The sequence below is a fragment of the Marinilabiliales bacterium genome (assembly GCA_007695015.1).
Taxonomy (GTDB): domain Bacteria; phylum Bacteroidota; class Bacteroidia; order Bacteroidales; family PUMT01; genus PXAP01.
The window spans coordinates 1-57,671 of record REEN01000073.1 but is presented as its reverse complement, the minus strand read 5'-3'; the positions used below and the strand labels follow the sequence as shown (position 1 = coordinate 57,671).

The following is a 57,671-nucleotide window of genomic DNA, read 5'->3' as shown; positions in this document are numbered from 1 at the left end:
ACGCTGGGAGCTCAGCTTATGGCCGAAAATGAAGACCTTGATGCGATCATCTGTCTCGGATGCGTTATCCAGGGCGAAACCCGGCACTTCGACTTTATATGCCAGGGTGTTACCTACGGGATAACCGACCTGAACATGAACTACAATATGCCATTTGTGTTCGGCGTGCTGACCACAGACAACATGGAACAGGCACGCGACAGGGCGGGCGGAAAACACGGGAACAAGGGAGAAGAGGCTGCACTCACAGCCATAAAGATGGCAGGCCTGCAAAGGGATATTGAGAACCGGGAGGGATAGGATCCACCAGACAGGGAAGTCACTTCCTGATATTATGGACCCGGAATTACAAGGGTACAGCATCCCTTGACCTGGAAGCATCCCAAGGGCCGGTTATGCAATTATTATCAGAAACAGCCTTCATCTGGCAATCCCGAACCGGGCATCGAGATCAGGTCCCTTATAACCACCGAGGCACAGTAACACCCGAACAGCGGAGGCATGTAAGATACGGTGCCGACAGTGGTTTTCTTGTTCTGTTCGCCGCTAACGGCAATTACGGTTTTTTTATCCACCTGCTCGGGTGAAAAAACAGCTGTGAACCCTCTGCTTACACCAAGCCTGCGCAACCTCTTGCGAAGTATAAAGGCAAGTCTGCAATTGTATGTATTGGCTATATCGCAGACCTTAACCTGTGAGGGATCGAGCTTCCCTCCTGCCCCCATCGAGCTTACCAGTGGCAGTCCGGCACTCAGTGCACGGTAAATCAGAAATATCTTGGGAGAAAGGGTGTCAATTGCATCAACAACATAATCATACTTTTCGGACGCGACCAGTTCATTAAGGCTTTCATCTTTCAGGAACCGGCTGACCACCCTCAGCCGAAGCGAGGGATTGATATCAGCGAGCCTCCGGGCCATCAGTGTGGCCTTTTCCATACCCACCGTACTGTGCAGGGCAGGCAGCTGCCTGTTTATGTTGCCTGGCCTTACAACGTCGCCATCGGCAATGGTCATCTGCCCTACACCTGCACGGCATATATTCTCTGCAGCATAGGCTCCCACACCACCCAGTCCGACCACCAGCACATTGGACCTTTTCAGCTTATCAAGCTTTTCCTCACCAACCAGCAGATCAAACCTCCCAAGCCAGTTATCGCCATCATCTTTTTCTCTGTTCCTGCTATCAGTCATCCTTTCTTTTACTGGTAAAGTATTTATTCCGTATTCATACTGCTTTGTCTGCCCGGGACTGATCAGGACCTGCCTCCCCGGCCCGGAACACGTTCTTATAATTGTTCCACACGCGTTCTCTCATACTTTCACGATCAATTCCGCGAAAGCGGGAATATGAACTGTACACATCCTCAACTCCCGTGTCTGCCTCATCAGTTTCAAAAAATACCCTGCCGGGAGGGATTTCCCTGACGGCTTCCAGTATCTTCTTACTGCCCTCAGTAAAGGCAGCTCCGAGAGAAATATATATGTCATGACGCAACAACTGTTGTACTTCCTGCCTGTTACCGCCAAAGCCGTGTACTATCCAGGGCGGGGCATCAGAAAAACGCTTGCGCAATCTGATTATATCGGGATAGGCCCTTACGCAGTGAATAATGACAGGTTTGCCGGCCCGGGCAGCAATCAGGGCCTGTGCAACGAATATCTTCTCCTGAATATCAAGCGGAAGGTCGACGGCATTGTCCAGACCGGCCTCTCCAACAGCTATCACGGCGGGCTTCCTGACAGCTTCAGATAGCAGGTCAAGCTGCTCATCATCAGCGGAGTTATTTCTTATATGCCAGGGATGTACTCCGGCAGAGACAGGGACATTACCGGTATCTGCTACGGCAACTGCCTCGCCGGGAGTACAGCTAACCACCACAACCTCGTTTTCATAAAGCCTTTTGTGAGAATGGATATTGAGCCATTTGTCCTTTTGTATGTAATTGTATGGATCCGGATACTCCATCTCTTTAATTTTCAGACAGCTGACAGAACTTATAATAATGCCTTCCCTGTTTCGGGGACAAAGGTATAAATCCTCAGGATAAAAAAAGCGTGTGGTATTTTATATAAAACAGTATCAGACAAAAATAAAATATGTATTTTTGAACCCCGGATCATAATTGTCTCTCTATGTTATACAACATAAGAAGATGCAAATTCAAAAAACCACTAAATGACCGGGAAACATAACTATCAAGGCCTTGCAGCCGACCTGCACAAACCAGTGCAGTTAATTCTCCAGGACGGAACAGTTTTCAGCGGACAATCATTCGGATACCGGCAGAGCCTGTCAGGCGAAGTAGTGTTCAATACCGCAATGTCGGGATATCCCGAGAGCCTCACCGACCCTTCCTATGAGGGACAGATCCTGGTGCTAACATATCCTCTTATCGGCAACTACGGGGTACCCCCGATGCATAAGGAGGGGGGATTGCTGCGACATTTTGAATCTGAAAAAATTCACATAACCGCACTGGTAATCTCTGAATATTCATTCGAAAGCAGCCACTGGAACTCCTGGAAAACCCTGTCCAGGTGGCTTATAGAGAACAAGATACCTGCCATATCGGGTATTGATACCAGGGCGCTCACCACCCATCTGAGGGAGCATGGGGTTATGCCGGGAAAACTGATCTTTGACAATGTCGACACGGCTTTTGTTGAGACTGACAAGATGAATATGGTGGAAAAGGTAAGCACCAAAAAAGTAATTACTTACGGAAAAGGCAGCTACAAAGTGGTGCTTGTTGATTGCGGAGTAAAGTCAAATATCATAAGGAGGCTGATGCACCGGGACATTACGGTTATAAGGGTGCCGTGGGATTACGACTACCACGGAATGGACTATGACGGGTTGTTCATATCGAACGGCCCGGGTGATCCGCGGATACTCACCCCTGCTATCAAGCACCTCTCTAAAGCACTGGAAGGTGACAAGCCTGTATTCGGCATTTGCCTTGGCAACCAGCTCCTGGCACTTGCTGCCGGCGGCAATACCTACAAGCTGCCATACGGCCACAGAAGCCACAACCAGCCAGTGCTGATGAAGAATACCAACAGGTGTTTCATCACATCGCAGAACCACGGTTATGCCAGTGACATGGGTTCACTGGGTAAAGAGTGGGAAGAGTTCTTTGTGAATCTCAATGACAATACAAATGAGGGCATAAAGCACAAAAAGAAGCCTTTCTTCTCCACACAGTTTCACCCGGAAGCGGCCAGCGGTCCGACAGACACTGATTTTCTCTTTGATGAATTTGCCGGGATGCTCAAAAAAAGTAAAAAATGAGAAACCGGTCCGCTTTTTCGCTGATTCAACTACTTGCTTTCCCGGGTATGGCACATTTCGGGCCGGCCCGGTTAATAACCAATAATCAAACGATAATCTGCCCTGTAAAATGAAGATCGACAAGAAAATAAAAAAAGTCCTTGTAATAGGCTCCGGAGCCCTTAAAATTGGTGAAGCGGGAGAATTTGACTATTCAGGGTCACAGGCCCTCAAGGCCCTTAAGGAGGAGGGGATACACACCGTCCTGATAAATCCCAATATTGCAACCGTCCAGACCTCGGAAGGCATTGCCGACACCATCTATTTCCTTCCCGTCACACCTTTTTTTGTTGAGAAGGTGATCAAAAAGGAGAAGCCGCAGGGAATTCTGCTGGCTTTCGGAGGACAGACGGCATTGAACTGCGGAGTTGCACTTTACCGTAGCGGGGTACTGGAAAAGAATAGGGTCCGCGTCCTGGGTACCCAGGTTGAAGCAATTATGAATACGGAAGACCGCGAGCTTTTTGTTAATAAACTGAATGAGATAGGTGTAAAAACAATAAACAGCACGGCAGTAACCAACCTGAAAGATGCAAAAAAAGCCGCTGAAAAGCTTGGATACCCGGTAATAATAAGGGCCGGTTATGCGCTGGGGGGGCAGGGAAGCGGATTCTGCAACAATGTTAATGAACTTGAAAGCCTTGCCAACAAAGCATTCGCCCATACAGAACAGATCCTTGTGGAGAAGTCGCTTAAAGGGTGGAAGGAGATAGAATACGAGGTGGTGCGTGACCAGTATGACAACTGCATCACCGTATGTAACATGGAAAACTTTGACCCCCTGGGTATTCACACAGGTGAGAGCATTGTGGTGGCCCCTTCGCAAACACTTACCAACAACGAATATCATAAGCTAAGGGAGATTGCTATAAGCATAGTAAGGCATATAGGCATTGTAGGTGAATGTAATGTGCAATACGCGCTTGACCCTAAGTCTGAAGATTACAGGGTTATAGAAGTGAATGCAAGGCTGTCCCGGTCAAGTGCACTTGCCTCCAAGGCCACTGGGTACCCGCTTGCATTTATCGCTGCAAAACTTGCGCTGGGGTACGGGCTGCATGAGCTTAAGAATATGGTCACACGCACCACCCCTGCATTCTTTGAGCCTGCGCTTGACTACGTGGTAGTAAAGATCCCGAGATGGGACCTGGGTAAATTCAGTGGCGTTTCAAAGGAGATCGGGAGCAGCATGAAAAGCGTTGGAGAGGTAATGGCCATTGGGCGCAACTTTGAGGAGGCCCTCCAAAAGGGTCTGCGAATGATCGGACAGGGCATGCACGGGTTTGTTGAAAACAGGGAGATTGAAACAGATATAAGAAGCGAGATAGAAGACCTGTTATCAAACCCGACCGACATGCGCATCTTCACAATCTCGATGGCGCTCAGACACAATTTCACGATTGACGAGATCCATGAGCTCACAAAGATCGACAGGTGGTTCCTCTACAAACTTAAGAACATTACAGATATTCATTTCCAACTCACTCCATACAGCAGGATCGAAGATGTACCCGGAAACCTGCTTATGGAAGCCAAGAAAGCCGGATTCTCTGATTTCCAGATTGGACGGGTACTCTGCAGGAATACCGGCGGGGCACCTACAGAGTATTCACTCATTGTCAGGGAGCACAGGAAAAAACTTGGAGTTTTGCCCGTAGTGAAACAGATTGATACACTTGCTGCTGAGTTTCCCGCACAGACCAATTACCTTTACCTGACCTATCATGGAACGGAAAGCGATCCAATAAGGAAGGAGGGGAAGGAATCGGTTGTTGTTCTCGGGTCAGGGGCATACCGCATAGGAAGCAGCGTTGAATTTGACTGGTGCAGCGTTAACGCTGTGGAGACGATACGCAGGAAAGGACTGCGGTCGGTTATGATTAATTACAACCCTGAAACGGTAAGCACTGATTATGATGTATGTGACGCGCTCTATTTTGATGAACTGACTTACGAGCGGGTGATGGATATCATTGATATAGAAGATCCGGTTGGCGCAATAGTTTCTGTCGGCGGACAGATCCCGAACAACCTGGCAATGCGTCTATACAAGGGTGGGGTCACCATCCTGGGCACCAGTCCTGAATCCATCGATCAGGCAGAGGACAGGTATAAATTCTCATCAATGCTGGATTCCCTGGGAATTGACCAGCCACGGTGGAAAGAGCTCACTACCGTAAAAGATATTCACAGGTTCACCGCCGAAGTTGGTTTCCCGGTTCTTGTAAGACCTTCATACGTTCTGTCCGGAGCCGCCATGAACGTGGTATCCAACGCCGATGAGCTTGACCACTTCCTGGAGCTGGCCGCCAACGTATCAAAACAATACCCTGTGGTAGTCTCAGAATTTATTGAGAATGCCAAGGAAATTGAATTCGATGCTGTAGCCAAAGACGGGGAGGTCATTGTTTATGCCATATCTGAACATGTTGAGTTTGCCGGTGTCCATTCAGGCGATGCAACCATTGTATTCCCTCCTCAGAAGCTATACCTCGAGACAACACGCAGGGTGAAACGAATCTCAAAACAGATTGCCGGAAAACTTAATATAAGCGGCCCGTTCAATATCCAGTTCCTTGCCCGGGACAACGATATAAAAGTGATAGAGTGTAACCTCAGAGCCTCCAGGAGCTTTCCTTTCGTATCCAAAGTGCTTAAATGCAACCTGATTGAGATTGCTACCAGGGCAATGCTTGGCGAAAAGGTTGAAAAGCCTTCAGAATCATTATTTGAGCTTGATTATGTGGGGGTAAAGGCACCCCAATTCTCTTTTTCAAGACTACAAAAAGCAGATCCGGTGCTTGGAGTTGAAATGGCTTCCACTGGTGAGGTTGGTTGTCTTGGTGAAGATTACTACGAGGCAATCCTGAATGCGATGCTCTCTGTCGGTTACAGCATTCCTAAAAAGAACATCCTTCTCTCAACCGGCCCGCCACGGTCAAAGATCGAGATGCTGATCAGTGCGAGGATGCTGCATGAACGGGAGTACAGGCTTTTTGGAACAAGGGGTACACAGAAATTTCTGAAAGATAACGGTATACCCTGCACCCTGTTGCACTGGCCGGATGAGGACAAGCACCCCAACACCCTGGAGTATATAAAGAGCAAAAAGATTGATCTTGTCATAAACATACCCAAAAATCTCTCCAAGGGTGAATTATATAACGACTATCACATCAGACGGGCCGCAATCGATTACAATATCCCTTTGATTACCAACGCTAGACTGGCATCCGCATTCATATATGCCATCTGCCGGCTTAAGCCTGATGACCTGGCTATCAAAAGCTGGGGTGAGTACCAGTAACCGATGGAAACATTCCCGGCACCTTAACCGTATAAAATATTATTCACGGTAAAAAGGTGGTATCCGGTTACCGGATAATTATGTCATGCATAATCAACCAGCCCCGTCAATATTAAACTGAATAAAATGAAAAAACATTGGTTATTCTTCTTTATGATTTTAATTGCAACACTAATTGCTGCAATTGCGTGCAAAAAAGAGGAGTGTTCAGTTCACCCGGATGCTTTCCGCTTCAGCCTTGTAGGCGCTGAATCAGGTGCAGACCTGATTGGTACAGGAGTTTATAATACCAGTGAAATTGGTGTCTATTACCTGTTAAATGGACAGAGAAATGACCTTATTGTCAACATAGAGCCGGAACCCGACGGCGACCTGGTTGAGATGGTCTCGGCACAGTTGCCCATGATAAGTCTCACTGGAAGGAGCGACACCTTCTATTTGGTCCTCAATGAATTGGAGACAGACACACTTAATGTGGTTGTTGAGCTGGAGAGGCGTGATGGATGCAATTATCACCCCTACACTTTGGTTATTCATAACGGGAAATCACTTCCCATAGTTGAGGGCAAAGCATTCATACTTGAGAAATGACCTTGCTACTGCCCTGGCACCGGAACGCCCGCCAATGATGACTGCCCCAGGGCCCCGCGCTGAAACGCTGCATCCTTTATAAGCCTGATCAACAGTCAGACGAAACATGTCTCTTTAGTTAGCAGATACCGGCCCGGACTGAATCGTTACTTCTTTTTTGAACCGGGCTTTTTCCCCTTAGCCGGAGGAGTCTTTACCCCGCGCTTTTTGGCTACTTCCTCAAGCCTTTTCTGGAACTTGGATTTGGTAACAGGTTTCTTCTTGTGCTCATTAAGCCTTCGTAAAAGCTCCTCGTCATCAACAAAGCGTTTTATGATTGCCTGCTGCCCGAAAGTTATCATATTGGTAAGAAAATAGTAGTAACTCAGGGCCGATGCAAAGTCGTTGAATATAAACAGGAGCATAACCGGCATCATGTACATCATCATCTGCATTCCGGGCATCTGGCTTGAGCTGGCAGTCATCTGCGAATTCATCCTTGTATAGATTACCGTCGAAACACACATGAGCAGGGTGAACAGGCTTACATGATCACCGTACCACGGTATGGTGAACGGCAGGTCAAGTATGGAATCATATGTGGAAAGGTCTGTGGCCCACAAAAAGCTTTCCTGCCTCAGCTCAAAGGAGGTGGGAAAGAACCTGAACAATGCGATCAGTATAGGAAGCTGTATAAGCATTGGCAGACATCCTCCCATAGGATTAACACCGGCACGTTTATACAGGTTCATGGTTGCCTGCTGCCTCTCCATGGCCTTATCCTTGGGAATCTTTTCATTTATCTCATCAATCTGTGGTTTTAGAACCCTCATCTTTGAGGTTGAGACATAGGACTTGTAAGTCAGCGGAAAGACAATTATCTTGATGAAAATTGTGAGCAGGAGTATTATGATCCCGTAGTTGCTGATATATCGTTCAAGGAAGTTGAAAACCGGTATAACCACAAAGCGGTTTACCCATCCGAAAATGCCCCAGCCAAGAGGCACCATCCTGTACAATTGAGGATTATAATTGTTGGCAGCTTCATATTGCTGTGAATAGGCTCTGAGGGTGCTGTAATGGTTCGGACCGAAATAGAACTGCATCGGAATCACTTCCCTGGCACTGTTTTCAATCGGAAGCCGAATATCTGCCACATAATGCCTGAGGTAACGGCCGTCCTCAATCCTCTCCTGCTCGACAATCGCGCTTGAAAAATGATCACCTGCAATAAGAACGGACGAAAAGAACTGCTGCTTGAATGCAATCCACTTTATCCGGGTACGCAACTCCTCATACCCCCTGTCAGATCGCTCGGAAAGCTTATCTACATCATCGTTAAGGAACTTGTACTGTATCGTTGAATAGTTATTCTCATTCTTGCTCCCCCTCTCCTGGCCCGGAAGGTCAATCTCCCATCGCAGGTCAATAAAGCTGGCTCCGGCTCCCAGATACCTGTCCATTCCCACCATGTTAATATTGAAATCAACCATGTAGCTTCCGGGAGCAAGCCTGTATACATACTCTATGTAACTATCATCTCCTGCATAAAGCCGCATTGCAAGTGTCTCTCCCCCGTCAACAGAAACAACCTGTTCTGCGGGCACGGGAACAAAATAGAGAGTGTTCGTGGAAATACTCCTGTTCTGTGAAAAGAAATTAAGACCGAATATATTGTTATCACCCTCAAATAATATGAGTGGAAGAGAATCCCATGTCTGGAATTCCTTCAACTCTACAGACCATGGCCTGCCACCCCTGGAAGAAACATCGAGCTTTACATTTTCATTTTCTATGGTAAATATCCTCTCTTCGCCAATGGCCGACCGGGCAAAATCGCCATACCGGTTAACCAGCTCCTCCATTACGCTTAAGGAGTCCGGCTCATCCTCAAAAAGATCTTCAGTGAATGGCTCATCTGCCAACGTCTGTGCTTCTGCCTGCCTGGCTTCTTCCTCAATCTGCTGCTGCCTTATCATCTCCAGTGAATCCTGCCTTCTCCTTGCAGCTTCAAGATCCTCCTGGGAAGGCCGGTTCATAACACTGAAAACTATAAGTATCAGCGCAATAAGAATGATGCCTGTTATTGAGTTCCTGTCCATAAAAATGCTTATATATTATATTAAGATTAATTACCCGGCAAATCGTTGGAGCTGTTTTCAATTGCAGCTCTCACAAAATCAATGAAAAGCGGATGGGGATTGAGGACAGTGCTCCTGTATTCTGGATGAAACTGAACGCCGACAAACCATTTGTGCCCTGGTATCTCCATAATCTCGACCAATCCGGTATCAGGATTGATCCCGGCCTGAACCATGCCATGCTTTTCGAACAGTTCAAGGTAATCATTGTTAAATTCATACCTGTGCCTGTGCCTTTCCATCACTTCGCTCCCTGAATATATTTTGCTGCAGTTGGACCCGGGAGTTATGTTGCAGGGGTATACACCAAGTCTCATGGTCCCTCCCTTGATGGTGACGCCCTTCTGCTCTTCCATCAGGTCAATCACCGGATGCGGTGTCTTGATATCCATCTCTGTCGAATGTGCATCTTCCAGGCCCAGAACATTTCTGGCAAACTCAATTACCGAACATTGCATTCCCAGGCATATCCCGAAAAAAGGTATATTTCTTTCCCTGGCGAACCGGGCCGACAGTATCTTTCCCTCAATGCCCCTGTCGCCAAAACCGGGCGCAACCACAATACCATTAACTCCATCGAAGTGGCTGTCTATATTATTTTCACCAATCTTCTCGGACTGTATGCTGCGAAGTTCAACCTTGCAGTCATTCACAGAACCGGCATGTACGAACGATTCCATTATCGATTTGTAGGAATCAGGCAGCTCGACATACTTACCTACAAGCGCAACCGTAACATGCTTTTTGGGGTTCTTTACTTTTGCCACGAACTGCTTCCATGGCTTCATCTCAGGTTTTTCACCTTCGGGCAGGTTAAGCTTCCTTAAGACTATACCGTCCAGGTTCTCCTTTTGCATCAGCAGCGGCACCTCATATATTGTGGATACATCGATCGATTCAATCACTGAATTGAACTCAACGTTGCAGAAGAGTGCCACTTTCTTCCTTATATCGCTGTTAAGCGGATGCTCTGTTCGCAGCACCAGTATATTCGGCTGGATACCGTTTTCGAGCAACATCTTTACCGAGTGCTGGGTAGGCTTGGTTTTCAGCTCTGCAGAGGCGGCAAGGTAAGGTACCAGGGTAAGATGGATTACGAGACAATTGACAGGACCAAGCTCCCATTTCATCTGCCTGATAGCCTCAATATAGGGAAGGGATTCAATATCACCTACTGTGCCTCCTATCTCTGTTATTATAAAGTCATTTTTGCCCTTAGTCCCCAGCACCTTAATTCTTCTCTTTATCTCATCGGTAATATGAGGGATCACCTGAACAGTTTTACCCAGGTAGTCTCCTTTACGCTCCTTATTGATAACCGACTGGTAAATCCGGCCCGTTGTCACATTGTTGTTTTGTGTGGTTGGAATGTTTATGAACCTTTCATAATGTCCCAGATCCAGATCAGTCTCAGCTCCGTCTTCGGTAACATAACATTCTCCGTGCTCATATGGATTAAGTGTTCCCGGATCAACATTTATATAGGGATCCAGCTTCTGTATGGTGACAGAGTAGCCCCTTGACTGAAGAAGCTTGGCCAGTGAGGCGGAAATAATCCCCTTCCCAAGGGAGGAGGCCACCCCTCCTGTTACAAAGATGTATTTTTTCAGTGCCAATTGTTGAATGAATTTAAATATTAGTAAATCTAGTCATTATCCAGATCATCTATCATCCTGATCTTCTCCTCCAACGCTTCCATCTGTTTTCTGCCCTGCTCGATCTTTTCCCTGAACTCTTTAATGGTGGCCTCTGCAGTGCTTGATTTGGCAAAAAAACCTATATTGTTCTCCCACAATGCAATATCGCTTTCCAGTTGTTTGAACTTATTCAGGAACTTCTCCCTCTCGAACTTCAGCTTGTTCATGGCATTTGGCTTCTGCTTCACAGTTTCAAGCTTATGCCTGTACTTGACCACATTTTTACTCTGGTCATCCATCTTCAAACTCTCAAAGTGTTTATCAAGGGCAGCCCTGTACCTCTTCTGCACATTTTCTTTTTCCTTGATCGGAACAAAGCCTATTGTGACCCATTCCCGCTGATAATCCTTAAGAGTTTTAAGGCATTCGTCCAGGTTGGAACCCGGCTTGAACCCCTCTATCTTTTCAATAAGAGCAAGCTTCTTCTTCAGGTTTTCTTCGTATTTGGAATCTATATTTGAAAAATACTCTGATTTCCTGTCGAAAAAGCGGTCACAGGCTGACCGGAATCTTTTCCATACCGGATCATAATGCTTTCGCGGAACAGGACCAATCTCTTTCCACCGTTTCTGCATGGATATCAGCTCGTCGGTGGTACTTTTCCAGTCCTCGCTTTCACTCAATGCCTCAGCCTGCACACACAGATCAAGTTTTTTCTGCAGATTCTCATTGAGCACCTCTTTGTTCTGGGCTGTAAACTCCCTTTTTGCAGCAAAGAATCTGTCACACGCATTCCTGAAACGCTGATATACGCGCGTATTATCCTTTTTGGGAGCAAAGCCGATCGTCTTCCAGGTACGTTGCAAAGCTATCATCTCACGGGTTAACTTTTCGGCCTGCCCGAAATTTTCGAGAGGCTTTTCAAGTATTGATTCCGCCTTCTCGCATAATATCGTCTTTGTTTCCAGGTTTTTTTTCTGGGATTCCTTCAGCTTATCAAAGTGCTCCTGGTGTTTCTTGTTAATCTGGTGTGTGACCTCCCTGAACCGCTCCCATATCGTATCCTTCTGATCACGGGGCACAGGTCCCGTTTCCCTCCACTGGTCATGTAGTTTCTGAAGCTGCCTGAATGCATTTATTACATTTGATTCGAGCAACAACTCCTCAGCTTTTTCGCACAGGCTGATCTTTGTTTCAAGGTTCTTGCGAAGATCAAGGTCACGCAGCTCCTTGTTAATTTTGATATGGTCGTAGAAAAGCTCTACAAAATGATGATACGTGTCCCAGAGGTCCTTCAGTTTCTGCTGGGGTACCATTCCTATATCATGCCATCTCTTCTGCAGCTTTCTGAACTCAGGGAATGTGCGGTTAATATCCTCATTATTGTTCAGCAGCTCCTTGAGGTCTTCAATTACCTGAAGTTTCCGTTCCAGGTTTTCCTCCCTGGTATGTTCCAGTCCCCTGTTATGAGCAGCCTTTGAATGGCGGTAGCTCCTGTAAAGCTCCTTGAACCGAAGTTCTGCAGGATCCTCCCCGGGCTCGAATTCTTCAGCGTCTCCCCCTTCCTGCATGAATTTCTTGCGTCTCTGCTCTATCTCGATCTTGTGCCGCTTGTAGAAACAACTCTTAATTGTCTCAACATCGTTTCTGACAGCCATTACCGAACCGGATCCCAAAAGACCTTCGAGGGCCTTAAGAAGCTCATCCTTTCCCATTTCATGGAAATCAGGCCTTGCTTCAGTCCCTGCATCAGCTTCCCCGGAAGGTTCCTCAGCTTCCCCGGCGGTTGATTCAGCTTCCCCGGAAGGTTCCTCAGCTTTCCCGGAGGCTTCATCACTGTCGGCAGGTTTAGTTTCAGTCCCTGCATCAGCTTCCCCGGCGGTTGATTCAGCTTCCCCGGAAGGTTTTTCAACTTCATTGCCGGAAGCTTCACCACTGGTGTCCGGCTGTTGATTTTTTTCCTGTTCGCTTTCTCTTTCCGTATTTCCGGTATTTTCAATACCATTACCGGATTGCTCCTCCGGAGCAGTTCCATTCAGATCCTTCGTATCCATACGAGGCAGTTTTTCAAGGTTTAAAGCTCACCTTGCCAATAGCACCATTGTCTATAACGGGTTCAAAAGTACGAAAATATATGTTTAACCTATAATATGTGGCATCATAAATTGCACAAAATCGGCCTGTGATCTTACCGGTTCATTATCCAGACCGTACATTCTGCCTTTTTATTATATTTTTGCATAAAAAAGCATCATGCGTATAGATATACTCACTGTACTGCCTGAATTGCTGGACAGCTTCCTGAGCCACTCCATAATCAAAAGAGCCGCTGACAAGGGAACAGTAACAATAAGGGTTCACAACATCCGTGATTTTGCAACCGACAGGCACAGGCGGGTGGATGACTATGCATTCAGCGGTGATGCGGGGATGGTGATGATGATCGAGCCTGTTGACCGCGCTGTTCAGCACCTCACAAAAGAGAGGGAGTACGATGAAATAATCTATTTGTCGCCCGACGGAGAAAGATTTTCCCAGAAAATGGCCAACAGGCTCTCGACGCTTGATAATATTATACTTCTTTGCGGACATTACAAAGGAATAGATCAAAGGGTTCGTGACCACCTTGTCACAATGGAGATCTCTATGGGGGACTACGTGCTGACCGGTGGTGAACTTGCTGCGGCGGTCGTAACAGATTGTACAGTTAGGCTCCTCCCCGGGGCAATATCAGATGAAACCAGCGCCCTGACAGATTCTTTTCAGGACAACCTTCTGGCACCCCCTGTCTATACCCGCCCTGCAAACTACAGGGGATGGGAAGTTCCCCCGGTACTGCTCTCCGGTAATGAAAAAAAGATCGCAGAATGGAAACTTGAGCAATCCCTCGAGCGCACCAGGGAACTAAGGCCTGATCTTCTGGAAGGAAAAGAGGAGGAATAACCAGTTATGCAGCTTAACGCCCTGTTCAACAAATCCATAATTGATATTCCGGAAGGGAAAGAGGAGGAATGGCCAGGGGCTAACGGGTATCCCATGCATCCCTGATTCGGTCAAGAGCTTCCAATAGTGTACTGCGCGGGCATCCGGCATTCATCCTGTAAAAACCCTCTCCCCCGGGTCCGAAAGCGGTCCCCGGATTCATTGCAACACGTGCCCTGCCGGTGAAAAACTCCTTCAGAGCTGCATCATCCATGCCCATGTTCCTGCAATCCAGCCATACCAGGTAAGTTCCTTCAGGTATTACCGGCTTTATCTGTGGTATTTTCTCACCAAAAAAATCCTCAACAGTATCAAGGTTTTTCTTAAGGTAAATAAGGAGCGCCTCAAGCCAGCCCTCACCTCCTTCATAGGCTGCCTGGAGCGCTGTCAACCCAAAAATACTTCCGTAATGTATATGGAGGTTCTGCAGTAATCCCTTCATCTTGTTCCTGAGTACTGTATCGGGAATTATCATGAAGGCGGAAGCCATGCCTGCAAGGTTGAATGTCTTGCTTGGCGCCATGCAGACGACCATGTTATCGTGACCTGCTCCGGCAAGGGGGGCAGGAATATGACGGTGTTCCCTGAAGATCAGGTCAGAATGTATTTCATCTGATATGAGCACAACATCGTGATTTCTGCAAAGTTCCACCACTTTCAACACCTCCTCTTTGGTCCACACCCGCCCTGCCGGATTATGAGGGTTGCAGAAGAACATCATCTTTACGCCGCTCTTAAGAAGGGTGTCCAGCCGGTCAAAATCAATGACGTACCGTCCCTCCTTTTCAATCAGGGTATTGTTTACCAGCTCCCGTTTGTTGTCTTTTATGGAAGAGAAGAAAGGCGGGTATACGGGCGACTGCAACAGGACCCTGTCACCCGGTTCAGTATAAACCATAACCGACATGGTAAGGGCCGGCACGATTCCCGGGGTAAAGAGGATCCAGTCGGGACTGACTTCCCAGCCATGCCTCTTTTTCATCCATGTGACTATTGCGTCATAAAACCCGGCTGTAACAACCGGGTAACCAAAAATACCGTGATCGGCGCGCTTTCTGATAGCCTCAATTACACACTCCGGCACCCTGAAGTCCATATCTGCAACCCACATGGGCAGAAGATCACTGCGGCCAAAAAATGCGCCCATTGCATCTTTCTTGACCGATCCTGTTCCTGTGCGGTCAATGATCCTGTCAAAATCAAAATCCATATGCGCCTATAGACTTTTCAAAATCTCCATGATATTAAATATACAATTATAGCCAAAGCTTTTTATCTTTTTATCCAAAAAAGATTTATTTTAGCAATCCCCGGTCACCCGGCACAAGAATTGTTCAGATAAACAGTATCCTGAGTAGCTGCGGATATCACAGGAGATACTGCTGTTTATTATATTTTGAGTGTGAGGGGTTGAAAATGCCGGGCAAATGACAGACTTTTTGACTTCATAATGTTCAGGATCATCTGGCTTTCTATAATTATTGCATGCGCAACCGTATTTACGGCTACCGCGTATTTAGCGGACTTTAATCATCTGGCCGGGATCACAGGGGCCACCCTGTTACTGCAGGAGGACAACGACACATCATTGTTCCTGATTATGGCAGCAGACCGCGGTGATGCAGACAGTGTGCGGTTGTTCATTGAAAAGGGGTATGACGTAAACCAGGTTACGGCTGACGGGGTTACAGCACTTATGTACGCAGCGAGCGCGGGACATAAAGAAGTTGCCGCGCTGCTGGCCGAAAGCGGTGCCGACCTGGATGCCAGGCCCCGCAACGGCTTAACCGCCCTGGCAGGAGCGGTTATCAATAACAACTACGATATCGTACTTTATCTGCTGCAGCAAGGAGCAGATACCGGGTTGCCGGATAACGGCGGAGTTACTCCTCTCATGCACGCGGCCTCACTTGACCTTTTTGATATAACAGAGTTGCTCCTCATGTTTGGAGCTGAACCCGGCACCCGTGATGCTGAAGGGGCAACAGCGCTTCATGGTGCGGCAATTTACGCCCAGACCGATATTGCATGGCTTCTGCTGGACTATGGAGCCGATGTAAACAGTCAGGATGATTTCGGATTTACCCCGCTTATGATGGCCGTGCAGCTCGGACGGGAGGATATGGCTAATTATCTGCTTGAAAACAATGCAGATGTCAATATCCGGACAAGAGACGGAATGACACCGCTGGCAATTGCAATAGCCAACAACCAGGCCAACCTTGCAGAAATATTGATCGATCAGGGCGCCGATCCGGGTGTCAGATTAACCGAAACCGAAAACCTGATGAACCTTGCCAGGTGGCAGGGCAATACCGAGCTGATTGAGCTTTTGAGAGAGCAGGGTATCAGGAGGAACATAATACCTGACTTTGCTACCATGCAGATTTCGGCCGGAATGATGTTCAATACCGGCGATTATTTCCATGGGTTACAGGCCGGACTGGAAGACAGCAAATACGACCTGCTGCTCTCAGCCGGCTGGAAAACAAGGCCGGTAAGAAGGGCCGTGCTTATAGAATTCAGTGATAACTGGTATGACCAGCTCTGGGAACAGCGCCACCTTTTTTATGGGTCCCTCCACAAAAGGATCCGTATATTACGGCCGTATGCCATAAATACCGAAGGTTTCTACGCGGGTATAAGGGTTATGTACTCACAGGGAAAATACTGGGGCACTTACCGCTACCCGGAACCCCGCTGGCACATAGTTCCCTCAGCCGGATACTACAAGGAAGGAAGCTGGTGGTTTTACAAAGTTGGTTATGAATATTTTGACCTGAACATAATTGACAAACACGGACACCGTTTATCCCTCAAAGCAGGTATCCGGTTCAGGATTAGAAAGGATCCGCTGATATACAGGACAACATACTGGTAAATAACAATCTGTAATGAGACACAATATATTCTCAAAAAACAAAGCTGCCGGTAAAAAAGGAAAATTCTTTTTCCGCCTTATCTATCTTGCATTATTTATACTGCCGGGCTTATCCTGCAATCCGGAAGAGTGGCATGTACTGGATTGCAGTGAGTGCTACACCAGTGAACCTTCGTCGGCAGAAATAGACGTCAGGCTTACCATAAACCAGGTGAACAGGCATGTAGTGGTAAGGGTATACGAGGGAAGAATTGAAGAGGAGGTCCTGATAATAGCCGATACAGTCTCCACCCAACGCTGGAGCGTAGTCCTCCCGGTTAACAGGTATTATACGGTTTCAGCGGACTACAGGGGACACAGTGTCAACATCATTACTGCAATTGACGGCGGCTTCCTGCGAACTGAAAAGATACGTACACGTTGTGATGCACCCTGCTGGATCATCAGGGGAAACAGCTTCAATGTGCAGCGAAAATACTACTGAAAATATGTTGCCGTTGGGGGATCCATTATACTAATGCATCGTTGCATCTATTTTTATACCTTTGCGTGAAACCTTCATCATTCGTCGGCAGACAAAATAAAATAAAACCTGAAATATCAATAAAATCCTGAAATGCCATGAAGATTTATGCAGTTATACTTTTCGCTCTGTGCCTGGTAATTGCTTCCTGCGGTCCCAAAGAGCATGAGCTTACGGTAATGACATTCAACGTGAGGTTTGATAATCCCGCCGACGGGGAAAACCGGTGGGAGGCACGTATTCCTATAGTTAAATCGTATATGAAGGAGGCTGCACCCGATATCGTTGGCATGCAGGAGGTGCTTGTCAACCAGATCGAGGACTTTCTGGATATAATGCCCGGATATGCTTATGTCGGAACAGGAAGGGATGACGGCAGAACCGGGGGTGAGTATTCGCCGATCTACTACCGGGAGGAGAGGTTTAACCTGCGCGACCACGGACAATTCTGGCTGAGCGAGACACCTGAGATTCCGGGAAGCAGAAGCTGGGATGCGGCAATTACAAGAATTGTAAGCTGGGCTGCGCTGGAAGACAGGCAGAGCGGTGAGATTATCTATGCGTTCAATACACATTTCGACCATCGCGGCGTGCAGGCAAGGCTCAACAGCATAGAACTCATGGCAGATCGTATTACAGAAATTGCCGGCGATGCCCCGGTAATAGTGGTGGGCGATTTCAATATCAGGAAAAGCAGCGAAGATTATGAATTCATGGTCAATACCTTTGCCGAAAGAAACGGGCTCACCAATGCAGAACTTATAGCTGAAGAGCCTGTCACAGGTGCACAATCAACATTTAACGGTTTCAGGACCGATATTGAACCCAGGGTGATTGATTTCATTTTCGTTGACGACAATTATAGGGTATTGTCCTACAGGGTCGACGAGGAGATGGAAAACGGGATCTTTATTTCAGATCACTGGCCGGTTGTTGCTGAAGTTAGCTACAGATAGCAACCATATTGCGTTTGTTGGAAAAATAGATTTGCAATAACCGGTTTTAGAGTTAAATTTGCCATCTTTCTGAAAGAAAAGCATAAGTGGGCTTAAATAATAATCAGGCAACTCCTTCCGTGGCTGTGATAAGCTGCAATATACAAGATATGGGTTGCCCTTCAAGGTAACAATAAACAATTAAAAACATGAAGAGAGTATTAGTAGCAACAGGCGGGGGCGATTGTCCCGGACTTAATGCAGTGATAAGGGCAATTGTAAAAAGGGCTGCCAGGGAAAAAGACTGGGAAATCATAGGCAGCATCAACTCTTTTGACGGTATACTGAAGGAGCCTACCGAGATCGTTGTGCTCGATGAGAAAGCTGTATCGGGCATACATTTCAGGGGTGGCACAATTATCGGGACAACCAACAAAGGGGGACCCTTTGAATGGCCGGTTAAAAACCTTGACGGCACCTGGGGCGCAGTGGACAGGTCAGATGAGATGATGAGAAAGCTCCAGTACATGGGTGTTGATGCTGTGATCAATATCGGCGGCGACGGGTCGCAGAGAATATCTCAGACATTCTATGAAAAGGGTCTCAGGATCATCGGAGTGCCCAAAACAATTGACAATGACCTGCCCTTTACAGATTTCACTTTCGGGTACCAGACAGCAGTGCAGATTGCAACCGAGGCGGTTGACAAGCTGGTAACAACAGCTGCAAGCCACAATCGTATCATGATACTTGAGGTAATGGGAAGGGACGCTGGTTGGATCGCTCTAAGTGCGGCCATAGCAGGCGGGGCCGAGGTGTGCCTGATACCCGAGATCCCCTATGACATTGAAAAGGTTAAAGAGCGTCTGGAACAGCGTTTTTCAAGGGGCAAGGGGTTTGCCAATATTATTATTGCCGAGGGAGCCAAACCCAAAGGCGGCGAGCAGAGCGGCGGCAAATCCGATGAGGTGGGTTACCATAATGTCAGGCTTTCAGGAGCTGCCGCACGTATGGAAGCTGAGCTGAAAACTGCTGGTGTGAGTGCCGACATGAGACTTACTGTCCTGGGTCATCTTCAAAGGGGTGGGATACCACTGGCCTACGACCGGATACTGGCAACACAGTTCGGCGTCAAAGCCTTCGAAATGGTTATGGAAGAGAGGTTTGGAGAGATGGTGGCATACAGGCACCCAAATATCATATCTATCCCGCTGATAGATGCCATACAGAAAAACAAGTTTGTTGGCGAAAACTCCAACCTGCTCAAAACAGCCAAGGGAATAGGCATATCATTAGGGGACTGAGGTTTAATGGGTGATTAAATTAATTTGAATTGCGTTCCATTTTTCTTTACCTTTATTATCTGAAGTTTCAATACTAAATCAGTTCATAACACCAAACCTAAAAATGACAGATATGGAAAGTAAAAGTTTCAATTTCAACGAATTCATTGCAAATTCGAAACAGGCACTCCTGAGGCCGGAGGAGTATTTCAGTTCAATGTCAGCCGAAGGCGGTTTCGGGCCCCCTATAATCAAGGCCCTTATCTACGGACTTCTTGCAGGAATCCTTAATTTCATCTGGAGCCTGCTTAAGATTGGCACTGCCGGCGGAGTAATGGGAGGCGCAGTCGGAGGCGCAGTAGGCTTCCTGGCCCTTATTTGGTCAGTTATTGGAGCTCTGATCGGTCTGTTCATTGGTGCGGTCATTATTCTGATCCTTGTTGCCATCGCAAGCGGCAAAACTGATTTTGAGCCTATTGTCCACGTGCAGGCTTCGCTGATGGTAATCTTGCCGGTATCGGCATTTATGAATATTTTCAACGGAATACACCCGGTTCTGGGGTCACTTTTAAGTCTGGCAGTAAACCTCTACCTTCTCTGGATGCTGTTCCATGCAATGACAAAAATGCTTGGTGCCAAAATCGATACAACAAAGATCATCATGTTCGTTTTGGGTGGTATACTGATCCTGTTCTTCTTTATCGGGTTGGCAACAAGAAAGGCAGCGGACAGGTTCATGAGAGACTTCCAGAATTACGATTTCAGTGAGCAGACATATGACAGGAACCCATCAGAAGGTAAAACATACACCGGGTTTTTATCCGATTACCATAAAAGCTGACCGTAATACCAGCAGTTAAAATTTATAACCTGAAATCATTAAGTGGACCGGACCAAATCCGGTTCACTTTTTTTCGCTGATAAGTAATCAGTACAGTTATAAGCAGCGTGGAGTAATTTACATAATTACATGTACCTGGAAAGATATCGGGAACTTTTAATATTTTAGCCTCAGTAATCACTCCTACTCTATGTCAGATATCGGTAATAAAGCAAGGAGGTTCGGGACTGCCCCTGTATTCTTTACTTCAATTGCCACCATCCTGGGGGCAATTCTGTTCCTGAGATTTGGTTTTGCAACGGGAACACTGGGTTTCTGGGGGGTATTGCTGATTATTATTGTGAGCCACCTGGTTACTGTTCCGGCTGCACTTGCAATGTCTGAGATTGCTACCAATCAAAAGGTCGAAGGCGGTGGTGTCTACTATATAATTTCAAGGTCATTCGGACTGAATATCGGGGCCACAATAGGTATTACTCTCTTCTTTGCTCAGGCAATCAGCGTTGCTTTTTATGTTATTGCCTTTACTGAGACCTTCGAACCATTATTCAACTTTTTTTATAACAGATTTAATATCGCGGTCCCCCGGCAGCTGGTCAGCGTACCACTGATGCTGGTGTTGTCGGCTATAATCCTGAAAAGGGGCGCTAACCTCGGTATAAAGGCCCTCTATTTTGTCGTTGCGATATTATTCATTTCTATTCTCTGTTTTTTCCTCGGAAAAACAGATTATGAGGGAACCACAGGTATTATGAACTTTACCTTCCGCAACCAGCCTGAATTCTATATCATACTGGCAATCATTTTCCCGGCCTTTACCGGTATCACTGTTGGCGTGGGCCTTTCTGGAGACCTCAAAAATCCGGGTAAATCAATCCCTCTTGGAACCATTGCCGCAACCATAATAGGCATGCTCGTGTACATTTTTGTAACATGGAAGCTGGCAATCTCTGCCACCCCACAGGAGTTAATTGATGATCAATTCATAATGAGCAGGATAGCACTTTTCGGACCAATTGTGATACCCCTCGGATTGGCTGCATCAACTCTTTCGTCGGCACTGGGATCGGTACTGGTTGCTCCGCGCACACTTCAGGCCCTGGGCGCTGACAGGTCACTTCCCACCCGAAAGCTTAACTATATCTTCTCCAGGGGACGGGGTGAAACTAACGAACCCTACAATGCAACCCTGATAACATGTTCAATCGCCATGGTATTTGTCATTTTGGGAAACCTCAACGTGGTCGCCCAGGTGATAACAATGTTTTTCCTTATAACATACAGCTCCCTCTGCCTTATTTCATTTCTCAACCATTTCGGATCAGACCCGTCTTACAGGCCCCTGTTCAGGTCACGGTGGTACTTGTCACTTGCAGGATTTCTTATCAGTATATGGCTGATGCTGATGATAAACATCACAGCTGCGTTAACGGCATTCCTGATAATTACAATTCTCTATTCATCCATCTCAAATCATCATAAAGACAGGAAAGGGCTGGAAGTTATCTTCCAGGGGGTCTTTTTCCAGCTTTCGCGGAAAATTCAGATCTATCTCCAGAAGTCGAAGAAGATCCACAGCAGCTCATGGCGGCCGGCCGTGGTATGCGTATCAAAAAACACCTTTGACCGCACTAAGCCTTTCGAGCTGATAACCTGGATATCCCACCGGTACGGTTTTGCTACATATATACACCTTATCGAGGGATATTTCTCCAAATCCAGCCATGAAAAATCGGCAGAAAAGCTGGAAAGGCTCATCCAGCTTTCGGAACTGGAGGAGAGCAATGTATATGTCGATACCCTGATCTCTCCCTCATATACATCTGCAATAGCACAGATAATCCAGCTCCCGGGCATATCCGGCATGGAGAACAATATGGCCCTTTTCGAGTATGAGCAGGGCAACACATCGGAGTTGCTGCAGATAATTGACAACTACTCCCTGGTCAAGTCCGGCAACTTTGATGTGTGTATATATGCTAACTCTCATAAGGCTATAAATTTCAAACAGGGCATCCATGTATGGATAAAGTCCACCGACTCCGAAAATGCCAACCTGATGATCCTTATCTCGTATATCATACTGGGTCACCCGGACTGGAAAAAAGGGTTTATCAAGATATTCAGCCTTTGCAAGGAGACGGAGAAACAGGAAACATGGAACCAGATAGTTGAACTGATACGGGGTGGCAGGCTGCCCATATCGCTGCACAACATCGAGATTATAACGATGAAGGAGGATGTCAATCCCAAAACACTTATCAATGAACGGTCGGCCAACGCAGGCCTTACCCTTATCGGTTTCAGGGGCGAGATGATCAAGCAGTCGGGCGAAAAATTCTTCCTGGGATATGAGGGGATCGGGAATGTTATTTTCGTAAATGCCAACAAATACAAGGAGATAAAGTGAGCACTGAAACCCTCTTAAAAGTAAATCCCGGGCGGGTGCAGCAGCTTAATGGCAGCAGCCGGGGAAAGGGACCTGTAATATACTGGATGAGCAGGGACCAGAGAGTTGGCGACAACTGGGCCCTGCTTTATGCTGCCCGGCTGGCGGCGGATACAGGGGCACCCCCATTGGTTGCTTTTGCGGTCTCGAACAGCTACCCGGGGGCAAATGCCAGACATTACGGGTTTATGTTACGGGGACTGGCAGATGTGGAGAAGAAACTGACAGCCGCGGGAATCCCTTTCATACTGTTTCTGGGTAGCCCTCCCGATTGTATAGCTGCATTTGCCAAAAGGATCGGCGCCGGTGCCGTGGTAACCGATTTTGATCCGCTGAAGATAAAAAAGGAGTGGAAAAATGAGCTCATCAGGCAGATCAGTATCCCGCTTTACGATGTGGATGCTCACAATATTGTGCCCTGCAGGGTAGCATCTGGAAAACAGGAGTACGGGGCATATACCCTCAGGCCTAAGATCAAAAAACTGCTTGAGGAGTTTTTGGATGAGTTTCCGGAGCTGCCCCGGTTTAAGACAGGAAGTAATCATGACTCCGCCGGCACTCCGGAAATCAAAACTGGCCGGAAATCTGATGATTATATTGAGAAACTGAGAAGAGGTGACAGGATGCCTTGCGAAATGCTTATTTCCGGTGTGGGTGATAAAATACCGGATTGGCAGGAGGTTATCAGTAAATTCCTGGTTAATACCGACAGCACGGTTAAAGAGATCGAAACCATTGTTCCCGGTGAAGATGCAGCGAAGGATGCCTTTGCCGGTTTCACCGAAAACCGGCTTTCCCGTTACGGTGAACAACGTAATGATCCAAATGCCAAAGCTGTATCGGATATGTCGCCCTACCTGCATTTCGGACATATTTCAGCCCAGCGGATGGCGCTGGAGATACTCAAAAATTTCCCAAAGAACCCTTCAGGCGATGCCTTCCTTGAGGAGCTTATAGTCAGAAAGGAGCTTTCAGATAATTTCTGCCACTATAATGAGCATTATGACTCTTTTGAGGGCTTCCCCGACTGGGCCAAAAAGACCCTTAACAGTCACCGCAAAGATGAGAGGGAGTACCTGTATGCCAGGGAGCAGTTTGAGCTTGCCGCCACACACGATCAGCTGTGGAATGCAGCACAGACTGAAATGGTCAAAACCGGCAAAATGCACGGCTATATGAGAATGTACTGGGCCAAGAAGATCCTGGAATGGACCCGTTCGCCCGAAGAGGCCCTTTCAACCGCCATATACCTGAATGACAAATATGAGCTTGACGGCCGCGACCCTAACGGTTACACAGGTTGTGCCTGGTCAATAGGGGGTGTACACGACAGGGCCTGGAGTGAAAGGCCGGTGTTCGGCAAGATCAGGTACATGAATGCAAGGGGTGCCGGAAGGAAGTTCAGCACCGCCGGATATATCAAAAATTTCCTCTCCTGATCATCAGAAAAGGATCACCCGGTCAGACCATACCTGTGTACCCGAACCGACCCTTACTATATATACCCCGTTGCCGGCCCTTGCCCCGGTCACGGTACTCCTGTCCCAGCTTACCTCATAGAAGCCCGGGGCGAGTTCCTGGTTGAGCAGGACTGAGACCAGCCGGCCTGATACATCATAAACCCTGACCGACACATCGCCTTTTATTTCCTGGTTAAGTTTGATATGCACACCCTCACGGGAAGGATTTGGATAAATACTCGCATCAAATGAGTTAGCCGGCTCAACCGCAGGTGAAGAGAGGGGTATCCCGTGCGGAGGAAATTCAACAGTTGAATAGAGCCTGTATTCACCCGGCTGCAGTGTCAGGGGCGCCTCAGTATCATCCACCTCAATTTCCCCGCCTGAGAAAAATTCGTACCAGGTGCCGGGTTGCTGAAACCGGGGATTTATATCTCCTGGCGTTACCCCGAAATTACCTAATACAGCAACCCTGTTTTCCTCATGATTGAGGTGAATACTTTTCATGGCGCCTGACAGCCTGGTCTCAAAATCTCCGGTACCAAATACGGGCTGTGTCTTTTTCAAATCTATGAGCATTGAGTAGACATCAAACAGCCTCCTGCGCTGCCAGTCATCATAATAGTCCCATCTGACAGGCTTCCTTGCAGTCCGGCAATCCTCGCTTATAGTTCCGTCAGGACAGTGGTTTATTGAATAATCATATCCCAGCTCACCGAACTGCCAGATCATCTTTGGCCCCGGTATGGTGAAATAAAATGTGGCTGCAAGCTCCATCCGTCTGAGCGCGGTTCCTTTCCGGGAAGTATCATAACCGCCTGATGAGTTTCCCCACTGCAGGTTTTTATACATAAGCCTCTCCTCATCATGGCTCTCCATATAGGCAATAAGGTGGGGAACATCCCATCCCCTTGATCTGTATGAAGCACCGGTAAGGTTGGAACCGGCTGTATAGCCCATAGTGGCCTCGTTGTAATTATAGTTCATGTTACCCCAGAGGAGCATGCCATATTCGGCAAGCACAGTCTCTTCTGAGTTTTCAGTAAAATGCTCAAGAATGACCAGGGCGTCCTCATTCACTTCCCATATCCTGTCGGCCATCCGTTTGAGTATGGCTATGCGTGATGCATCGTACGCAGCCCCCTGGTTGGCAGTCTGGTTATTGGTGAACCCCTTGGTAAAATCGAACCTGAATCCATCGAACCTGAACTCCTCAAGCCAGTAGCGGTTGACCCTGTCAACAAACTCCCGGGTATAGGGACTCTCATGGTCAAAATCGTAACCCCAGCACCAGGGTGGATGGGGACAGACCTCATTGTACCATGGATTGTCCTCCGTCGGCTGTCCGTATTGTCCTGCCCCGGGATCGAAATACATCTGTACCAGCGGTGACTGGCTGAAAGAATGGTTCAGCACCATATCAAGGATCACGGCGATGCCCCTCTTGTGACATTCATCAATGAATCGCTTGTAATCTTCCCTCGTGCCGTAGGCCTTGTCAGTAGCAAAATAGAAGGAAGGATTGTATCCCCAGCTGTCATTTCCCTCAAATTCGTTTACCGGCATCAGCTGTATGGCATTGACCCCCAGCCTCTGAAGATAATCAAGTGTATCTTTCACGGTATTGATACTGCTGGTACCGACAAAATCCCTTATAAGCAGCTCGTATATAACCAGGTCGGATATATCAGGCAGTTCAAACGCCGTTGATTCCCATTGATACTCTTCACGGGCTGTCTGCAAAACACTCACTATCCCGGTGGTTTTCCCTTCAGGGTATGGTTTGAGTCCGGGATAAGTAGTTTCAGGAATATATTTATCATGCCATGGATCAAGCACCTTATGGGTATAAGGATCGGCGATCCTGAGTTCGCCATCGATAAGGAACTGGTATCCATATTCCCTGCCCGGCTCCAGGTCACTGAGGGTGACCCAGTAATGAGTACCTGCCGGAGTCCTGTTCATGTACCATTCCTCCCTGAGCTCCCAGTCATTGAAATCACCTGTCAGGAAAACATGTTCCTTCAGGCCTGGCGGGTCATGCAGGACTACCACCGCGGTATGGTCATCAATATAATTGACACCCGGCAACGCACCTTTGGGCAATTCAGCAACAGGTACGTCCCCTTTTGCAAAATAGTAGACCGAATCGTAAACTACGGAGCTACCATCATCAGCTCTAACCCATATCCAGTGCTGGCCTGTTTCGTCAGCATTGTGCTGCCATGAAAGCTCTGTTGAAAAATCCGATAGAACCTCATCATCATTGATAAATATGCTTAAATTGCACTGTTCAGATGCAGCTACCTCAATACCGACGGTTTCTCCCTCTGAGACGATCAGAGGTGAAATATCGGGTGAGATGATCCGGGCATGCAGTCCCTCACCGTATATCTGCAGAAATATATCTGCACCTCCGGCATCCCTTCCAATTCTAGAATTGTTCGCACTCCTGAATACAAATGCAAGCTGAAGCACCTCCGCTTCACCTGTTATCCCATAATACCCGTTAATATCTGGCGAGATGGTAAGCCGGTATTTATCCTCCGACACCCGGTCAAGTTTGGTAGCGGCAGTGTTCTGGCCCCATGATGTCTTGACAAATTTCCAGTCAGACGGACCCGTGCTTTCAGCGGTTATGACACCCGTATGCGCATATACGTCACCATCGAAACCCATAAGTCCCCCGTCACCCCGGTCGGCATGAAACGTTATTACTATACCGTCGGTCTGCCGCGGAAAATTCCTGTCGGCCGTCACCACCTGTCCGTGTGCCCCGGTTACCAGATGCAATAGTAAAAGCAGGCTGATTGCCGGATAAAGTCTCCTACCCATATCCTTGATACTTATTTGTGAATCGTTATATTTTTAACATAGAAGCGGAAGTTGTCCATCAGACAGCTTCCGCTTCACATATCAGTCAGTTACCTGACCGTCAGATAATAACTTCTGCAGATCAGGGCTGGGTTATTGTTCCTTCGCCTGTGCGGAAGTTGAGATCGATCTTATTGTTTCCTGCAGGTACCTGTACCCTCTCCTGGTCATCACCCCTGCCACGGAATTCAATCTCACCGTCAAGGATGATGAACTCATGCTGCCACCAGTCGGTAAACCAGCCTTCAACAGCATCAAACCATGCATAAATCCTAAGGTCTGCCGCAGCAAGATCCCTGGTAATAGTAATAACCTCATTATCATTATCAACTGTAAACAGGGCATCAGGGTTAGCTGTATCCCAGCTGTCTATCGTCTCGCCGATGAGGTATACCAGCGGATCAGCAATGGCTATCTGGTCGGTTTCGAGGTTCACAACTACCATGTAGTATCCTGCCACACCGGGCACCGGAATGTTATCGCCGCCAATTTCATATACTCCGTCGGTTGCATCTCCTGTCTTGCCGAAGTCTCCTGCCCACTCTCTCTGCGGAGCGAATTTGAAACCACCGTCAGCTTCCATCCATACGATCTTCCAGAAGAGATGATCTTTATTGCCTGCAGTCGGTACCATCGGAAGGTCAATGTCTGCCCATTCCCATCCTCCTACACCGTCGCCGATCATATAGAGTGCATCGGGGAACTCGGGAAGCGGCTCAACATCACCTGTTCTCTCGGTTGAAAAACTGAACCCGTCCTCAATGGTCCACGCAAGGGTCACTGTATATTCACCTTCACCATCAGCAGGATATCCAAAAACATCTCCTCCGGTTATGAATTCAGCATCCGAATCACCGCTACCAATATTGGCAAAGATTATAAAATCGTCGGTGGTGATCTTCCATCCACTGTTGTAGCGGAACTTGAAACCGCCCCTTTCACGCAGGGTAAGGTCTGTTAGCTCCCATGCAGCCTCAGTTGCACTCAGTGTTGTTTCAGTCATCTGGTATTCGGCTGCCCAACCCTGATCGGTTGCATCGCCAATAAGACCCCAATGGCTGATCCTGGTATAATATGCCATACCAGTGGTTTTGTCAAGGATAACATGGTAGAAACCGGCGGTTGCCACACTGAACTCCATACCCTCATCGGCAAATTCGCCGTAATGGACCGGTCCGTCAGTTTCATCTCCTTCTCCCTCATTGTCAAAAGAATCCTGCGTTCCGGCTTTCCAGCCGTAGACAAACTCATCAGCTCCGGATTTTTCAACAATTGAGAAGTTTCCTGCTCCCAGGTAGAGGAATTTCTCAAACATTCCACTGCGGGGATTGGATGCAAAGCCTTCACCCTCTTCCCTTCCTGGATCCATCATGCCCTCAAGAACAAGTCCGTCAAAGCCTGATGCGGGTCCGGTTATATAGATACCATCCTCCGCGGGAATTCCGTTGTCATCATCATCATCATCCTTTTCACATGCTGTGAAAGTTACCATACCTGCTATCAAAAGCCAGGCAATACGAAAAAGCGAATTACTAAATAGTTTTTCCATAGTTTAAAAGATTTGTTTTTAATTGTTATTATTTTGGGCAAAAAGATTCTGATTAAAGCGATACCGGCGGTTCAGCAAGATTAGGGTTAAGGTCGACCGCCCATTCAGGTATCGGGAATATGTTCCTGTCGGCCGATGAAGCGGGTTTTTCCCACCATGACCGGTTGAATGCCCCGAACCTTATAAGATCCTGCCGGCGGTGGCCTTCCCAGAACATCTCGCGCCCCCTCTCCTCAAGCAGCATCTCAAGTGTGACATCCGTCCACGGTTCGGCACCGGCTATCGCACGGCTCCTTACCATGTTGACGTATTCATCGCCGCTGAGCCCCTGCCTTATCCTCGCTTCTGCCTTCATTAGCAATATATCGGCATACCTGAATACCGGAAAATGGTTGCTCAGGTGATCCTTGGCTCCGCGCCTTATCTCAAACTTTACAACCCGGGCACCACTGTTCCTGATCTCAACAGGCGTATTCCCGGCACCCATGACAAGCGAAGGGATATAGGGGTCAAAAACCAGCGGCACACCGCCTGCGCCCTGGTCAATTATGGGCTCGCCCCCGAAGGTATATTGCTGCCCGACAAGAAAACCGTCTTTTCGCCTGTCATTATCCTGGTAGGTGTCAAAATGGTCTTTCATGACGGCAAAGCCATTCCAGGGTCCCACAACCATCTCAAATGTAAGGTTGCTGTTGTAATGCAGCGTCCTCATATGGAGATTGTTGCCCTGGTATGTATCCTCATGAAATGGAATTACCCAGATATTCTCCGGGGAGTTCTGGTTTTGGGTAGTGAAAGGACCGAGAGCATCTGCTTCAAGCGAGTATTGTCCGAGACTTGTCACACTGTCGGCATAAGCCTCTGCTTTCTGCCAGTACTGAGCATTTTCATTTCCGGTATATACCGCATGGTTAAGGTATAGCTTTGTAAGCAATGAAAACACCATTCCGCGACTCACACCTGTTTTTGAAGCACTTGGCTCGACAAGGGGAAGACTCTCCTCAATATCATCAAGGATTGCATAATATATCTCACTCCTGATATTTCTCACGGGCCTCTCAGATGCACCGGTATAGTCGGTAACAAAAGGAACATCGCCGTAATTGTCAATCAGCAGATAGAAATAATATGCCCTGAGTATCCTTGCCTTGGCAATAGCTTCATCTATAATTGGATCGCCGGCAAGGGGGACCATCTCTTCGATGAACTTGTTGGCTTCCAGAACGCCATTGTAAAACCTGCCCCACATACTATTGACAGCTTCGGTGTTGTTGTCCCATGCATGCTGATGGAGAACCCGCCACTTGCCGCCATCGTCCCAGTCTCCTGCACGTGTCGGTGCTGTTGCTCCGTCGCCGGTAAGTTCCTGGGCAAACCACCAGCCTCCCCAATCCAGGAAATCCTGCATTGGCCTGTAAATGGGACTCATCCTCAGGATCGGGTCGGCAGTATACTCATCTGCAGGGATCCTGTCATAGAGTACGTCGTCCAGGTTGGTACATCCGATCTGGAATAACGTTATTCCTGTAATAATGATTAACAGCTTCTTCATATCTATCTTATTTGCTAATATTTTTATAATGTAACATTAACACCAAGGGTGACAGTACGGGTTTTTGGATAGGTATTATACTGGTCAAGACCGAATGACAGCCCCGTTGTTGATATTTCAGGGTCTATCCCGGTATAGTTTGTAAGAGTGAACACATTGTTTGATGCCAGGTAAACCCGCATCCTTTCAAACCTCCCCACATTGGAAAAGTTATATCCCAGTGATATGTTGTCAAGGCGTATAAAGGATGCATCCTCAAGATAGTAGCTGCTTACCTTGGGATTATCGTTGAGACCCCTATCGTATTCATCAATAGCGTCCTTCAGAACGTTACGTGTGGGAAGGAATATGGGATTGCCGAAGATCATCCTGGTCGTGTTGAACACCTGGTATCCAAATACCCCCCTGAAGGTGAAATTAAGGTCGAAATTATCAAGGAAGTTAACGTAATTGGACCAGCCAAGTTCAAAATCGGGCTGGGCCGATCCTACATTGCGTCTTTCAGCCTGCTCCAGGTTCCTGGTAACTCCGCCTGCTTCAGTATAGAAAAGGAACTTGCCGTCATTTGATAACCCGGCATACTCGGGCATGAACCATGTACCTATCTCAAAGTCCTCATCTACGATCTGGGTCCAGTTAAGATCACCTACAAGTCCCGGACCTGACAGGTAACCGGTCTGCAGCCTTGTCCACGGAAACTGGTCATCAGAAAGTCTTACAACCTGCTGATTATAGGTAAGGAAAGTAAATGATGTTCTCCAGTCAAGATTAGCTGACCGCACCGGGTAGGCCTGCACAAAAGCTTCAAAGCCAGCAGTCCTGAATTCTCCCACGTTGGCCCAAACCCTGCTGGCAATGTTGGGTGGCACGGGAACAGTGTAATTACCCAGGAGATCATATGTATTCCTGATAAAATAGTCCAACGATCCTGATATCTTGTTATCAAGAATACCAAAGTCCATTCCTATATTTATCTCCTCGTTCTCTTCCCACTTAAGCTTGGTATTGGCAATGTGAGCAAACTCAAAGAGTATTGATTCTTCCCCGGTTTCAAAATTGGGAGCCGTGCCGGCCGCCCGGTACCAGAGAAGATCATTGTAAACACCGATTTCCTGGTTACCGGTAATACCCCATCCGGCCCTGAGACGCAGGTTGTTCACAACACCCGTACCACTCATGAAATCTTCGTTTGTAAGGTTCCACATCACCGAAACCGATGGAAACAAACCCCACTCATTGTCAACACCAAATTTTGATGACCCGTCACGCCTGAGAGTAGCGGTAAGAAAATACCTGGCATCATAGTTATAGACTCCCCGGGCAAAGAAAGAAATAAGACGGCTGGATGATTTGTATGAGTCGATGTTCCTGCCGGCTACAACGGACTGGAACAGGGAAAGGTCGTGCATACGGGTATAGTTGAGGAAAGGCTGGCGGCCATCTGCCCTGAAGCCTGTAAAGAACTCCTCCTGGAAGGAGTATCCTCCTACCGCCTCAATGCTGTGCACATCGAAAGTGTTGGCATACCTCAGTGTGGTCTCCAGTACCCGGGATTCATAGTTGTTGTAGTTTCGCCTGCCGTAACCATCATGATTGCCCAGGTACATTGTTGTTGGTTCAAAGTAGAACCCCTCATCATCATTTCGTGTATATGCCAGGTTCACGCCTGCAGTAAGGCCGGTCACGATCTCAAGGTCAGCCTTCAAAAAACCAAAATACCTCTTGGCATCACGTTCGTTATGGATCTGTTCGACCAGGTTTACAGGGTTGTAATACTGGAAGACCCTTTCAATTTCATAGAAATTCCCGTCGCTGTCCGTTACCGGGTCGGTCGGGTTACGCTGGAAAGCCTGGTAGAGTATCTCGTTCGAACCCCAGCCTCCATAGCTTATGTAGTTATTCCTTTCAAAAGTTGCCGAAAGGCTGCTGGATATGGTCAGCCTGTTGTCAAGTGCAGTCTGGTCAAGATTTATCCTTGCTGTTGTCCTGGACTTGTCGGATCCCATTACAACTCCCATAAAGTCACTGTGGCTGAGTGAAGCCCTGTAGGTTGTACCATCAGCTCCACCTGAAAAGGCAAGGTTATAGTTCTGTGACAGCCCCCTGCGGTATATCTCATCCTGCCAGTCGGTCATTGCACCTCCATCGAGAAACTGTGAAGCCAGCTCGGGCTTTCCGGCTACAAAGTCGCGGTACTCGTCACCGGTGAGCAGATCAAGCCTGTTGGCAACAAAATCTGTTGACACATACGAATTGAAATCAATTTGTGAACCTTCCCTTTCAGCCCCCCTTTTAGTTGTAATGAGCACCACTCCGAACGCTCCCCTTGATCCGTAGATGGCGGCGGCTGAAGCATCCTTCAGCACATTGAAGGATTCGATATCATCGGGGGAGATGGTGGTAGGATCTGCACCAGGAACACCATCGACCACAAAAAGAGGACTGGTGCTGGTCTGAAGACTTGAGGCGCCCCTTATCTTAATATCAAAGCCAGCATTGGGATCGCCCCCCTTCTTTGTAACCGACACACCTGCGATCTTTCCCTGTATGCCCTGGATCGGATCGGTCAGTACGCCTGTATTAAGCTCATCAGCCCTGACATGCCCGACCGAGCCGGTAAGGTCGCTTTTCCTCTGGACACCGTAACCGATAACCACCAGCTCTTCAAGCCGCGCATAGTCAGGCTCCAGGGTAACATCCAGTACCTGTGAGCTGGTTATGGTATATTCGGCTGGCCTGTAGCCGACAAAGGAAAACAGGAGAGTGCTGCCGGAGGGAACATCCAGTTCATAATAGCCCTCAAAGTTGGTAATGGTGCCTAGGGTGGTACCCTTTATGATGATATTCACCCCTACCATTTCTCCGTCTGCATCGGTAACGGTACCAGTCACCCTGTGCATCTCCTGTGCAACAAGCAGGTACTGCGACAGCAACAGGCACGGCAGCAACAGAATAAGTTTTTTTAATGACTTTATCATTCTGGTAATTTTATGGTTTTTTTATTTTTTTTTCAATCTCTCCGGACAGAGAATTTACATTCAAACGAAGTCATTCCCGAAAATAATATACAAATATATACTAAAGTAGATTTAACGCCAAAAAACATGTTATTTAACATGTTAGTCTATAAAGGCATACAGTCATTATTGAAATGACAGCATGACTGTCAGGAGAGTTATCATGTTTGCCAGAACAGGCAATCTGGCTGGAAGAAGAAAGTGCCTGACTGGCAGAATAGGTCGGGTATAAAGCGATACCGGATGCTGAAAGTTGAAATCACCCTTAGTCCAGTGCATCCATTATCATCCCCGCAAGGGAAATAAAATCTTCATGCTCTATCCCTTTGTATCCATGACCGACTGAAGGGTTGGCAGTGTGAACGATCACCAGGTTCATGTCCGGTACAACATACAGGTACTGACCTCCCTCACCCTTACCGTAAAAAGCTTTATTCTCATCATCAATCCACCAGTAGTAACCGTAAGCCGATGATCCGGTCATTTCGGGAGCAACCTTTTGAGTTGTGGCAATCCTGAGCCATTCCTGCGAGACAACCTGTACGCCGTCCCACCAGCCCCTTTGAAGAATAAACTGTCCTATTCTTGCAAGGTCCCTTGGCTTCATATGCAGACCGAGTCCGCCGAAATGCAATCCGTCGTTATGCTGCTCCCATGTGAAATCATCTAAACCCAGGGGATCAAAAAGCAAGTGCACAAGAGAGTCAGTTTCAGAAAGCCCGAAAGCTTTCTGCATCAGTCCCATTATAAGCTGCGGAGCACCGTGATTATAGTAGAACTCCGTACCAGCCTCAGAAACAAACGGTTTGGTCAGGACCACCCTCATGCTGCTGGGAAACCTGTTATCATTGAACATGTCGACAGTATGCTTTTTCTGGTCCCATTGAAGTCCGATTCTCATAGTGAGTGCATGGTCAATTGTCATATCCCTTTTGTTTCTGTCACCATCAAAATAATAGGGGATTTGATTATAAATCACCTGACCGGACCTTAACCTCCCCTGATCCCAGGCAATGCCGGCCAGCAATGATGTAATGCTCTTGGTGACCCCCATAATATTCTCCTTACGGGTGATATCCTCCTTGCTCCGGAGATAGGACTCAGACACAAGATATCCGTTTCTTGCAATCAGCAGGGAACGGGAAGTAATGAACCTCTCTTCATCAAATATCATATCGTAAACTGCATTGAGTTTACCTTCATTAAATCCCTGGTTTGCAGCAGATGAGGTTTTCCAGCCGTCGCCCGTATCCCTGGGCAAATAATTTTTTTCAGTCTTATAATTCCCATCCGGCAGGCACGAGCTCAGCAAAAGGAGTGCTGTCACGATAATGCCCGCAATTCTATGAAACTTTTGAAGTACCATATTACCAAACAAATGCCAGATAATTAAACCTGAAAAATATACTATTTGAAAAATATATCACCGGAGCCGGTTCCGAAAACCTTGCAAAATCAACTTCATAGCCAATAGTGAAAGCCCTGCGCCTGGTCCTTGACAAATCGTAGGCAAGCCTGAGGTTCAGGGCCTGCATATTATGCGGTCCTGCAAATCCAATATTTTCATGTAATCTTATCATGTATCTGCCAAAACCCGGGAACTGAAATGTATATTGAATATCATCAGACGGCCTGGATACTGCACCGGCAAGAGGTATCTTCAGTTCGGCAATGAGCTTTTTGTCCCTGTCTATTTCAAGGTCAAAAACATAATGAAAATCCAATGTATAGGATGTGGTCCAGTGCACCTTATCCGGATCCTCATTTACAAACCTGTACATCCTGGTCATTGCAGAAGCACTGCCGCCTGCATAGGTGAATCCGTTATCTGATGAAAGCGGGTCAACCAAAAATGTCAGACCCAGTGAAAAGGCAGGTTGCAGGTAAAAAGCTTCAAAACCATGCCGGTTAAGCATATAATCAGCCTTTGCCCCAAGATTCAGGTGCCTTCGCATTGTAACATTATCGCGCACTGAAAATATTTCAAGCTGAGCGCCCGGTCCATTGTAGCGCAAAGGAGAAAAATACCTGTCTGCCATCTGCATCCAGTTCATATTCAGGGTAACCCCGGTAATCCGGTCCTGGGGAGACCTGAGATGAGCCTGGCCAATTGCCTCGGGAAGGATGACAATAACTGCAATAAAAATCAATAAAAACGGCCTCATAGGAAACTTTTCGTTCTGTTTCAAGTCTGTTTACGTAGCTCGTGTTGATTTTGTTATAATTGATACCGGAATAATTCAAACTTAACTGATTAAACTGTGGCCTTTTTGCACGATAGCGTACACCTATTAACCGTTTACGTACATTTGACTTTCTGTATCACTATCCGGCATTTTTTATAACTTGCTACAAGCCTGAATATTGCAACTGATGGTATATTTGTTGAATAAATAAAACTAATAAAAATTATTGATATGTTCAGAAACTTCCTGATTACTGCGATCCGAAACCTGATGCGGCACAAAAGTTCTGCACTGATTAACCTGTTAGGGCTTGCAGCAGGTCTTGCCGCGACGATAATCATCTTTCTCTATATAAACCATGAGTTATCGTATGACAGGTTTCATGATAATTTTGAACGGATATACCGGATCAATATCCTGCTCGAGATGTCAGGCGACCACTCTGTAAGGGCCCCGGTCACCAACGGAACAATGCCCCCGCTGTTGAAAGATGCCGTACCGGGAATTGATGCAGTAACCCGGATCGATTACACTTCAGTTGAAATAAGGCAAGGTGAAAACAGGTTCCCTAATAACAGGAGGCTGATAGTTGATGAAGACTTTCTCGATATTTTCAGCTTCAGGATAATTGACGGCAATGCCAGTGACGCTTTATCAGAACCCGGTACGGTAGTCATCACGGCTGAAACTGCCGAGCGGATCTTCGGACGGACCGGTGTTGCCGGTGAAACGATTCTTGTAGACGAAACCGAATACATGGTGAATGCCGTAACCGACTATATCCCATCCAACTCACATATCACTTTCGACCTGCTGATGCCCTTTGCTTCTCTTAACCAGGACCAGAAGGCCTTTGTAGAAAGAAGGGGGTTCAGCTTTTATACCTATTTCATGCTGACTGAAGAGGCAGACCATCAGGTTGCTCTTTCAACGGCTGCAAACTTTATTGATGAGTACTATGTAAAGTTCCTTGAAGGCATGGGGATTACCATAACTTCATCTTCCCAGCCCCTTGGCAGGATCCACCTCCACTCAGAGCACCTGCAGTTTGAGCCGGAACCCAGGGGTAGGATAAGCTGGGTATACATTTTCTCCTTCCTGGCCGGCTTTATACTGCTGATAGCCATCGTAAACCATATTAACCTGGTAACAGCCCGGTCGGAAACCAGGAGCAGGGAGATAGCGCTGAGAAAGGTGGCAGGAAGCTCCAGAACAGGATTGATGACGCAGTTCATATGCGAGTCTATGGTGTCAACCCTCCTGGCCCTGGTGGTTGCAATGACAATCACCGAACTTCTGATAAACCCCTTTGGTAACCTGTTGAACACAGAGCTGTCAGTCAATTACCTTGCTCCCTCTTTATGGCTGTTTCTTGTCGCAATTACCCTGATAACAGGATTTGGCTCAGGTGCATACCCGGCTTTCTACCTCTCGGGCTTCAGTCCGCTCAGGATATTCAGCCGCCAGAACCCGGGCAGGCCGGGCAACATGTTGAAGATATTCCTTGTAGTGTTTCAGTTTTCCATTGCCATATTTCTCCTGATATGCCTGGTAATTCTTAACAGCCAGATACGTTATATTCAGGCAAAGCCTCTTGGTTTTGACAGCAGTAATATATTGATTGTAAGGAATCTCACACCCCGGATAAATCAAAACTACCTTTCGTTAAGGAATGAACTTATGACAAAAAGCATTGTTGCCTCTGTTACCGCATCAGAGAGTATACCGGGGCAACAGGGAACCATTCAGAACAGCTGGCCTGCATCGGGCAGCAGAGATGATGCGGTAATGATATATGAAAACAGGGTGCAGGATAATTACTTCGAAACCTACCGGATACCAATAATTGAAGGAAGGAGCTTTGCCGAAGGGAGTGAGAGTGACAGGAACAGTTTTGTTATAAACCAGGCAGCTAAAAAGGCACTTGGACTGGAGGAGGCAATTGGAACGGATGTTTATGTCTGGCAGGACCGGGGAACAATTATCGGGGTTGTGAGTGATTTTCACTTTGAGACGCTGCACGAACCGATAAAACCGATTGTGCATACCAGGTACTCAAATCACATTAGCTTTATTTCAATCAGGATCGGGACGCATGATATACCCGCTGCCATAGAATTAATTGAGGCTACCTTCATCGAATTTGACCCTGATTATGTCTTTACCTGGGAGTTTATGGATGACAGGCTGCAAATCAGTTATGATGCGGAGGAACGGACCGGGAGACTGATAAGCATGTCGGCAATCCTAGCCGTAATAGTCTCTGTTATGGGACTTTACTCGCTAACCTCTTTCACGATATTGAGAAAGACCAAAGAGATCGGTATCAGGAAAGCAATGGGTTCATCAGTATCTTCGATCCTGCTGATAATGTACAGGGATATGGGACAGTGGGTGCTGCTTGCAAACGTGATTGCGTGGCCTGCTGCCTGGTTTATGATGGAAAGGTGGCTCGGCAATTTTGCCTACCGTGTTGATTTGGAAATATGGATGTTTCTTGCAGGCGGAGCCATTGCCCTGCTGGTAGCAATGATTACCATTACCGGTCTTGCATTAAGGGCGGCAGGGACAAATCCGGTTGAAGCACTCAGATATGAATGACAAGCCATGCGGGCAGGGTACTCAGATATGAATGACAAGCCATGCGGTCAGGATACTCACGACCGGTAATATCATGGTGTCCTGGCATTAAGTCCGAGCCTTTCAATATTCATATCCTTACGGTACCTGACAATGGAGATGCCGTTGTTTTCAAGACCACTTCCGTGGCCTGTCTTACGAAACAGATAGTCAGCCTGCAACAGATCGGTTCGCATTACAGGCAGACAATCCCGGAAGTCCGGTCCGTATCTCTTCATCGCCTGCAGGAAGTAGAACATAATATCATAACCATGAAATCCGTAATGTAAAGGCTCGGTTTTATACTTATCCCTGAACAGGGCGAGGAAACGTCTGACATTCGGGTCGCCATAATCAATATAGTAGGGTGATGCAAAATGAAACTCCATATTATGGAGGTACTCCACCTCTATATTGGAAAACCTCTGCCATTCATTCATGCCGAATATAGTGATATCATAGTTCCTGCTAAGGATATTCAGCCTCATCAGTATATTTGAGACAAAAGCCTGGTCGGTTGAAGGCACAATAATAATATTGCTGCCCTCAGTGACAAGCGACTGCTCAATATTAACGGTGGCATCGGTGTAGATAACCTCCTTAAAGACCAGGTTCTCGAAGTTAGAATTGTAGGAAAAATGCCTGAAGATGCTGCTTTTGAAATCTTCAATAAGAACTCCTTCCCATGGATCATCCCTATGGATCAATACAAAATTGGATGAGGGAAAGTTGGAGATGAAGATGGAAGCCTGCTCAAACACGGAGGCAGATGAGGGCGTAACCTGAAAAAGATATGGATTATCTGAAATAAACTCCCTCCTTGAGGTAAGGGGGGATACAATATTGACCCTGTTATCCCTGGCCCATTCAGATACTATTCTCATATTTTCCGGGTAAACCGGTCCGATCACAAGGTCACTCTGTCTGAATTCCCTGTCTTTCAGGATTTCGCTGACTTTTTCGGTGCTGCGTTCCGTATCGTACACATTAAGAACTACCGAAAGTCCGGCACGGACAAGAGAGTCAACGGCAAGCCTTGCACCTTCATAAAACTCCAGGAAAGGAACTGTACCTTGGTAAAGTTCATCAACGGAAAGCACATATTCAGGATAGAGGTCGGCAGCTTCTTCCATATCGACTGTATCAGGCAGCTCCACCGGCCAGTTCCTCTCAAGATATAGTGGCAGGAGAAGGGATACCCGATAGGGCCTCCCGTATTCTTCATATTCAAAACCAATACAGGCAGCATCACTTACAATTTCCGGGTCATACAGATCAGGCTGCCATGGATCGTCTGGCAGCTCGTCGGCCAGAACATCAGTATCGGCAGGAGGCTCCTCCTCATCGACAGTATACCTGGGAATTCTGATATATTCGCCGTATTTAAGTCCCCACATCAGTTTTTCATTTGAACGGCGTATATCTCTGGCGGGCACATCGTAAAGGCGCGAAATGGAAGAGATTGTCTCTCCTCTTTCTACTTTATGGTGAATATATTTATCGTCACGTGTAGGAAACCCCTCTCTGGAAATAAAGACCCTTTTCGAGGGAATTCTTACAATCTGGTTTATCTGCAGGTCGTCCTCATCAATGCCGGGGTTATGTTTTTTTATCTCATCAACACCCACGTCGTAGGTTCGGGACAGGAAGAAAAGCGTCTGCCCCGGCTCAATTGTATGCAGTATATAGTCGCCTCCCGGGTCATGATCAACAACTTCTTCTTCTGGCTCGGGACGGAAGGGAATCTTAAGCGTCTGTCCCGCCTGCAGGTCTGTGACATACAGCGTGGGGTTTTCCAGCATAAGCTCCTTTTGCGGAACATTATATACACGGCTTATCGAATAAAGTGTCTGGCCCGTTTTGACAACGTGGATATAGTAAACTTCCCCTCCTATGACGATCCTGTCATCCGACCTGGTCACTTCTACCGGTTCTGTTTGTGCATTAACCCCGGCATGAAACAGGATGCCGCAAATAATAATTAAAAAATATTTTATAAACATACGGTAGAATATTATCTTTCAGGGGCTGATCATATACAACCGGACAAAATTACTAAATCAATGCAAAAGTGGAACAGTTTTGACACTATATTAATTATCCCTGAGTACATATTCATCGTATTCCAGCTCAAAACGCAGCTTATGCTTCGATTCTTCAATGGCAAGTGACAAAAAAAGTGATTTCATATCCTGATCCGGTGCTCGTTCAGAGAGGTCCATATAGAGCTTGAATGCCGCCTTCTCCCTTTTCATAGCAAGAACCAATGCGTCACTATAGCTCATTTCAGGAGAGGGCTTTATGCTGACAAGATAATCAGCAATCTGCAAATCGGGTACATCCTCAGGCTCCATTTTATAAAGTCCCTGGTCGCGAACCTCAGTAAGCCTGACCTTATGTCCGATCTCCTCCCTCGCAAACTGCTCGAATACCTGTTTCATATCGGGTGTGAGGGAATTTCTGGCAAGCTGTTTGTAAAAATCGACTGCATCCTGCTCAAGGCTTATTGCAAAGTCGAGTATTTCATCTATGGTGCTGAACTGCTTCATAGCCGTTGATTTTTGTTATTGCAGTTGTAACGGACAACATACAATGATAACCAATAAAACTGTCAATATCAAGTTCAAACCTGGTTGCGGAATGCATCCTTATACTCCTTATCAAAACGTTTGACAAGGTAGTCACAACCGTGACTGAACATCAAGTTTGCGTTATCCCCGTTAGTTGTCCGTAACTGATAAGGTCCGGGAGCTCTGCAACATGAGAGAACTGAAAAGATCTCATTCCTGATCTCTTCGGGACTTCTACCGTTTTTTATGCCAAGATGATCCATAAGCGAGATCAACTGCATCCAGCCTGGATATTTTCCGGGTGGATCAAAGAATTTTTCAAACTGCTGGATCACCTTGCCTGTATTGCTGTATGTCCCGCCTGTCTCAGCCGGTAAGGATGCAGGCAGAACAAGGTCGGCCATTTCTGCCGTTTCACTCATGAAATAATCCTGGACCATGGTAAAACCGGCAGATGACAGCCACTTACCGGTCCGGTTCCGGTCAACAGCACATCCAAGCGGATCTTCACCAAAAATGAACAGGTTCTTCAGCGCTCCGGAATCGAGCATCCGGATCAGATCATTTTCCCTGGCACCAGGTATCCGGTCCAATCCCCATATCCCGGCAATATGAGCCTCCGCTTCGCTGGAAAACTGACCGGCCGAGCCCGGCAGTATTCCGGGGAATACACCCATATCAAACAGGCCCTGTGAGTTGTTCTTCTCCTTAAGGGCTAACAGCCCCATGGATATCTTTCCAAGTTTACCGGTAATCATTGCCAAATTCAGGAGTTCAAGGCAGACAGCATCGGAGACCTCGCATTCCTGGAAGATGATAATGGCATTGGTCTCTTTATTATAAGTTTGCGCAAACTCCTCGAAACTGTCAATGCTGCTTAAACCGGTTTCCCTGAATATGTCAGCGAAGTCCTCTGAAAGGAGTTCTTCCCTGTACTTGTCGAAACCGGTACAATTGTCATTGATGTAAAGCCTGTTCTCCATTCCCCTGTCAAGGTAATAATGGCTCAGGGCTTTCACAAAATGATAATATGACGCAATTCTCCAAACCCTGTCTACCTTATATTCCATAGGAGATGAGCTTTGTGTCGTGATAAACTCAACAGGAACACCCTTAACCTTACGTAACCTGTTAACCGTGAAGCCGGGCACCGGGTTGCCGGCACCCGGATCAGCCCCCAAAAGATATATCCTGGAGGCCCCGTCCAGTTGATCAATGGGGGTGGCAACATCTGCAGCATACCTGTAGCCTGTTCCCCGTCCAAGGTAATGAAAGCTGCCTGTATTGCCTGTACCTGCCCCGGCCCTCGCCAGCTTCTGTATAAGATAGAGCTCTTCATTGGAAAGCCTGGCTCCGCCAAAAAACGCGCTTTCTCCGGGTGATGACTCCCTGATCTTTTGAGCGGCCAGGCTGATAGCCTTTTCAAAGGAGACGGGAATAAACCTTCCGTTTTCCCTGAGCAGAGGTGTTTTTATCCTGCTACTGTCGTTGATGTACCTGTAACCAAACATCGCATACCTGCAAATATTGCCATCGTCGTTAACCTCACCCCTGGCGCCGGTCACCCTCATAACAAATCCCGACCTGTGGTGAAGGATAATCTTGCAGCCGACAGAGCAATAATTGCAGATTGTGCGGACTGTATCCCATTTCAGGGGAGATGGCTTAAAGGGCACATTTTCGGTTATAGCGCCGGTCGGGCAGGTTGAAATGCAGAGTCCGCAAGAATCACACCTGGTATCAGTAAGAGAGTTGCCCAGGGCCGGAGCAACATATGTGCTGAAACCCCTTTGAACCAGTCCCAATGCATTTGCCCCGGCAAGCTCATTGCAGATGCGAACACATCTTGCACACAGGATACATTTATTGTTGTCCAGTTCTATATAGGGATGTGAATAATCGGGTTCATCATCCCGGAATGATCCTCCATATATGTTCTGTCCGGCTCCGTATTCATCGGACAGGCGCCTGAGCTCACAGGCATATAATTCCGTGCATCCGCACTCCATACATCGCGCCGTTTCTCTCAGGGCTACCTCATCACTCTCATAACCAAGCTCCACCTCATCAAAATTATTCCGCTTGTCGGCCGGAAGAACAGGCATTTCCTGCCTCTGTTGTTTTATATAACGGTTTTCTAACATCCCCGCTGTTACCTCTTTCATATTCTCTTTCCTGCTCAAAAACTCCGGCTTAACGGGTTCAACAGGCAAGCCTGTAAGGTACTGGTGGCATCCTGTTGCTGCAGTACGAGCCTGTGCAACGGCCTCTATTATGGTCGCCGGTCCCGTAACCCCGTCTCCGGCAGCAAAAACCGAATGGATACCTGTCTGTAAAGTACCAGGATCAGCTACAATATCGCCCCACCTGTTAACTTCCAGCTTTCCTTCAGCAGCATGGCTGTTGACATCCTCAAGGAAATCCACATCTGTCTTTTGTCCTATTGCGGCAAGTATGTAGTCAACCTCGACCTCAAACTCAGATCCTTTAACCGGCACCGGACGCCTGCGCCCGGAATCGTCGGGTTCTCCCTGCTTCATCCTGATACACGTAACAGACCTGACAACGCCATCATCATTCTTGTTGACCGACACCGGATTTGACAGAAACATATATTCAACCCCCTCAACCTTTGATTCATGTATCTCGATCGGATTGGCCGGCATCTCCTTTTCAGTGCGCCTGTAGATAACATAAACTTTCTCAGCCCCACACCTGACCGATGTCCTGCAGCAGTCCATCGCAGTATTTCCGCCTCCGACCACTGCAACTTTCTTTCCTGTGAAATCATAACGCTGGCCGGTCATTTCCATATTGCGAAGGAAATCTATGCCTGAGAAAACACCCTCGGCTTCTTCGCCCCGGCAACCAAGGAGAGTTCCGCGTTGCGATCCGATGGTAATTATGAGTGCATCATATTTATCCCTGATTTCGCCATAGCTGAGATCAGCACCAAACCTGCGGTTGACAAATATCTCAGCGCCAAGCCCTGTTATTGCATCCACCTCCTTCTGAATGATATCATTGGGCAGGCGGTATTCGGGTATACCGTAACGCAGCCATCCGCCGGGATGGGGATTTGCCTCGTAGATGTCACACTTATGGCCTTTGCGCTGCAGGAACCATGCAGCAGAAAGTCCGCCCGGACCGGCACCAATTATGGCTACTTTCTTACCGGTCGGTTCGGGAATATCAGGCATCCAGGGTGAAGGTGATCCCATATCACGGTCAGATGCAAAACGCTTGAGGTAATCTATACCCACTGCTGATCCCTCATCGAGCAGGTTGCGCCGGCATGCAACCTCACAGGGCCTGACACAAACGCGACCGCATATTGCTGTAAGGGGGTTGACCTCCCTGATAAGCGCTACCGCCTCAGAATATAGCCCCTTTTCGATAAGAGAGATATAACCCTGTACATCAACGCCGGCCGGACAGGTTTGCGTGCACGGCGCAAGGCAATCAGCGTAATGATTACTCAGCAGAAGGTCCAGTGACGTTTTCCGGGATTTTTGCACTTTCGGGCTGTCGGTTGATATAACCATACCCTCAGTGATCCTTGTGGAGCAGGCTGGCTGCAAACCCCGTCCTCCCTCCACCTCCACAACGCATACGTAGCATGATGAAAAAGGTACCAGCCTGCGGTCATGGCAGAGAGAGGGTATTTTTATACCGTTCCGCCCCGCAAGCTCCATGATCGTTTCACCAGGATTGCCGGTTAATGTCTTTTCATTGATTATGATGTTGATCTGCTCCATCTTAAAAACCCGAATAGTAATATAAAAGTAAGATAAATGTCCCTTTCAGGCCGGATATGCACACAGTTAATCAGTTGACAGTTATTGCTTCGAAACGGCACTTTGAATAACATATGCCGCAACGGGTGCAAATATCCTGATCTATGAAATGAACCTGCTTTCGTTCACCTGATATGGCATCAACGGGACAATTCCTGGCACAGACAGTACATCCGGTACAGTTAGTTACGTTTACTTCATACCTCAGCAACTGCTTGCAGACTTTTGCAGGACATTTTTTCATGTTTATGTGTGCCTCATATTCATCCCTGAAATACCTGATTGTGGTAAGCACGGGGTTAGGCGCCGTCTGTCCCAGTCCGCATAACGAACCCTCTTTGATCTGCTCAGCCAGCTCCTCAAGCTTGCCGATGTCATCCTTTTCTCCGGAACCTTTGGTGATCCGTTCCAGTATCTCCAGCATCCTCATGGTCCCGATCCGGCAGAATGTGCATTTTCCGCAGGATTCCCTGGCGGTAAAATCAAGAAAGAACCGTGCAATATCAACCATGCAGGTAGTTTCGTCCATCACAACCATACCCCCGGAACCCATAATTGCACCTGTGGCATTTACCGATTCATAGTCAACCGGAGTGTCTGCCAGCCATGCAGGGATACAGCCGCCTGACGGACCGCCGAGTTGAACTGCCTTGAAGTTTTTGTCGCCCGGGATGCCACCACCCAGTCCAAACACTATATCCTTTATGGTTATCCCCATAGGCACCTCTACAAGGCCCCCATGCCTTATCTTCCCGGCAAGGGCAAAAACCTTTGTGCCCTTGCTCTTCTCAGTACCGTATGCTGCATACCTGGATGCACCTTCAGATATGATCCACGGTATGCTGGCAAAAGTTTCGACATTATTGATGTTTGTAGGTTTTTTCCATAGCCCCGATTCAGCGGGGAAGGGAGGCCTCTTGCCCGGCATACCCCGGAAGCCCTCCACGGAGGCTATCAGTGCAGTCTCCTCACCGCACACAAAAGCGCCGGCACCCTCCTTTACCGATATATCAAAGTTTATACCTCCATGCCCAAGTATGCCCTTACCAAGGTATCCCCTGTCCCTTGACTGGTTTATTGCAATATCCAGCCGCCTGAGCGCCAGGGGGTACTCTGCACGGCAATAAATAATACCGGCCGAAGCTTCAACGGCCAGTGCAGCTATTATCATACCCTCAATAACCGAGTGGGGATCTCCTTCAAGCAGTGACCGGTCCATAAAAGCACCCGGATCGCCCTCATCTGCATTGCATATCACAAATTTTTCAGACGATTTGTTGTCGTGGGTAAATTTCCATTTCAGTCCGGTCGGGAACCCCCCTCCTCCCCTGCCACGTAACCCGCTGGCTGTCACTTCTTTTATTATGGAAAGGGGACTTAACTTGCCGGTTATGATCTTTCTCAAAGCCTCATATCCGCCACGTGCTTCATAGTCACCTATCCTTTCGGGATCTATCCTGCCACAGTTACGCAGGGCTATCTTAACCTGGTTTTTGAAAAACCTGCTGTCGGGAGTATCATAGAGATCGGTGCATACAATGTAATCGCTTACTGGATTGCCGTTTGCTACATGGTTGTTGAGCAGTTCAACAGCCCTGTCCTCATCGATCCCGCCATAAAGGTACCAGCCTGTCTCATCAATAATCTCAACGAGAGGTTCGCGGTAGCACATTCCCGAACAGCTTGTCCGCGAAAGCGAAAAATCCATGTTCTCCGCCTCCTTAAGTGACCTTATCACTTCATACACTTTCCCGGCGCCGGCGGCAATGCCGCAGCTGCCAAGCCCTACTATTACCTTAGGTTTAGTCATTTTGAGCGACAATTATCAAACAGGCAGTTCTTTTTCATCGATTCTGATATTTTTAATAACCCTTACAGCATCCTTGCCCGTTAGCTTACCATAGGTATCCTCACCAATCATCATTACCGGGGCCAGTGAGCAGCATCCCAGGCAGGCAACTGATTCAAGGGTGAACAATCCGTCTTTGGTAGTACCACCGTCTTTTACATTCAGGGCCTCCTCCAGCGCTCCGGTGATCTCCCCGGCACTCTGAACATGACAGGCAGTACCATGGCAAACCCTGATAATGTGACGACCTACCGGTGACAACCTGAATTGGGCATAAAATGTAACAACTCCGTACATGTCACTCAGATTCAGGGCCAGCTCGTCAGACAACCTGAGAAAGGCTTCGCGGGGTATGTAGCCGAAAATCTTCTGTGTCTCCTGCAGAACCGGGATCATGATCCCTTTTTTACCTGAATACTTCCTTATCACTTCGTCAAGCAAAGTGGTGTCACATTTTCCATCCGTCACCAGATCCTGCCTCTTTATTTTTATTCTTTCAGCACGCATTATAAGGCCAGTTACATGACATGTATTTATAGCACAGAAATTAAAGACCTGCCAGGAAATCGAGTACGTTACTTTCTATCCTTGAAGGAATACCAGCAGATTTGGACGGAACAAACTTATCGCCGGTAATGCTTTCATACAATTCTATGTACCGTTGTGAAATCCTTTCAACGATCTCCCTGTTCATTTCGGGAACCTGCTGCCCCGCACGACCCTGGAAGCCTTTCTCAATAAGCCATTCCCTTACAAATTCCTTGGATAACTGCTTTTGGGGCTCGTCCCTGGCAAGTCTGTCTTCGTATCCTGCTGAATAGAAATACCTGGATGAATCGGGTGTATGGATCTCATCTATAAGGTATATTACGCCATCTTTTTTACCAAATTCATACTTGGTGTCTACGAGTATCAGCCCCTTATCGGCAGCCATCCGGGTACCGCGCTCAAAAAGCGCATATGTATACTCCTCAAGTTTACGGTAATCATCGGCCGAAACAAGTCCCTGACCTATAATCTCCTCTTTTGATATATCCTCATCATGACCCTCCATAGCCTTGGTGGTGGGAGTTAATATGGGCCGGGGGAATTTCTGATGCTCCTTCATGCCTTCCGGAAGCGGCACACCGCAGATAGACCGTTTGCCGGACCTGTATTCCCGCCATGCATGCCCGGTAAGATATCCCCTGATCACCATTTCTACCTTGAAAGGCTCTGCCAGGTGTCCCACCGTTACCATGGGATCAGGTGTGGCTATTTTCCAGTTTGGCAATATATCGGCGGTAGCATCCAGAAATCCTGAGGCTAACTGATTAAGCACCTGCCCCTTGTAAGGAATGCCTTCGGGCAGCACCACATCAAACGCAGAAATACGGTCAGTTACCACCATTACCAGGTAATTGTCATCAATATTGTACACATCCCTTACCTTTCCGACGTACAAACTTTTCTGGCCGGGAAAGTTAAAACTTGTTTTTACAATTGCTTCTGCCATGGAATTTAGTTATTTAATAAAATTATTCAACATTATATATTGCAACATCATTATAATATGTTATTTATACACAGATCAAATTCCGTGTGGAATATATTCCGGCAGGCGGTCTAATCCCCCCCGCCCTTATCATATGCTTTTACGATCAGCTTAACAAGGCGGTGCCTTATAATATCCCGTTCATCGAACCATACAACAGATAAACTATTAATATCCTTAAGTATCCTGAGTGCATAGGTCAAACCGCTTTTGCTCCTGTCAGGCAGGTCGATTTGCGTAATATCGCCTGTGACGATAAATTTTGCCGATTTTCCCATACGGGTCAGAAACATCTTAAGCTGACTGGTAGTGGCATTCTGCGCCTCATCCAGTATCACGGCAGCATTATCGAGCGTCCTGCCCCTCATATATGCAAGCGGAGCGATCTGAACAGTTCCGTCGGCAAGAAAATCCTTAAGCCTCCGCACCGGTATCATATCATTCAAGGCATCGTAAAGGGGCTGTAAATACGGGTCAAGTTTCTCCTTGACATCACCTGGCAGGAAGCCCAGATGCTCCCCGGCCTCGACGGCCGGCCTTGTAAGTATTATCTTCTTCACTTCCTTATTCCTGAATGCTCTTACAGCCAGGGCAATCGCCGTATAGGTCTTTCCAGTACCGGCAGGCCCTATGGCAAAAACCAGATCATTTTTAATAAACTCCCGGGCCAGCAGCCTCTGGTTAACCGTACGGGCTGAAATCAGCTTGCCGTGATTACCGTAAACAAGCACTCCTTCGGGGTCATCAGGTGCTGCCCGGGGTGGTTGCTCCCCCGCGAAGATCTGATCCAGATCGCTATCGGTCAGCTTATTGTATTTTTGGAGATGCTCAATAAGCAGATGGATCAAATCATCGAACCTGGCAATCTCCTCCTCATCGCCATAGACCCTGATCTCATTTCCCCTTGCTACAACCTTGAGCTTTGGAAATAAAGAAACGATCTTATCAAGGTGGGAGTTATTCACGCCATAGAGAAGAGCCGGCTCCACCCCTTCCAAATATATTAGCTGCTCGATCATTAATTTTGCAAATATTGCTTACTTTTGATACTTGCAAAAATAGTCAGTTTTTTCCATCTGCCTATACCCGGATCAACTAATGAAGGCAAAATAACAAGCTGCAGGATCGGTATGCCCATTGTAACTCTCACAACGGACTGGACAAAGGACGATTATTATACAGGCGCAATTAAAGGCCGTCTGTTGTCAGCCTGTCCCGGCCTGCAGATAGTTGATATAACCCACAGTATACCACCGTTCAACACTGCAAGAGCAGCATTTGTGGTTAAAAACTCCTATCACCACTTTCCCGCAGGCACAGTACACCTTATATGCGTCAACAGCGAGCCCTCAGCTGGTGAAGCTATAGTGGCGCTTAAATACGGGGAGCATTTCCTTATAGGTAACGACAACGGTATATTCGGGCTGATAATTAAAGACGAGCCCGAAGCGATTGTTGAACTGACTGCAGCAGAAAATGAATTACCGGGATTCATTTCCCTGGGAGTTTTTGTGAATGCGGCAAGCCGGTTGGTATCGGGTGTACCCCTTGAAGAGATAGGCATAAAACGTGAAAAGCTTGCCAGGAGTATCCCCCGCAGGGCAACAATTGACAAGGATGTAATTATAGGCAGTGTAATTTATATCGATTCCTACGAGAATGCCATAACGAATATAACCAAAGAACTGTACGACAGGATTGGGCGGGGCAGACAGTTTGAGATAGCGCTCCAGAGCAACCATTACAAATTAAACAGGATCAACAGGAACTACGGTGAAACGTCGGTCGGCGAACTACTGGTTCTTTTTAACTCGCTGGGGCTTCTGGAGGTTGCAATTAACCGTGGTAATGCTGCTGAACTGCTGAGCCTGAGCACCAGCTCAACAATACGGATCAAATTTTTTGAAAAAGAATGACATCAAACATTAACCCGGGTTTATGGAGAACCCAAACCATAACAACATGGATGAGAGACTAAAAGAATTTGAGAGACTCCTTGACATTATGGACGAGCTCAGGGAAAAATGTCCCTGGGACAGGGTTCAAACACTTGAAAGTCTTAGAAATCTGACTATTGAAGAGGCTTATGAGCTGTCAGAAGCAATTTCCAGAAATGATCTTGAAGATGTAAAAAAAGAGCTGGGAGATCTTCTGCTGCATATTGTTTTCTACTCAAAAATAGGGTCTGAACTGAAGGCATTTGATATTGACGATGTGCTCAAAAGTATCAATGACAAGCTTATTTACAGGCACCCGCACGTTTTTGGCGACACCGAAGTGGCAGACGAGAATGAGGTTAAAGAGAATTGGGAGCACCTTAAGATCAGGGAATCCAACAAAACTGTCCTATCAGGGGTTCCCGCAACACTGCCTGCGCTGATAAAGGCAAACAGGATACAGGATAAGGTAAAAGGCGTCGGATTTGACTGGGAGGAGAAACACCAGATATGGGATAAGGTTATGGAGGAACTGGGTGAACTCAGGGAGGAAATCAACCGGGCCGACAAAAATAAGACAGAGGCTGAGTTCGGCGACCTTTTCTTTTCCCTGGTGAATGCAGCCCGACTTTATGGCATTGATCCGGAGACCGCCCTCGAAAAGACCAACCAGAAATTCACCCGTCGCTTCAACTATCTGGAAAGCCAAACCATGGCCAAAGGGAAATCCCTCAAAGAAATGACCCTGGATGAGATGAATGTTATATGGGAAGAGGCAAAGTTAAAGTAATCGTGGACCGACACCCTCAAGACTTTTGCCCAGCGGTGTGTCTGTATATTTTTTAAAGTTTTCGACAAATTTCTCAGCCAGCGACCTGGATGCTTTGTCCCATTCAGCAGGATCGGGCCATGCATTCCTCGGATTGAGAAATCTGCTGTCCAGTCCCGGCACTCTTTTGGGTATAGCCAGCTTGAAAACGATTGTCTCCTCAAATTCGGCCTCATCAATTGATCCATCAAGGATAGCATCAATTATTGCCCTGGTAGCCGGAAGGTCAATTCTCTTTCCGGTTCCGTAGGGACCGCCTATCCAACCCGTATTAACCAGGTATGCGGTAGTTCCGTGCTGATCCATCTTGCGTACAAGCTCGAAAGCATACTTAGTTGGATGCAGCAGAAGGAAGGCAGCCCCGAAACATGCAGAGAAGGTTGGCTGAGGAGTTGAAACACCCCGTTCAGTACCGGCAAGCTTGGCAGTAAACCCGCTCAGGAAGTGGTACTGGGTTTGTTCCGGTGTCAGCTTTGCTACAGGGGGCAACACTCCAAAGGCATCGGCAGTTAGGAATATTACTTTTCTTGCATGGCCAGCCCTGGATACCGGCTTAACTATATTTTCAATATGGAATATGGGATATGAAACCCTGGTATTTTCAGTTTTGGATGCATCGCTGTAGTCAATCTCTCCTGTCTGCCCGTCAAAAACAACGTTTTCCAGCAGGGCATCCCTTTTTATGGCATCAAATATATCTGGCTCCTTTTCCCTGCTCAGCTTTATCGTTTTGGCATAACACCCTCCTTCAAAATTAAAAATACCGTTATCATCCCAGCCGTGCTCATCATCACCCACAAGCTCCCTTTTCGGGTCGGCCGACAAAGTCGTTTTACCGGTTCCCGACAATCCGAAAAACAAAGCAGTATCGCCTTCCTTGCCGACATTTGCGCTGCAGTGCATTGATGCTATATTCCTGAGAGGAAGATAATAGTTCATTACACTGAAAATACCCTTCTTCATCTCCCCTCCATACCATGTTCCCAGTATTACCGACATCCTCTCACCCAGATGAAATGCTGCTATCACTTCAGAATTAAGGCCCTGCTCCTTCCAATAAGGATTAACAGCCTTTGAGGCATTGAAAGTCACAAAATCGGGCTCAAACTCAGCCAGCTCCTCATCAGTTGGCCTGATGAACATATTCTTTACAAAGTGTGCCTGCCATGCCACTTCCATTATAAACCTGACTTTCAGCCTCGAGTCTTTATTAGCACCGCAAAAGCAGTCCATCACATATAGCTTTTTTCCTGAAAGCTGTTTAGTTGCAGTCTCCTTAACACTCTCCCATATATCAGGTGTTATCGGTTTGTTGTCATTTTTGTTACGTTCCCCTGTCCACCATACATTCTTTTCAGATGATGGCTCCTTTACAATATACTTGTCTTTTGGAGACCGGCCGGTAAACTCGCCGGTATCTACAGCCACAGAACCGGTATTGGTCACAAAACCTCTTTCGTATCCCGTCAGGGAAGGTTCCGTCTCGTGTTCGAAAAGTTCATCCCATGATGGGTTATGGTATATCTCCTTTACATCACTTATACCATATCTTGTAAGGTCCGGCAAATTATAACGCATACTTTCAGCCATATCTAATCCCTCCGATAGATGAAAAAATGCTAAAGTAATCATATGCGACATAAAAAAAAATGTTGCCCAACACACGCGCAGGGAGATCACAAAATCAAAAAATCCATGTATCACAGCAGGTATAAATATCAAAAACAACCAGGCACATATACAAAAAAGAGGCTGCACAACCGGCAGCCTCCCTTAATAATTCAGGTAGTGTGATACTATTTTTTATCCTTGATGGCAGCCTGTGCAGCGGCAAGACGTGCAATAGGCACGCGGAAAGGCGAACAGCTGACGTAGTCCATACCAACCTTGTGGCAGAATTCAACTGAATTGGGCTCACCACCATGCTCACCGCATATACCGATCTTAAGATCTTTCTTGGTTGAACGTCCCCTCTGAACACCCATCTCAACGAGCTGGCCCACACCTTCCTGGTCAAGTATCTCGAAAGGATCGTGTTTCAGGATGCCATTTTTCACGTAAACTTCAAGAAATTTCCCTGCATCATCACGTGAATAGCCAAATGCCATCTGGGTAAGGTCATTGGTGCCGAATGAGAAGAAATCGGCCGATTCTGCAACCTTATCAGCTGTAAGGCAGGCCCTTGGTATCTCCATCATTGTTCCTACCAGGTATTCAACCTTGTCGCCATACTCTTCGAATACTTTCTCTGCTGTATCACGAACCAGTTGTTCCTGCAGTTTTAGTTCCTGCTGGGTACCTATAAGGGGTATCATGATCTCGGGCAGTGTTTTAATTCCCTTTTTCTTCAGGTTCAGTGCAGCTTCGATAATGGCCCTTGCCTGCATCTCGGTTATCTCAGGATAGGTTATTCCAAGACGGCAGCCACGGTGTCCGAGCATCGGGTTGAACTCATGAAGCGAGTCAACGGCGGATTTTACCTCTTCAGGTGTGATACCGAGCTTGTCAGCCATCTCTTTTTGATTCTTCTCTTCATGGGGAACAAACTCGTGCAAAGGAGGATCAAGCAAACGTATGGTAACCGGAAGATCCTGCATTGCCTCAAATACACCTTCAAAATCCTCACGCTGAATAGGAAGCAGTTTCTCAAGTGCCTTGCGGCGACCCGCTTCATCCTTTGCAAGTATCATTTCACGCATTGGCCATATGCGTTCGCCTTCAAAGAACATATGCTCTGTACGGCAAAGTCCGATACCCTTTGCGCCGAAATTCCTTGCAACGGTTGAATCTTTGGGTGTATCGGCGTTAGTACGAACACTCATTCTTGTATGCTTCTCTGCAAGGTCCATAAGTTGTCCGAAATAACCACTCACTTCAGGATCAATAGTGGCTATTTTACCTTCATATACCTCTCCTGTTGTACCGTTCAGTGAAATCCAGTCGCCTTCCTTGTAAACCTTTCCATCAATAGTCATGGTACGGTCCTTGTAGCTGATCTTGATAGCACCTGCACCTGCAACACAGCATTTTCCCATACCCCGGGCAACAACTGCAGCGTGTGAAGTCATGCCGCCACGTGCAGTAAGGATACCCCTTGCAAGGTTCATACCCTTAAGGTCTTCGGGTGAAGTCTCAACACGTACCAAAAGAACGTCTTTGCCTTCCTGACTCCACGTTTCGGCATCGTCGGCAAAAAACACTACCTGGCCAGTTGCAGCACCTGGTGAAGCAGGTAAACCCTTGGCCAGAACATTTGCTCCGGAAATGGCATTCTTGTCAAATACAGGGTGAAGAAGCTCATTCAGCTTGTTGGGCTCACAGCGCAGAAGAGCAGTTTTCTCATCAATCTGCCCGTCTTTCAGCATATCTATGGCAATCTGAACCATGGCAAATCCGGTACGCTTACCGTTTCGTGTCTGCAGCATCCAAAGCTTACCTTCCTGTATAGTGAACTCAAGGTCCTGCATATCTTTGTAATGGTCTTCCAGCTTCTGCTGGTACTCCATCAGCTCTTCAAAGATTTCGGGCATCAACTCTTCAAGCGACGGATATGTCTCTTTCCTCTCCTCCTCTGAAACTTTGGCCAGTTTTGCCCAGCGCTTCGAACCCTCTAGTGTTATCTGGCGCGGAGTACGTGTTCCGGCAACAACATCCTCACCCTGAGCATCGATCAGGTATTCTCCGTTGAAAATATCCTCGCCGGTGGCAGCATCGCGGGTAAAAGCAACACCCGTACCCGATGTTTGTCCCATATTACCATAAACCATGGCCTGCACGTTAACAGCAGTACCCCATTCTGCCGGAATATCATGCATCATCCTGTAGTACTCGGCACGCGGGTTATTCCAGCTTTCGAACACGGCTATAATCCCGCCCCATAGCTGCTCCCACGGATCGGTCGGGAAGTCCCTGCCGGTGCTCTCCCTTACCAGCACCTTGAAGCGCTTAACCAACTCCTGAAAATCTTCCGTCGTGAGATCTGCGTCATGCTCTATACCTTTTGCCTCCTTAATCTCGTCAATTATCTCCTCGAAAGGATCTTCATCCCCTTCGTGAGTATATTTCATCTCCATAACAACATCCCCGTACATCTGGATAAAACGGCGATAGCTGTCCCATACAAATCTTGGATTATTCGTTTTCTTTATCAACCCCTTTACAGCGTCATCATTAAGACCCAGGTTAAGAACGGTATCCATCATACCTGGCATCGATGCCCTGGCGCCTGAACGCACTGAAAGAAGGCACGGATTCTCAAGATCTCCGAATTTTGCACCCATAATATCCTCAACATACTTAACTGCAGCCTCTACCTCCTCTTTGAGAAGTTCAACAATCTTTTCCCTGCCTACTTCATTATATTCGGTACATGCATCAGTGGTAATTGTAAACCCGGGAGGGACCGGAACCCCGATCAGATTCATCTCGGCAAGGTTCGCGCCTTTGCCTCCCAGAAGGTTCTTCATACTGGCATTACCTTCAGCTTTTTTGTCCCCAAAGGTGTAAACACGTTTTGTTTTTGTCATTGTTAATTGATTTTTAATAAATTATAAAATAAAACACATTGTTTTTTGCAAAAATTGACCCAAAAATAAGAAAAAAAAACCAATTCTCCGGGAGAACCCATATTATCGTATCTTAAAATTCGCAAAAAAACAGTAGGTTTATGGTCCCTTGAGGCAAGGGATAACCATTCCGCTATATCTTTACAAATCAGCGTTCTTGGAATTTCAACCTTAAAATATTCATATCATGTTCAAATTCATTTCACTTCTGCTTATAACACTTATTACCCTTTCGGGGAACAGCACGGCCTCAGGCTCCGGCAACAGGGAAATAACACTTGACGACATCTACAGGCACGGCACCTTTTCAGCCCGCACTGTAAGCGGATTAAGGTCGATGAATGACGGCATCCACTACACCACCATGGAAGGTGGAACCACCATCAGGAAGTTCAGCTACAGGACCGGAGAGGAGGTTGAGGTTATCTTCTCTGTAGACCAGCTTCCCGGCAATGAATTCAGCTCATTCAATAATTATGAATTTTGCAGCGATGAGAGGCTTATTCTCTTCACTACCGGGCGTGAGCAGATCTACCGCCACTCTTTCCGGGCCGATTTCTTTATATGGAACATTGAGCAGGAGACCGTCACGCCTCTGTCCCCTCTGGGCAAGACACAGCTTGCAACATTCTCGCCCGATGGCAGGAGGGTGGCATTTGTCTTTGAAAACAATTTGTATTTCAAAGACCTGGAGAGCAACCGCGAGGTACAGGTCACAACCGACGGTAAGGAGAATGAGATCATAAACGGGGCACCCGACTGGGTTTATGAGGAGGAGTTCAGCTTCAACAAGGCCTTCGCATGGTCGCCCGACAGCCGTAAACTTGCCTTTTACCGCTTCGACGAGAGCCATGTAAAGATGTTCAACATGACCATCTACGGCGGCCTCTACCCGCACTGGTACCAGTTCAAGTACCCCAAGGCGGGCGAAGAGAATGCGCTGGTGACAATTCATGTATACGACATACATGAAGGCAGCTTCACAGAGATGGATATTGGGGAGGAGACCGACCAGTATATCCCGCGCATAAAATGGACCCGGGATCCGTCAAAGCTGGCCATTTACAGGTTGAACAGGCTCCAGAACCATATAGAGGTACTTCTGGCCGATGCCGTAACCGGTAATTCTGAAGTTTTGTGGGAGGAGACCAACCGGTATTTCATAAGGGAGACTTCCGACAATATGATAACTTTCCTGGAAGACGGCAAGCACTTTCTCGTTATGAGCGAGAGAAGCGGATGGATGCATTTTTACCTGTATGACATGAACGGCAGGTTCCTGAACGCGGTTACATCGGGCGAATGGGAGGTGGACCGGTTTACCGGCATCGATCACGGCAACGGGGTCCTTTACTACAGCTCGTCGGAGACTTCCCCGCTGCAGCGGAATGTTTACAGCATTTCACTGAACGGCAGGAACAAAAGGAGGCTAACGCCAGAGGACGGCACCAACAACGCAGTGTTCAGCAACGGTTTCAGATACTATATCAACTACCACAGCGATGCCAACACACCGGCAAATATCACATTGCATGATGATAGCGGAGAGCTGATAAGAGTTCTGGAGGACAACAGCAGGCTGAAAGAGGTGACGGCGGAGTACGGGTTCAGCAAAAAGGAGTTTTTTACCTTCACCACATCAGAAGGAATTGACCTCAACGGCTATATAATCAAACCGCCTGACTTCGATGAGAACAGGGAGTACCCGCTTTTCATGTATGTGTATGGCGGGCCCGGCCACCAGGCTGTCAGGGATTCCTACACGGCAGGTGCCTGGTACCAGATGCTGGCTCAGAAAGGTTACGTGATCGTCTGCGTCGACAACCGGGGCACGGGTGCACGTGGCGAGGAATTCATGAAGTCCACATACCTGCAGCTTGGAAAATATGAAACCATAGATCAGATCGAGGCGGCAAAATACATGGGGGCAAAAAGCTGGATAGATGAATCGCGCATAGGTATTTTCGGATGGAGCTACGGTGGCTACATGGTGGGCCTCTGTCTTACCAAAGGTGCTGATGTATTCAAGCTGGGGGTTTCGGGCGCACCTGTAACCAACTGGCGGTTCTACGACACCATATACACCGAACGGTACATGAGGACGCCACAGGAGAATGCTGACGGATACGATGATAATTCGCCTATAAACCACGTGGATAAGCTGAATGGCCATTTCATGATCATCCACGGCACTGCCGACGACAACGTGCATCTTCAGAACACCATCGAGATGGTGGACAGGATGATCGCTGCCGGCAAGCATTTCGAGCTGCTGCTCTACCCCAACCACAGTCACGGGATAAGGGGCAATGCCGCACAGCACATGTACGAGAGGATAACGGACTTTGTACTTGAAAACCTTTAATGCCGGAGGCTGGCGCCAGGTTCCTGGGGGAGCTTGTACCACATAATGGTTGCTGAGTGCCGGGGGCCGGCGATATGACGCCGGGT

Annotated in this window: 37 protein-coding genes (1 of these 37 running past the window's edge); 16 read left to right on the top strand and 21 right to left on the bottom strand. The window is 47.4% G+C overall.

All coding sequences use genetic code 11. The features are described 5' to 3' along the window. Positions 1 to 300 carry the 3' portion of a 6,7-dimethyl-8-ribityllumazine synthase gene (locus EA408_11070; protein ID TVR70609.1) on the top strand. 204 nt of this gene lie to the left of the window's left edge, so only the last 300 of its 504 coding nucleotides appear in the window; its start codon lies beyond the left edge, outside the window; the stop codon is at positions 298 to 300. 107 nt (positions 301 to 407) lie between these two features. Here EA408_11070 and EA408_11065 read toward each other — a convergent pair whose 3' ends face one another. Together EA408_11065 and EA408_11060 are read right to left on the bottom strand one after the other, a co-directional pair. Further along, positions 408 to 1,193 carry a tRNA threonylcarbamoyladenosine dehydratase gene (locus tag EA408_11065; GenBank protein ID TVR70608.1) on the bottom strand — a complete coding sequence of 262 codons (786 nt, stop codon included), beginning with the start codon at positions 1,191 to 1,193 and terminating at the stop codon, positions 408 to 410. A 34-nt stretch (positions 1,194 to 1,227) separates the two neighbouring features. Next, complete coding sequence (locus tag EA408_11060; protein TVR70607.1) at positions 1,228 to 1,968, bottom strand: hypothetical protein; 741 nt, start codon at positions 1,966 to 1,968, stop codon at positions 1,228 to 1,230. Between the two features lie 210 nt (positions 1,969 to 2,178). Here EA408_11060 and carA point away from each other — a divergent pair, with 210 nt between their 5' ends. From carA to EA408_11045, 3 genes are all read left to right on the top strand, one after another. Then, positions 2,179 to 3,294, top strand: a complete 1,116-nt coding sequence (gene carA, locus EA408_11055) for a carbamoyl-phosphate synthase (glutamine-hydrolyzing) small subunit (GenBank protein ID TVR70606.1) — start codon at positions 2,179 to 2,181, stop codon at positions 3,292 to 3,294. 109 nt (positions 3,295 to 3,403) lie between these two features. Next, a complete protein-coding gene (gene carB / locus EA408_11050) occupies positions 3,404 to 6,640 on the top strand; it encodes a carbamoyl-phosphate synthase (glutamine-hydrolyzing) large subunit (protein TVR70605.1) in 3,237 nt (1,078 codons plus the stop codon). A gap of 153 nt (positions 6,641 to 6,793) precedes the next feature. Continuing rightward, entirely contained in the window at positions 6,794 to 7,231 is a 438-nt protein-coding gene (locus EA408_11045; GenBank protein TVR70604.1) for a hypothetical protein, read from the top strand. A 146-nt stretch (positions 7,232 to 7,377) separates the two neighbouring features. Here the strand turns inward: EA408_11045 and yidC are convergent, their stop codons facing one another. From yidC to EA408_11030, 3 genes are read right to left on the bottom strand one after another with little or no spacing between them, the layout of a single operon-like run. Then, entirely contained in the window at positions 7,378 to 9,312 is a 1,935-nt protein-coding gene (gene yidC / locus EA408_11040) for a membrane protein insertase YidC (GenBank protein TVR70603.1), read from the bottom strand. A gap of 26 nt (positions 9,313 to 9,338) precedes the next feature. Continuing rightward, positions 9,339 to 10,961 carry a CTP synthase gene (locus EA408_11035; protein ID TVR70616.1) on the bottom strand — a complete coding sequence of 541 codons (1,623 nt, stop codon included), beginning with the start codon at positions 10,959 to 10,961 and terminating at the stop codon, positions 9,339 to 9,341. Between the two features lie 35 nt (positions 10,962 to 10,996). Next, positions 10,997 to 13,042, bottom strand: coding sequence for a DUF349 domain-containing protein (locus EA408_11030; GenBank protein ID TVR70602.1), 2,046 nt, complete (start codon positions 13,040 to 13,042; stop codon positions 10,997 to 10,999). Between the two features lie 199 nt (positions 13,043 to 13,241). Between EA408_11030 and trmD the strand changes: the two genes are divergently transcribed. Further along, a complete protein-coding gene (trmD, locus tag EA408_11025) occupies positions 13,242 to 13,931 on the top strand; it encodes a tRNA (guanosine(37)-N1)-methyltransferase TrmD (GenBank protein ID TVR70601.1) in 690 nt (229 codons plus the stop codon). Positions 13,932 to 14,010: 79 nt separating this feature from the next. Here the strand turns inward: trmD and EA408_11020 are convergent, their stop codons facing one another. Next, entirely contained in the window at positions 14,011 to 15,180 is a 1,170-nt protein-coding gene (locus EA408_11020) for a putative C-S lyase (GenBank protein ID TVR70600.1), read from the bottom strand. A gap of 240 nt (positions 15,181 to 15,420) precedes the next feature. Between EA408_11020 and EA408_11015 the strand changes: the two genes are divergently transcribed. From EA408_11015 to EA408_10985, 7 genes are all read left to right on the top strand, one after another. Next, the gene (locus EA408_11015; protein TVR70599.1) at positions 15,421 to 16,851 is read left to right on the top strand and encodes an ankyrin repeat domain-containing protein; all 1,431 of its coding nucleotides are present in this window, start codon (positions 15,421 to 15,423) and stop codon (positions 16,849 to 16,851) included. A 13-nt stretch (positions 16,852 to 16,864) separates the two neighbouring features. Next, complete coding sequence (locus tag EA408_11010; protein ID TVR70598.1) at positions 16,865 to 17,335, top strand: hypothetical protein; 471 nt, start codon at positions 16,865 to 16,867, stop codon at positions 17,333 to 17,335. Between the two features lie 137 nt (positions 17,336 to 17,472). Further along, positions 17,473 to 18,330 carry an endonuclease/exonuclease/phosphatase family protein gene (locus tag EA408_11005; protein TVR70597.1) on the top strand — a complete coding sequence of 286 codons (858 nt, stop codon included), beginning with the start codon at positions 17,473 to 17,475 and terminating at the stop codon, positions 18,328 to 18,330. Between the two features lie 188 nt (positions 18,331 to 18,518). After that, a complete protein-coding gene (locus EA408_11000; GenBank protein TVR70596.1) occupies positions 18,519 to 19,613 on the top strand; it encodes an ATP-dependent 6-phosphofructokinase in 1,095 nt (364 codons plus the stop codon). A 103-nt stretch (positions 19,614 to 19,716) separates the two neighbouring features. Beyond that, complete coding sequence (locus tag EA408_10995) at positions 19,717 to 20,433, top strand: YIP1 family protein (GenBank protein TVR70595.1); 717 nt, start codon at positions 19,717 to 19,719, stop codon at positions 20,431 to 20,433. A gap of 190 nt (positions 20,434 to 20,623) precedes the next feature. After that, positions 20,624 to 22,843 (top strand): amino acid permease, encoded by a 2,220-nt coding sequence (locus EA408_10990; GenBank protein ID TVR70594.1) that lies wholly within the window; start codon positions 20,624 to 20,626, stop codon positions 22,841 to 22,843. Positions 22,844 to 22,929: 86 nt separating this feature from the next. Beyond that, positions 22,930 to 24,321 carry a deoxyribodipyrimidine photolyase gene (locus tag EA408_10985; protein ID TVR70615.1) on the top strand — a complete coding sequence of 464 codons (1,392 nt, stop codon included), beginning with the start codon at positions 22,930 to 22,932 and terminating at the stop codon, positions 24,319 to 24,321. A 3-nt stretch (positions 24,322 to 24,324) separates the two neighbouring features. Here the strand turns inward: EA408_10985 and EA408_10980 are convergent, their stop codons facing one another. From EA408_10980 to EA408_10955, 6 genes are all read right to left on the bottom strand, one after another. Then, on the bottom strand, positions 24,325 to 27,177 hold the full coding sequence (locus EA408_10980; GenBank protein ID TVR70593.1) for a T9SS C-terminal target domain-containing protein: 2,853 nt from the start codon (positions 27,175 to 27,177) through the stop codon (positions 24,325 to 24,327). A 121-nt stretch (positions 27,178 to 27,298) separates the two neighbouring features. Beyond that, a complete protein-coding gene (locus EA408_10975; protein TVR70592.1) occupies positions 27,299 to 28,765 on the bottom strand; it encodes a SusF/SusE family outer membrane protein in 1,467 nt (488 codons plus the stop codon). A gap of 52 nt (positions 28,766 to 28,817) precedes the next feature. Then, positions 28,818 to 30,317, bottom strand: a complete 1,500-nt coding sequence (locus tag EA408_10970; GenBank protein TVR70591.1) for a RagB/SusD family nutrient uptake outer membrane protein — start codon at positions 30,315 to 30,317, stop codon at positions 28,818 to 28,820. Between the two features lie 23 nt (positions 30,318 to 30,340). After that, the gene (locus EA408_10965) at positions 30,341 to 33,295 is read right to left on the bottom strand and encodes a SusC/RagA family TonB-linked outer membrane protein (protein ID TVR70590.1); all 2,955 of its coding nucleotides are present in this window, start codon (positions 33,293 to 33,295) and stop codon (positions 30,341 to 30,343) included. Positions 33,296 to 33,599: 304 nt separating this feature from the next. After that, a complete protein-coding gene (locus EA408_10960) occupies positions 33,600 to 34,700 on the bottom strand; it encodes a class C beta-lactamase-related serine hydrolase (protein TVR70589.1) in 1,101 nt (366 codons plus the stop codon). A gap of 1 nt (position 34,701) precedes the next feature. Next, complete coding sequence (locus tag EA408_10955; protein TVR70588.1) at positions 34,702 to 35,499, bottom strand: hypothetical protein; 798 nt, start codon at positions 35,497 to 35,499, stop codon at positions 34,702 to 34,704. 252 nt (positions 35,500 to 35,751) lie between these two features. On the opposite strand from EA408_10955, the gene EA408_10950 reads away from it, so the two are divergent. Beyond that, complete coding sequence (locus EA408_10950) at positions 35,752 to 38,121, top strand: ABC transporter permease (GenBank protein TVR70587.1); 2,370 nt, start codon at positions 35,752 to 35,754, stop codon at positions 38,119 to 38,121. Positions 38,122 to 38,192: 71 nt separating this feature from the next. Here the strand turns inward: EA408_10950 and EA408_10945 are convergent, their stop codons facing one another. From EA408_10945 to EA408_10915, 7 genes are all read right to left on the bottom strand, one after another. Continuing rightward, positions 38,193 to 40,142: a LysM peptidoglycan-binding domain-containing protein gene (locus tag EA408_10945; GenBank protein ID TVR70586.1), complete on the bottom strand. Its 1,950-nt coding sequence runs from the start codon at positions 40,140 to 40,142 to the stop codon at positions 38,193 to 38,195. A 90-nt stretch (positions 40,143 to 40,232) separates the two neighbouring features. Next, positions 40,233 to 40,688, bottom strand: coding sequence for a rubrerythrin (locus EA408_10940; GenBank protein ID TVR70585.1), 456 nt, complete (start codon positions 40,686 to 40,688; stop codon positions 40,233 to 40,235). 74 nt (positions 40,689 to 40,762) lie between these two features. After that, complete coding sequence (locus EA408_10935) at positions 40,763 to 44,467, bottom strand: hypothetical protein (protein TVR70584.1); 3,705 nt, start codon at positions 44,465 to 44,467, stop codon at positions 40,763 to 40,765. A 70-nt stretch (positions 44,468 to 44,537) separates the two neighbouring features. Then, positions 44,538 to 46,316: an NADH-quinone oxidoreductase subunit NuoF gene (locus tag EA408_10930; GenBank protein TVR70583.1), complete on the bottom strand. Its 1,779-nt coding sequence runs from the start codon at positions 46,314 to 46,316 to the stop codon at positions 44,538 to 44,540. A gap of 15 nt (positions 46,317 to 46,331) precedes the next feature. Then, complete coding sequence (gene nuoE, locus EA408_10925; protein TVR70582.1) at positions 46,332 to 46,862, bottom strand: NADH-quinone oxidoreductase subunit NuoE; 531 nt, start codon at positions 46,860 to 46,862, stop codon at positions 46,332 to 46,334. 40 nt (positions 46,863 to 46,902) lie between these two features. Beyond that, a complete protein-coding gene (locus EA408_10920; GenBank protein TVR70581.1) occupies positions 46,903 to 47,850 on the bottom strand; it encodes a phosphoribosylaminoimidazolesuccinocarboxamide synthase in 948 nt (315 codons plus the stop codon). Positions 47,851 to 47,960: 110 nt separating this feature from the next. After that, positions 47,961 to 48,908 (bottom strand): PhoH family protein, encoded by a 948-nt coding sequence (locus EA408_10915; GenBank protein ID TVR70580.1) that lies wholly within the window; start codon positions 48,906 to 48,908, stop codon positions 47,961 to 47,963. Between the two features lie 24 nt (positions 48,909 to 48,932). On the opposite strand from EA408_10915, the gene EA408_10910 reads away from it, so the two are divergent. Together EA408_10910 and EA408_10905 are read left to right on the top strand one after the other, a co-directional pair. Continuing rightward, the gene (locus EA408_10910; GenBank protein ID TVR70579.1) at positions 48,933 to 49,805 is read left to right on the top strand and encodes a hypothetical protein; all 873 of its coding nucleotides are present in this window, start codon (positions 48,933 to 48,935) and stop codon (positions 49,803 to 49,805) included. Positions 49,806 to 49,827: 22 nt separating this feature from the next. Next, entirely contained in the window at positions 49,828 to 50,616 is a 789-nt protein-coding gene (locus EA408_10905) for a nucleoside triphosphate pyrophosphohydrolase (protein TVR70578.1), read from the top strand. Here the strand turns inward: EA408_10905 and pckA are convergent. After that, positions 50,608 to 52,233, bottom strand: a complete 1,626-nt coding sequence (pckA, locus tag EA408_10900) for a phosphoenolpyruvate carboxykinase (ATP) (GenBank protein ID TVR70614.1) — start codon at positions 52,231 to 52,233, stop codon at positions 50,608 to 50,610. The two genes, EA408_10905 and pckA, sit on opposite strands and share 9 nt — an antisense overlap. Before the next feature lie 218 nt (positions 52,234 to 52,451). Then, entirely contained in the window at positions 52,452 to 55,181 is a 2,730-nt protein-coding gene (locus tag EA408_10895; protein ID TVR70577.1) for a pyruvate, phosphate dikinase, read from the bottom strand. A 226-nt stretch (positions 55,182 to 55,407) separates the two neighbouring features. Here EA408_10895 and EA408_10890 point away from each other — a divergent pair, with 226 nt between their 5' ends. Further along, positions 55,408 to 57,585: a S9 family peptidase gene (locus EA408_10890; protein TVR70576.1), complete on the top strand. Its 2,178-nt coding sequence runs from the start codon at positions 55,408 to 55,410 to the stop codon at positions 57,583 to 57,585. The last annotated feature ends 86 nt before the right edge of the window (positions 57,586 to 57,671 follow it).

Coding starts and splice junctions, on each gene's coding strand:
- EA408_10915 (TVR70580.1), bottom strand. CDS start 48,908: ATGATCGAGCAGCTAATATATTTGGAAGGGGTGGAGCCGGCTCTTCTC.
- EA408_11030 (TVR70602.1), bottom strand. CDS start 13,042: ATGGATACGAAGGATCTGAATGGAACTGCTCCGGAGGAGCAATCCGGT.
- EA408_10985 (TVR70615.1), top strand. CDS start 22,930: ATGAGCAGGGACCAGAGAGTTGGCGACAACTGGGCCCTGCTTTATGCT.
- EA408_10935 (TVR70584.1), bottom strand. CDS start 44,467: ATGGAGCAGATCAACATCATAATCAATGAAAAGACATTAACCGGCAAT.
- EA408_10965 (TVR70590.1), bottom strand. CDS start 33,295: ATGATAAAGTCATTAAAAAAACTTATTCTGTTGCTGCCGTGCCTGTTG.
- EA408_11000 (TVR70596.1), top strand. CDS start 18,519: ATGAAGAGAGTATTAGTAGCAACAGGCGGGGGCGATTGTCCCGGACTT.
- EA408_10930 (TVR70583.1), bottom strand. CDS start 46,316: ATGACTAAACCTAAGGTAATAGTAGGGCTTGGCAGCTGCGGCATTGCC.
- yidC (TVR70603.1), bottom strand. CDS start 9,312: ATGGACAGGAACTCAATAACAGGCATCATTCTTATTGCGCTGATACTT.
- EA408_10890 (TVR70576.1), top strand. CDS start 55,408: ATGTTCAAATTCATTTCACTTCTGCTTATAACACTTATTACCCTTTCG.
- EA408_10975 (TVR70592.1), bottom strand. CDS start 28,765: ATGGAAAAACTATTTAGTAATTCGCTTTTTCGTATTGCCTGGCTTTTG.
- nuoE (TVR70582.1), bottom strand. CDS start 46,862: ATGCGTGCTGAAAGAATAAAAATAAAGAGGCAGGATCTGGTGACGGAT.
- EA408_10920 (TVR70581.1), bottom strand. CDS start 47,850: ATGGCAGAAGCAATTGTAAAAACAAGTTTTAACTTTCCCGGCCAGAAA.
- EA408_10990 (TVR70594.1), top strand. CDS start 20,624: ATGTCAGATATCGGTAATAAAGCAAGGAGGTTCGGGACTGCCCCTGTA.
- EA408_10945 (TVR70586.1), bottom strand. CDS start 40,142: ATGTTTATAAAATATTTTTTAATTATTATTTGCGGCATCCTGTTTCAT.
- EA408_10905 (TVR70578.1), top strand. CDS start 49,828: ATGGAGAACCCAAACCATAACAACATGGATGAGAGACTAAAAGAATTT.
- pckA (TVR70614.1), bottom strand. CDS start 52,233: ATGCGTTATAATTTGCCGGACCTTACAAGATATGGTATAAGTGATGTA.
- EA408_11015 (TVR70599.1), top strand. CDS start 15,421: ATGTTCAGGATCATCTGGCTTTCTATAATTATTGCATGCGCAACCGTA.
- EA408_11045 (TVR70604.1), top strand. CDS start 6,794: ATGATTTTAATTGCAACACTAATTGCTGCAATTGCGTGCAAAAAAGAG.
- EA408_11060 (TVR70607.1), bottom strand. CDS start 1,968: ATGGAGTATCCGGATCCATACAATTACATACAAAAGGACAAATGGCTC.
- EA408_11010 (TVR70598.1), top strand. CDS start 16,865: ATGAGACACAATATATTCTCAAAAAACAAAGCTGCCGGTAAAAAAGGA.
- EA408_10995 (TVR70595.1), top strand. CDS start 19,717: ATGACAGATATGGAAAGTAAAAGTTTCAATTTCAACGAATTCATTGCA.
- EA408_10980 (TVR70593.1), bottom strand. CDS start 27,177: ATGGGTAGGAGACTTTATCCGGCAATCAGCCTGCTTTTACTATTGCAT.
- EA408_10950 (TVR70587.1), top strand. CDS start 35,752: ATGTTCAGAAACTTCCTGATTACTGCGATCCGAAACCTGATGCGGCAC.
- EA408_10955 (TVR70588.1), bottom strand. CDS start 35,499: ATGAGGCCGTTTTTATTGATTTTTATTGCAGTTATTGTCATCCTTCCC.
- EA408_11005 (TVR70597.1), top strand. CDS start 17,473: ATGAAGATTTATGCAGTTATACTTTTCGCTCTGTGCCTGGTAATTGCT.
- EA408_10970 (TVR70591.1), bottom strand. CDS start 30,317: ATGAAGAAGCTGTTAATCATTATTACAGGAATAACGTTATTCCAGATC.
- EA408_11065 (TVR70608.1), bottom strand. CDS start 1,193: ATGACTGATAGCAGGAACAGAGAAAAAGATGATGGCGATAACTGGCTT.
- EA408_11020 (TVR70600.1), bottom strand. CDS start 15,180: ATGGATTTTGATTTTGACAGGATCATTGACCGCACAGGAACAGGATCG.
- trmD (TVR70601.1), top strand. CDS start 13,242: ATGCGTATAGATATACTCACTGTACTGCCTGAATTGCTGGACAGCTTC.
- carA (TVR70606.1), top strand. CDS start 2,179: ATGACCGGGAAACATAACTATCAAGGCCTTGCAGCCGACCTGCACAAA.
- EA408_10940 (TVR70585.1), bottom strand. CDS start 40,688: ATGAAGCAGTTCAGCACCATAGATGAAATACTCGACTTTGCAATAAGC.
- EA408_10960 (TVR70589.1), bottom strand. CDS start 34,700: ATGGTACTTCAAAAGTTTCATAGAATTGCGGGCATTATCGTGACAGCA.
- EA408_10895 (TVR70577.1), bottom strand. CDS start 55,181: ATGACAAAAACAAAACGTGTTTACACCTTTGGGGACAAAAAAGCTGAA.
- carB (TVR70605.1), top strand. CDS start 3,404: ATGAAGATCGACAAGAAAATAAAAAAAGTCCTTGTAATAGGCTCCGGA.